We start from the raw sequence: 57671 nt of genomic DNA, 5'->3' as shown, positions 1-57671 counted from the left end.
ATCGCTTCGCCGAACTCGGCACGGATAGCGCCCAGCAGTTCGGTGGCTTCTGGCGCAGGAGCCCAGTTCCAGGTTGGCTTGGCGGCTTCGGCAGCCAGTTCCTTAACAGCGTTGATCACAACCTGGAATTCGTCGTGAGCGAACAGTACCGCGCCCAGCATCTGGTCTTCGGTCAGCTCTTTGGCTTCCGATTCAACCATCAGCACGGCGTCGGAAGTACCGGCAACGACCATGTCCAGGCTCGAAGCGGCCTGCTGCTCGTAAGTCGGGTTCAGCAGGTAGCCGGTGCTTTCGTGGAAAGCCACGCGAGCGGCGCCGATCGGGCCGTCGAATGGAATGCCGGAGATGGCCAGGGCAGCCGAGGTACCGATCATCGCAGCGATGTCCGGATCGGTCTTCTTGCTGGTGGAAACGACGGTGCAGACAACCTGCACTTCGTTCATGAAGCCTTCTGGGAACAGCGGACGGATCGGACGGTCGATCAGTCGGGAAGTCAGGGTTTCTTTCTCGGAAGGACGGCCTTCACGCTTGAAGAAACCGCCAGGGATCTTACCGGCGGCGTAAGTCTTTTCCTGGTAGTGCACGGACAGAGGGAAGAAACCCTTGCCCGGATCGGCTTGCTTTGCACCGACAACAGTCACCAACACGCTGACGTCGTCGTCAACGGTGACCAATACTGCGCCGGAGGCCTGACGGGCGATACGGCCTGTCTCGAGGGTAACGGTCGATTGACCGAACTGGAATTTTTTGATTACCGGGTTCACGGTGTCCTACCTTCTTTGTGGCTCTTGGGGGAAACGGTTTCTTGCGAATTCTTGGGCAATCTCGGGAATCGGCCCGATGGCAATTGTCCGGGTGCTACAGGTAAAGCCATGCTGCAGATAAAACTTGAGGCTGGGAGCCTGCAAGACGCCAGCGGAAAACCGCTGACGCCCGACAGACCACCAACCTCATAGCGCAATCGCTGATTAGCGACGCAGACCCAGGCGAGCGATCAGCGCGGCGTACCGGCTTACGTCCTTGCCTTTCAGGTAGTCCAGCAGCTTGCGACGCTGGTTAACCATGCGGATCAGACCACGACGGGAGTGGTGATCTTTACCGTTGGCCTTGAAGTGACCTTGCAGTTTGTTGATGTTGGCGGTCAGCAGTGCAACCTGCACTTCTGGCGAACCAGTGTCACCAACAGCTTGCTGGTAGTCAGCAACGATTTGAGCTTTTTCTTGAACGTCGAGAGCCATGAGGCAATCCTTCCTTATCAGGAAACTGTTTCAGGGAAACAGCTTCAACAGGCCAGGGACAAATCCCTGTATCTATAAATGAGTAGTGACCATGCCTGTTAACAGCCACACTCGCCGGCCCGCTTAACGCAGACCGGTTCCGGTCATTCTGACCGAATCAAGCGACGCGGCGCGATGCGCCCGTCTTCGCTCACTTCACCGATACCGATGAAGCGACCATTGTGATCCTGTACTCGTACCATGCCGAACTTCGGTGCATCCGGGGCACGTACCGGCTGGCCGTTGAGCCAGTAGAACGCACTCGCTTCCGAGAAATGCAGCAGCGGCCAATCCTGCAGGCCGCTGTCCGATGGCATCAGGAAGCGATCGACCGCTTCGTTGCCGCCTTCGGCATGTACCGCTTCCAGCTCTTCGAGGGTCACGGTCTGCGCCAGGGTGAAAGGCCCGGCCTGGGTCCGACGCAATTCTGCGACGTACGCACCACAACCGAGTTGCTCACCGATATCCTCCACCAGGGTCCGAATATAGGTGCCCTTGCTGCAGTCCACCGCAAGCCGCGCAGTATCGCCTTCGAAGGCCAGCAATTCCAAGCGCGCAATAGTAACAGAACGCGGTTCGCGCTCCACTACTTCGCCTGCACGTGCCAGTTTGTACAGCGGCTGGCCATCACGCTTGAGTGCCGAGTACATCGGCGGTATCTGACTGATTTGCCCACGAAATTTCGGCAGAACCGCCTCGACATCGGCGCGACCAACGGTCACCGGACGCTCCTGCAAAACCTCACCTTCGGCATCGGCCGTGGTGGTGGTCTTGCCCAGTTGCGCCAGGGTCTCATAGCCCTTGTCGGAATCGAGCAGGTATTGCGAGAACTTGGTCGCCTCGCCGAAGCACAGCGGCAACACGCCGGTGGCCAACGGGTCAAGGCTGCCGGTGTGTCCGGCCTTCTCGGCATTGAGCAGCCAGCGCACTTTCTGCAAGGCAGCGTTGGAGGTGAACCCCAACGGCTTGTCGAGCAGAATGATGCCGCTGACGTTACGACGGATACGTTTGACCTGAGCCACCGAATTACTCCTTGGAGTCTTCAGGTGCTGGAGCGGCAACGTGCTGATTGTCTTCAGCGACGGCGCGCTCGATCAGCGCCGACAGGTGCGCGCCACGCACGACGGATTCGTCGTAGTGGAAGTGCAGTTGCGGCACGCTGCGCAGCTTCATTTCGCGGGCCAATTGCATGCGCAGGAAGCCTGCGGCGGCATTGAGCACCTTGATGCTTTGCGCGATGTCTTCAGCGTTGTCCTGACCCATCACGGTAATGAAAATCTTCGCGTGACCGACGTCACGGGACACTTCCACAGCAGTGATGGTGACCAGACCGACGCGCGGGTCTTTGACTTCGCGACGGATCAGTTGCGCCAGCTCGCGCTGCATCTGATCGCCGATACGTTGGGTACGGCTGTATTCTTTTGCCATGATTTGTTACCTGTTACTGCCCAGCGGTGAAACCCGCAAGGTCTGAAAGCGGCAAACGCCCGGCCTGACAAAAGCCAGACCGGGCGTTGCGTTTAGAGTCCGGACGCTGTGCCGTGCATTTGCATGCGACGGCCCATCGTGGCCCTTGAAATGCGCGAGTCAGAGGCTGCGAGCAACCTGAACCTTCTCGAAGACTTCGATCTTGTCGCCGACTTTGACGTCGTTGTAGCTCTTCACGCCGATACCGCATTCCATGCCGGCACGTACTTCGGAAGCGTCATCCTTGAAGCGGCGCAGGGATTCCAGCTCGCCTTCGAAGATAACGATGTCTTCACGCAGTACACGGATCGGACGGTTACGGTGCACGACACCTTCGATCACCATGCAACCGGCGATCGCGCCAAACTTCGGCGAACGGAACACGTCACGCACTTCGGCGACACCCAGGATGTTCTCGCGAACATCGCTGCCGAGCATGCCGGTCAGGGCTTTCTTGACGTCTTCGATGATGTCGTAGATCACGTTGTAGTAACGCATATCCAGACCTTCCTGCTCGACGATCTTGCGAGCGCCGGCATCGGCACGCACGTTGAAGCCGAACAGTACAGCGTTGGAAGCCAGTGCCAGGTTGGCGTCGGATTCGGTGATACCACCGACACCGCCACCCACGACGCGCACTTGTACTTCGTCGTTGCCCAGGCCATTCAAGGCACCGTTCAACGCTTCCAGCGAACCACGGACGTCGGATTTGAGGACGATGTTGAGCGTCTTCTTCTCGGCCTGACCCATGTTTTCGAAGATGTTTTCCAGCTTGCCGGCGTGAGCGCGAGCCAGTTTGACTTCGCGGAACTTGCCTTGACGGAACAGAGCCACTTCACGGGCTTTCTTCTCGTCGGCAACCACGCTCATCTCGTCGCCAGCGTCCGGTGTACCGTCCAGGCCGAGGATCTCGACAGGGATGGATGGACCGGCTTCCTTGATCGGCTTGCCGTTCTCGTCGAGCATCGCACGTACACGGCCGTAGTTCGAACCGACCAGAACCATGTCGCCTTGACGCAGCGTACCGTCCTGAACGAGCACGGTTGCCACCGGGCCACGACCCTTGTCGAGACGCGATTCAACCACCACACCACGGCCAGGAGCCGACGGAGTAGCTTTCAGTTCGAGAACTTCGGCCTGCAGCAGAACGGCTTCAAGCAGCTCGTCCACGCCAGTACCCATCTTCGCCGAAACCGGAACGAATGGCGTGTCGCCACCCCAGTCTTCGGAAGTCACGCCGTGAACCGACAGTTCGCTGCGGATGCGATCGAGATCGGCGCCCGGCTTGTCGATCTTGTTCACTGCTACCACCAGCGGCACGCCAGCTGCCTGAGCATGCTGAACCGCTTCGATGGTTTGCGGCATCACGCCGTCGTCCGCTGCAACCACGAGGATCACGATGTCGGTCGCCTTGGCACCACGGGCACGCATTGCGGTAAACGCAGCGTGACCCGGGGTGTCGAGGAAAGTGACCATGCCGCGATCAGTCTCAACGTGGTATGCACCGATGTGCTGGGTGATACCGCCGGCTTCGCCAGCAGCTACCTTGGCACGACGGATGTAGTCGAGCAGGGAAGTCTTACCGTGGTCAACGTGGCCCATTACGGTCACGACTGGTGCACGGGAGAACGACTCACCTTCAAATTTCAGGGACTCGGCCAGGGAATCTTCCAGAGCGGTATCGCTGACCAGGGTCACTTTGTGGCCCAGTTCTTCGGCTACCAGTTGAGCAGTTTCCTGATCAAGCACCTGGTTGATGGTCGCTGGGGTACCCAGTTTGAACATGAACTTGATGATTTCAGCCGCTTTGACCGACATCTGATTGGCCAGATCGCCAACCGTGATGGTCTCGCCGATCTGCACATCACGCACGACAGGGCCGGTCGGGCTCTGGAAACCATGGGCGTTGCGTTTCTTCAGCTTGGCCTTGCCGCGACCACCACGACGGAAGCCATCGCTTTCTTCGTCGGTAGTGCGTGGCGCCACACGTGGTGCCGGGGCTTTTTCTTTGACCGATGCGCGATGCGGAGCGTTTTTGCGCTCGCCATCACCGCCGCCGCTGCGACGATTGTTATCGTCGGCACGTGGCTTGTCCGGACGGCGCTGTTCGTTCTGCTTGTTGCGAACGTCAGCCGATGGAGCAGGAGCAGCAGCCACCGGTGCGCTTTCGCGAACAGGTTCGGCAGCAGCCGGTGCCGCAACGGCGTCGCTGGCAGCGGTTTGCGCAGCAGCAGGCTGGCGACGCGCTTCTTCTTCGGCGCGTTGCTTGGCTTCTTCTTCAGCCTTCTGACGGGCAGCATTTTCTACTGCGCGACGCTCATCCAGTTCACGCTTGCGCTCGGCTTCGATTTCTTCCGGGCTGCGCTGTACGAAAACTTTCTTCTTGCGAACTTCAACGCTGATGCTCTTGCTACCAGCCACACGCAGGGTGCTGGTGGTTTTACGCTGCAGCGTGATCTTGCGTGGTTCTTCCACTTTCGCCTTGTGACTGCTCTTCAAGTGAGTCAGCAGGGATTGCTTCTCACTGTCAGTCACATTTTCGTCGGCGGCGGTGTGCGGCAGACCTGCCTCACGCATCTGCTGCAACAGGCGCTCTACCGGTGTTTTGACCTCATCGGCCAGTTGTTTCACCGTGACTTGCGTCATGCACTTCTCTCCTCAGGCCGCGCCTAATTACTCGAACCAGTGGGCTCGGGCGGCCATGATCAACTTGCCGGCACGATCATCGTCAATGCCGTCGATGTCGAGCAGGTCGTCAATAGACTGCTCGGCCAGGTCTTCGCGGGTAATTACGCCGCGCACCGCCAGTTCCATCGCCAAATCCTTGTCCATACCCTCAAGCGAGAGCAGGTCTTCGGCCGGATGGGCGTCTGCCAGCTTTTCCTCAGTAGCGATGGCTTTGGTCAACAAGCGATCCTTGGCGCGAGCACGAAGCTCGTTGACGATGTCCTCGTCAAAGCCGTCGATGTTGAGCATTTCCTCCACCGGTACGTAGGCAATCTCTTCCAGGCTGGTGAAGCCTTCATCTACCAGCACCTGAGCCAGTTCTTCGTCGACTTCCAGCTCGTCGATGAAGTTGCGCAGGATGTCGCCGGTTTCTGCTTGCTGCTTAGCCTGGATGTCCGATTCGGTCATCACGTTCAGGGTCCAGCCAGTCAACTGGCTCGCCAGACGCACGTTCTGACCACCGCGACCGATGGCCTGAGCCAGATTGTCTGCGCCAACGGCGATGTCCATGGCATGGGCATCTTCGTCAACGATAATTGCCGCAACCTCGGCCGGGGACATGGCGTTGATAACGAACTGGGCCGGGTTGTCGTCCCACAGCACGATATCAACACGCTCACCGCCCAACTCACCCGATACCGCCTGGACGCGCGAACCGCGCATACCGATGCAGGCACCTTGCGGGTCGATGCGCTTGTCCTTGGAGCGGACAGCGATCTTGGCACGCGAACCCGGATCACGGGAGGCGGCCATGACCTCGATGAGGCCTTCGGCGATTTCCGGCACTTCGATACGGAACAGCTCGATCAGCATTTCCGGCGCGGTACGCGACAGGATCAGCTGCGGGCCGCGGTTCTCGGTGCGGATTTCCTTGAGCAGCGCACGCAGACGCACGCCGACACGGAAGGTTTCGCGAGAAATGATGTCTTCACGGGCCAGCAATGCTTCAGCATTGTTGCCCAGATCGACGATCACGTTGTCGCGGGTAACTTTTTTCACGGTGCCGGAGATGATTTCTCCCAGGCGCTCGCGATAGGCGTCGACCACTTGAGCGCGCTCGGCTTCGCGAACTTTCTGCACGATGACCTGCTTGGCAGTCTGTGCAGCGATGCGGCCGAACTCGATGGATTCGATTTTCTCTTCGACGACGTCACCGACCTTGGCACCAGGATGCGTTTCGGCAACCTTGCTTGGCCAGGTCTCGATGGCCGGATCGTCGAGATCATTCTCTTCGACGACCGTCCAGCGACGGAAGGTTTCGTAAGAACCGGTGTGGCGGTTGATTTCCACACGCAGGTCCACTTCGTCTTCAAAACGCTTTTTGGTAGCAGTGGCCAGAGCCAGCTCCAGCGCTTCAAAAATTACGCTTGCCGGTACACCCTTTTCATTGGATACCGACTCAACAACCAGCAGTACTTCTTTGCTCATCGTACGCCTCGCCTTTCGCAAGCCATTGGATCCGCGGGATCCGCGTCTCAGTCAAAACTGGGAATAATGTTGGCCTTGTCGATCATATCGATCGGCAACAGGAACTCGTGGTCTTCTACCTGCACCACGACGTCCTGCTCTTCTACACCGCGCAGAAGGCCCTGAAAGTTGCGTCGACCTTCGAAAGGCGAGCGCAGCTTGATCTTCACTTGTTCACCGGCAAATTTGGCAAACTGCTCAAGAGTGAACAGCGGGCGCTCCATGCCAGGCGAGGAAACTTCAAGGGTGTATTCAACGGAGATCGGATCTTCAACATCCAGAACGCCGCTGATCTGACGGCTGACAATGGCGCAATCGTCCACCAGCACGCCACCCTCTTTATCGATATAAACGCGCAACATCGAGTGACGACCCTGAGCCGAAAACTCGATACCCCAGCATTCATAGCCCAGGGCCACGACCACCGGGGCCAGCAAGGCCTGCAACTCTTCTAGCTTGCTCGACACCTGAACCCCCTAGTGCATGATATGTGCATGCTTTGCAAAATAAAAAAATGGGCATAACGCCCATCCTTGAAACGCCGTCGAACAGCGGCGTTGAAAGTATCCAGCTAACAAAAAGCCCCTTAAAAGGGGCTCCTTAAACTGGTTGCGGGGGCCGGATTTGAACCGACGACCTTCGGGTTATGAGCCCGACGAGCTACCAGACTGCTCCACCCCGCGACAAAGCTGGGGCGGAAGTATACGACCGATCCCTTTTAGGGTCAATGTAACCTTCCACCTGCAAGAAAGCCCGCAACAGCGGGCTCTCCTGACTAATTGGTACCGAGAAGGGGACTCGAACCCCTACACCCTATGGGCACAACCACCTCAAGGTTGCGTGTCTACCAATTCCACCACCTCGGCAATACTACGTTTGAAACCCTTCTTACTTCTGCTCTTGAGCTGGAGGCACGTCAGTCGCTGGAGTAGCCGACTTTTGCTCTTGAAGCACCGGTACATCATCAGAAGCCGGTTGTTGCTTAGGTACTTCCAACACTGCTGGATCTGGAAGACCTGCTTGAGTCAGCTGATGAGCTTTCTCTTTAGCAAAGTAACCTAACCCCAAGCTGGTTATGAAGAAACCGGCGGCAAGTATAGCAGTAAACTTACTAAGAAAGGTAGAGGAACCTTGGCTTCCGAACACAGTATTTGAAGCACCTGCTCCGAAAGACGCGCCAGCGTCCGCACCCTTACCCTGCTGCAGCAAAACCAGAGCAACTACGCCCAATGCACCCAGCAGATGAAAAACGACTACGACTGTTTCCAGCATTTTTTCAGTTTCCCGCGGCGCGACAAATCGCACCGAACTCATCTGCATTCAGGGAAGCTCCACCAATGAGCCCCCCATCGATATCCGGCATGCCGAACAGTTCGACCGCATTGGCCGCCTTCACGCTGCCGCCGTATAGAAGCCGCACACCTCGTGCGACTTCAGAATTCTCTGCCGCCAACTGCTCGCGAATGGCCTTATGCACATCCTGAGCCTGTTGCGGCGTTGCAGTCAGCCCGGTACCAATGGCCCAGACCGGCTCGTAAGCAATAACTGCCTTGGCAAAGGCACCGACACCCAGCTCCTCGATGATGCTGCCCAGCTGACGCCCGACAACTTCAAGAGTTTTTCCGGCTTCGCGCTGCTCGAGGGTCTCCCCTACACACAACACCGGAGTCAAGCCACATGCCTGTGCCGCTGCGAACTTGCGATTCAGCATCCCGTCTCGCTCGCCCATAATCTGGCGGCGTTCGGAGTGCCCGACAAGCACCAGGGAACAACCTGCATCCACCAGTTGGCTGGGAGCAATCTCACCAGTCAACGCACCTTGCATGGCTTCCACCGCAGAATTCTGCGCGCCGACCGAAATCGACTTGCCTTTCAAGCCATCAATCACTTGATTGATATACAAGCAAGGCGGGAACACCGCGACATCAACACCGCTAGGCAAGGCCAGATGACGAAGGCCGTTGATCAGCTCAGCGACGCTGGCGCGGGTACCGTGCATCTTCCAGTTACCAGCTACCATAGGGCGACGCATGCTGTACCTCGTCGGTCAAAGTGGGCGCAGATGTTACCCAACACAATCATGGCTTGCAAGCCGTATCAGGCAGAAACTTCGGTTACCAGTTTTGCCAGCTCTTCGGCATAGCCGCGAACCTGGTTTTCGTCCTCGCCTTCGACCATTACGCGCACCAAGGGCTCTGTGCCGGACTTGCGCAGAAGCACGCGACCGCGCCCCGCCATCGCCTGAGTTACACGGGCACTGGCTTCCTTGACAGCCGGATGCTCCAGCGGGCTTTCACCGCCGCCAAAGCGAACGTTGATCAGCACCTGAGGGCACTTGCGCAACGCCTGCCGGGTTTGTGCCAAGCCTTCGTTGCGGGATTTCAGAGCCATCAACACTTGCAAGGCCGCGATGATCGCGTCGCCCGTGGTGGTGTGATTGAAGCAGACCACATGCCCGGAGTTTTCCCCACCAACGAGCCAGTTGCGCTCTTGCAGTTCGGCAATCACGTAGCGGTCACCGACATTGGCGCGAACGAACGGGATCGACAGATCCGCAAGGGCCAGTTCGAGACCAAGATTGCTCATCAACGTACCGACGACGCCACCCTGCAACTTGCCACGCTCATGCAGATCCCGGGCAATGATAAACAGCAGGTCGTCACCATCAACAATGGCGCCGGTGTGATCGACCATCAATACCCGATCGCCATCACCGTCGAAGGCGATACCCAGGTCCGCATGCTCAGCCAGAACGGCGGCCTGCAACGGCCCCATATGCGTGGAACCGCAGTTATCGTTGATGTTCAACCCATTCGGCTGGGCAGATAGCACGACAACTTCGGCACCCAGCTCACGGAAGACGCTAGGTGCAACCTTATAAGTCGCACCATGCGCGCAGTCGATGACGATCTTCAGGCCGGCGAAATTGGAGCCAGTAGGAACGCTGCTTTTGCAGAACTCGATGTAGCGACCCGATGCGTCATTGATTCGCGACACCTTGCCGATCTTGCTCGACTCGACGACGGTCATTGGCGTATCGAGCAACTCTTCGATCATCAACTCCAACTCATCCGGCAGCTTGGTGCCTTTACCAGAGAAGAACTTGATGCCGTTGTCATCATGTGGGTTGTGCGATGCACTGATCACGATACCGGCTTCAGCCTGGAACGTACGCGACAGATAGGCGATGGCCGGCGTCGGCATCGGACCGAGCAGCATCACATCGGCACCCGCCGAGGTCAGCCCGGCCTCGAGTGCCGATTCGAACATATAGCCGGAGATCCGCGTGTCCTTGCCGACCAGCACCTTGCAGGCCCCCATCTTGCGGAAAGCCATACCAGCCGCCCAGCCGAGCTTGAGCATGAAGTCAGGCGTGATCGGGTATTCACCAACACGACCGCGAATGCCGTCGGTACCAAAATATTTCTTGCTCATAAGTGCTCCATCATTCTTATTCGGCTGATTCAACGGCCGCGATCATTCGCACAACATCGACGGTTTCCGCCACATCGTGGACGCGCAATATACGTGCGCCTTTAACTGACGCCAGCGCCGCCAGCGCCAGTCCGCCGTGCAGGCGCTCGCCCACGGGACGGTTCAACGCGTGGCCAATCATACTCTTGCGCGAAACACCTACCAGCAATGGCCGCCCCAGCGCATGCAGGGCCTCCATGTGTTTGAACAAGCTTAGATTGTGCTGCAGGGTCTTGGCGAAGCCGAAGCCGGGATCAAGAATGATCCGCTCGGCAGGAATGCCCGCCTGGGCGCACTGATCCATGCGCTCGGCGAGAAACTCGCCGACCTCGCGGGTGACATCCTGATACTGCGGATTATCCTGCATATCGCCCGGTTCGCCGAGCATGTGCATGAGGCAGACCGGCAATCCGGTAGCCGCCGCCGCATCCAGCGCACCATCGCGACGCAACGAACGCACATCGTTGATCAGGCCGGCACCGAGCCGTGCGGTTTCGCGCATGACTGCCGGGGTGGAAGTATCGACCGAGATGATCACATCCAGCTCGCGATTGATCAGCTCGACAATCGGCGCGACGCGCTCAAGTTCCTCCAGAGGAGAGACCGCTCGCGCACCCGGCCGGGTCGATTCGCCGCCGACATCAATCAGCGTCGCGCCAGCCAGCACCATGGCTTCGGCATGGCGCAGCGCCGCATCGAGCTGGCTGTAGCGGCCGCCGTCGGAAAAGGAATCAGGAGTGACATTGAGAATGCCCATGACATGCGTCTGGGCCAAATCAAGAACCCGGTTGCCACAAGGCAACCGGGTCAGGGACTGTACAGAAGTCATTTCAAGCCTTAAACGTCAGCAGCCGGACCGCCAATCGGTTTTTCCGGACGCTCGTCCTGCACGACAGGCGGCGGAGGCGTACCGGTGCCACCCGACCAGTCGCGAGGTTCGCGAGGCGTGCGACCCGCCATGATGTCGTCGATCTGCTCGGCATCGATGGTTTCGTACTTCATCAGCGCATCAGCCATGGCATCCAATTTGTCACGGTTATCCGTGAGGATCTGCTTGGCGGTGCCGTAGCACTGATCGATGATGCTGCGCACTTCGGAGTCGATCAGCTTGGCTGTCTCACCGGAGAAGCTGGCAGCCTGACCACCACCGCCGCGACCGAGGAACACTTCACCTTCTTCTTCGGCGTACATCAGCGGACCGAGTTTTTCCGACAGACCCCATTTCGTCACCATGTTCCGGGCAATCTGACTTGCACGCATGATGTCGTTGGAGGCACCGGTAGTCACACCATCGAAGCCCAGAGTCATTTCTTCAGCAATACGACCGCCGTACAACGAGCAGATCTGGCTGATCAGCGCACGCTTGGACAGGCTGTAGCGATCTTCTTCTGGCAGGAACATGGTCACACCCAGCGCACGACCGCGCGGGATGATCGATACCTTGTAGACCGGATCATGCTCAGGAACAACGCGACCGACAATGGCATGGCCAGCTTCGTGGTAGGCCGTGTTCTGCTTTTCTTTCTCGGACATGACCATGGATTTGCGCTCGGCGCCCATCATGATCTTGTCTTTCGCCAGTTCGAACTCTTTCATCTCGACGATACGCTTGCCGCTACGGGCAGCGAACAGCGACGCTTCGTTGACCAGGTTGGCCAGGTCAGCACCGGAGAAACCAGGAGTACCACGCGCGATCACTGCCGGAGCAACGTCGTCGCCCATTGGCACTTTGCGCATGTGCACTTTCAGAATCTGCTCGCGACCACGAATGTCTGGCAAGCCAACCACCACCTGACGGTCGAAACGGCCCGGACGCAGCAGCGCAGGGTCGAGCACGTCCGGACGGTTGGTCGCAGCAATCACGATGATGCCGTCATTCATTTCGAAGCCGTCCATCTCTACCAGCAACTGGTTGAGAGTCTGCTCACGTTCGTCGTGACCGCCACCCATGCCGGCGCCACGATGGCGACCTACGGCATCAATTTCGTCGATGAAGATGATGCAAGGGGCGTGCTTCTTGGCCTGCTCGAACATGTCGCGGACGCGGCTGGCGCCGACACCGACGAACATTTCGACAAAGTCGGAACCGGAAATGGTGAAGAACGGCACTTTCGCTTCGCCGGCAATCGCCTTGGCCAGCAAGGTTTTACCGGTACCCGGCGGGCCGACCATCAGCACGCCGCGCGGGATACGACCGCCCAGACGCTGAAATTTGCCCGGATCACGCAGGAACTCGACCAGCTCGCCGACTTCTTCCTTGGCTTCGTCGCAACCGGCAACGTCAGCCAAAGTGGTTTTCACCTGATCTTCAGAGAGCAGGCGCGCCTTGCTCTTGCCGAAGCTCATCGGCCCGCCCTTGCCACCGGCACCACCCTGCATCTGGCGCATGAAGAACATGAACACCGCGATGATCACCAGGATCGGGAAGCTGGCTACCAGAAGCTGAGTCCAGATGCTTTGCTGTTCAGGCTGCTTGCCTTCAACCACAACGTGATTGTCGACCAGATCGCCGATCAGGCCATTGTCCTGAATTGCCGGACGAATGGTCTTGAAGCTGTCGCCATCGGTGCGCTTGCCGGTAATCACATAGCCGTCAACGGCTACGCGCTCGACCTTGCCATCCTTGACCTGCTGGATGAAGTCGGAATAGTTGAGGGTCTGCGGCTCGTTAGGGCTGGAGAAGTTGTTCATCACCGTCACCAGGACTGCCGCGATGATCAACCACAGGATCAGATTCTTTGCCATATCGTTCAATTAACTACCCTCTGAAGCAAGCTCCGCTACTGGCGCGCGCTTCGCATGATATTCACCGGCCTAACTTACTACATTACCTACAACTCTGGCAGGCGCCGTCTGTAACCCTTTGTGAAACACTTTCTACACAATATTCGCTTATGCCTGCAGAGCGAAATATGAAAAACCTATCGCCCCGCCGAAAAACCTCGTTTCAGGCATCACCACCGCGATAACCCCAGGCCAGCATGTACTGCTCTCGGGAGCTGCCACGGGAAGAGTCTGGCTTGATCATCTGGATCTTGTCGAATTTCTTCCGAGCATCCTTCAGATAAACGTCGAACCCTTCGCCCTGGAAAATCTTGATGACGAAATTGCCACCGGGCTTGAGGATCCGTTCCGCCAGGTCCAGCGCCAGCTCGCACAGGAACATGGCCTTGGGCATATCCACTTCGGGCGTACCACTCATATTGGGGGCCATATCGGAAATCACAAGGTCCACCTGCGAATTACCCACAGCCTCAAGGATTTGAGCCAGCACCGAGTCCTCAGTGAAGTCACCTTGAATGAAGGTCACGTCCGGAATGCCGTCCATTTCAAGAATGTCCGAAGCGATCAGACGCCCCTGGCCACCGATCAGCCGACTGGTCACCTGCGACCAGCCACCCGGCGCCGCGCCGAGGTCGACCACGCTCATGCCCGGGCGGATCAATTTGTATTTTTCCTGGATCTCCAGCAGCTTGTAACTTGCACGCGAGCGGTAGCCATCCTTCTGCGCCTGCTTCACATAAGGATCGTTGACATGTCTTTTCAGCCAACCAAGGCTTGTCTTGGAACGCGCCATTGGGCACCTCGATGATTAGGGTCGTGATTAGTTGGGCGGATCCACGAACCCTCGGGTAAAATGGCCGCCATTTTACAGAATCCAGACGAAAGGGTCAGATTATGCCGCTCACTCCAGAGCAGAAGAAACAGTACAAATCCATCGGCCACCACCTCAAACCAGTGTTGACGGTAGCGGACAACGGTTTGACTGAAGGTGTTTTAGCCGAACTTGAACGCGCCTTGGCCGATCACGAGCTGATCAAGATCAAGCTCAATATCCTTGATCGCGAGTCGCGCCTCGCGCACATCGCCGAGCTGTGCAAGGTCGGCAAAGCGGACCTGGTTCAGGTCATCGGCAAGATGGCTCTGGTCTACCGCAAGAACTTCAGCGTCAACAAGCAGCTGTCGAACGTTCATCGCTTCAAGTGATGCGCAGGGTCAAGGGTGTGCTTCGCGCACCCTGCCACCCCATCCCGGCACCGGCTGCATGACCAGCACCAGCCCGGAAAATCCCAGCACCAGATAACTGAATACCTGCCAGCGCTGCGCATCCGGCCAGCCGACACGCACAGCGACATACATCGCGCACGCGTACAACGCCATCAACAGCACCTGCCCGCGAAAATCCCGCCATAGACTGGCAAGGCCCTCGGCCTGTACCAGCACCAAAGCCTGAAAGATCACGCACAGAGCGGCGAATCCCACCACCAGCACTTCGAAAGCACTGGCCACTTCATCGATCAACAGCGGCGCCAGACCGATCCGGCCCAGCGCCGGCTGCAAACCGACATGAATCAACCATAGGCCACCGACCCAAAGCATCTGGGTCAGTTGCCAAAGCATGGCGCCCGCATGCAGCGGGCGCCTTCTTTCAGATGTGACGAACTTCGACAATCTCGTACTCGATCACGCCGCTTGGCGTTTTGACGGCGACAACGTCACCCTCTTCCTTGCCAATCAAGGCGCGGGCCAGCGGCGAACCGACGGAGATCTTGCCGAGTTTGAAGTCAGCCTCATCCTCACCCACGATGTGGTAAGTGACGCTTTCATCAGTCTCGACGTTGGCGATCTCGACGGTGGTACCGAAAATCACTTTACCGGTGTGAGGAATGGTCGTGACGTCGATGATGACCTGATTCTGAATCCGGCCCTCGATATCACGAATACGCGCTTCGACCATGCCTTGCTGTTCGCGGGCAGCATGGTATTCAGCGTTTTCCTTCAAGTCACCCAACTCGCGGGCCGTACCGATGTCCTGGCTGAGCTTCGGACGGACGACCTTGGTCAGGTGAGCATGCTCCTCTTCCAGGGCACGAGCGCCCTGAACAGTCATTGGGTACTTGGTTATGCTCATGCCTTCAATCCTGCGTGTAGATCCTGCAAGCGGCGCACGGTCTTTTCCGGACCGAACTTCAGCGCTTCGCAGATCGCTTCGCCCGCAGCAATAGTGGTGGTGCAGTAGATCTTGTGCTGCAGGGCGTTGCGACGAATGGAGTACGAATCGGCGATCGACTGACGACCCTCGGTGGTGTTGATGATCAGCGTGACTTCGTCATTCTTGATCATGTCGACCACGTGCGGACGACCCTCGGTCACCTTGTTCACGCGGCGCACTTTCAGGCCTGCGGCTTCGATCAGCTTGGCAGTGCCGGCAGTGGCGACCACTTCGAAGCCCAAGTTGATCAGATCACGGGCCACGCCTGCAACCAGTGGCTTGTCGTCATCGCGCACGCTGATGAACGCGGTACCGCCGGTCGGCAGAACTTCGCTGGCACCCATCTGCGCCTTGGCGAATGCTTCGCCGAAGGTATCGCCGACACCCATCACTTCACCGGTCGACTTCATCTCTGGGCCGAGGATCGGGTCAACGCCAGGGAACTTGGCGAACGGGAACACCGCTTCTTTAACGCTGTAGAAGTTCGGGATGATTTCTTTGGTGAAGCCGATTTCCTTCAGGGTCTTACCGGCCATCACGCGCGCAGCGATCATGGCCAGGGAAACACCGATGCACTTGGAAACGAACGGCACGGTACGCGAGGCGCGCGGGTTGACTTCGATGACGTAGATGTCTTCGCCCTGCAAAGCCAATTGCACGTTCATCAGGCCGACAACACCCAGCTCCAGGGCCATTTTCTTGACCTGTTCGCGCATCTCGTCCTGGATGTGCGCTGGCAGCGAGTACGGCGGCAGCGAGCACGCGGAGTCACCGGAGTGAACGCCCGCCTGTTCGATGTGCTGCATGATCGCGCCGATCACTACATCTTTGCCGTCGCAGACCGCATCCACGTCCATTTCGATGGCGCAGTTGAGGAAGTGGTCGAGCAGCACCGGGCTGTCGTTGGACACTTGCACCGCGTCACGCAGATAGCGCTTGAGTTCGTCTTCCTTGTATACGATTTCCATCGCACGGCCGCCCAACACGTAGGACGGGCGCACCACCAGCGGATAACCGATCTTCGCCGCAGCACGAACGGCTTCATCTTCGCTGCGCACAGTGGCGTTTGGCGGCTGACGCAGGTTCAGGCGCTCGACCATTTGCTGGAAGCGCTCGCGATCTTCGGCGCGGTCGATCGCGTCAGGGCTAGTGCCGATGATCGGCACGCCAGCAGCTTCCAGAGCACGAGCCAGTTTCAGCGGAGTCTGGCCGCCGTACTGGACGATCACGCCTTTCGGCTTCTCGACGCGGCAGATTTCCAGTACGTCTTCCAGGGTTACCGGCTCGAAGTACAGACGGTCGGAAGTGTCGTAGTCGGTGGAAACGGTTTCCGGGTTGCAGTTGACCATGATGGTTTCGTAGCCGTCTTCGCGCAGGGCGAGAGCAGCGTGAACGCAGCAGTAGTCGAACTCGATGCCTTGGCCGATACGGTTCGGACCGCCGCCCAGAATCATGATCTTGTCGCGACCCGACGGCGCGGCCTCGCACTCTTCCTCGTAGGTCGAGTACAGGTAAGCGGTGTCGGTAGCGAACTCGGCGGCGCAGGTGTCAACGCGCTTGTAGACCGGGAACACTTCCAGCTTCTGACGATGCGTACGCAGGTTTTTCTCGGTGACGCCCAGCAGTTTCGCCAGACGCTGATCGGAGAAGCCTTTGCGCTTGAGCTTGAACATCAGGTCGCGGTCGATCGAGGACAGACCGAGGGTCTTGACCTTCTCTTCGTCCTTGATCAGGTCTTCGATCTGCACCAGGAACCACGGGTCGATCATATTCATGCCGAAGATGTCTTCGACCGACAGACCGGCGCGGAAGGCGTCAGCCACGTACCAGATACGCTCGGCGCCCGGCACGGTCAGTTCGCGCTTGAGCACGCTCATGCTGTCCGGGTTGCTCAGATCGAGCTTCTCGTCCAGACCGCAAACGCCGACTTCCAGACCGCGCAGGGCTTTCTGCAGGGATTCCTGGAAGGTCCGGCCGATGGCCATGACTTCGCCAACCGACTTCATTTGCGTGGTCAGGCGCGCGTCAGCCTTGGCGAACTTCTCGAAGGCGAAGCGTGGCAGCTTGGTGACGACGTAGTCGATCGACGGTTCGAAGGACGCCGGGGTCTTGCCGCCGGTGATGTCGTTCGACAGCTCATCAAGGGTGTAACCCACAGCCAGTTTGGCCGCGACCTTGGCAATCGGGAAACCGGTGGCTTTCGAAGCCAGTGCCGAGGAGCGCGAAACACGCGGGTTCATTTCGATCACGACCATACGGCCAGTGTTCGGGCAGATACCGAACTGCACGTTGGAACCGCCGGTCTCGACGCCGATCTCGCGCAGTACCGCCAGCGAGGCGTTACGCAGGATCTGGTATTCCTTGTCGGTCAGGGTTTGTGCTGGAGCAACGGTGATCGAGTCACCGGTGTGCACGCCCATCGGGTCGAAGTTTTCGATCGAGCAGACGATGATGCAGTTGTCCTTTTTGTCGCGGACAACTTCCATCTCATATTCTTTCCAGCCGATCAGCGATTCGTCGATCAGCAGCTCTTTGGTCGGCGAAAGGTCCAGACCACGGGCGCAGATTTCTTCGAACTCTTCACGGTTGTAAGCGATACCGCCACCGGTGCCGCCCATGGTGAAGGACGGACGGATGATGCACGGGAAACCGAGGGTTTCGAGGACCGCGTTGGCTTCTTCCATGCTGTGGGCGATGCCGGAACGCGGGCACGCCAGGCCGATGGATTTCATCGCCTTGTCGAAACGCGAACGGTCTTCAGCCTTGTCGATGGTGTCGGCGTTGGCACCGATCATCTCTACGCCGAACTTCTCGAGAACGCCTTCGCGCTCCAGGTCCAGGGCGCAGTTCAGAGCGGTCTGGCCGCCCATGGTTGGCAGCACGGCGTCCGGACGCTCTTTTTCGATGATCTTGGCCACGGTCTGCCACTTGATCGGTTCGATGTAGGTGGCGTCGGCCATGTCCGGGTCGGTCATGATGGTGGCCGGGTTGGAGTTCACCAGGATGACGCGGTAACCCTCTTCGCGCAGGGCCTTGCAGGCCTGGGCGCCGGAGTAGTCGAATTCGCAGGCCTGGCCGATCACGATCGGGCCAGCGCCGAGAATCAGGATGCTTTTAATGTCTGTACGTTTTGGCATGGTTTGTCACTCAAATCCGCAGGTCAGTCGGCAAGCCGTCTTGATCGATTTCTGAAGTCCCGAAGGGGCCGCCGGAACCGGGGCCGCCCTCGAGGGCTTCTCTCTACAGTCTCAAGGCGAACGCTTAGCGTCGCTTGGCCATCTCGTTGATGAAGCGGTCGAACAGTGGCGCGACATCGTTCGGGCCAGGGCTCGCTTCAGGGTGACCCTGGAAGCTGAACGCGCTCTTGTCGGTGCGCTCGATGCCTTGCAGGGTGCCGTCGAACAGCGATTTGTGGATCGCGCGCACGTTGGCTGGCAGGGTGGCTTCGTCTACCGCAAAACCGTGGTTCTGGCTGGTGATCATCACCACGCCTGTATCCAGATCCTGCACCGGGTGGTTGGCACCGTGGTGGCCGTGGCCCATTTTCAGGGTCTTGGCGCCGGAGGCCAGAGCCAGCAACTGGTGACCGAGGCAGATGCCGAATACCGGCGTCTCGGTTTCCAGCACTTCCTTGATCGCCTGGATCGCGTAGTCGCATGGCTCCGGATCACCAGGGCCGTTGGACAGGAACACGCCGTCCGGCTTCAGCGCCAGCACATCGGCGGCTGGAGTCTGCGCCGGCACCACGGTGACGCGGCAGCCGCGCTCGACCAGCATGCGCAGGATGTTGACCTTGACGCCGTAGTCGTAGGCGACCACGTGGTATGGCAGTTCGGAGGCTTCGATGGTCGCGTGGCTGTCGGTTTTCAGATCCCAGACAGTCGAGCGCCATTCGTACTGGGTCTTGGTGCTGACGACTTTCGCCAGGTCCATGCCCTTCAGGCCCGGGAAGCCTTGCGCAGCGGCGATGGCTGCTTCTTCGGAGATGTTGTCGCCGGCCATGATGCAGCCGTTCTGAGCGCCTTTTTCACGCAGGATGCGGGTCAGGCGACGGGTGTCGATACCGGCGATTGCCACTACATTGTTGGCTTTCAGGTAATCAGACAGGGACATCGTGTTGCGCCAGTTGCTCGCTACCAGCGGCAGGTCACGGATGACCAGGCCAGCGGACCAGACGCGGTCGGACTCGGCGTCTTCCGGCGTGGTGCCGGTGTTGCCGATGTGCGGGTAAGTCAGGGTAACGATCTGCTGGGCGTAGGAAGGATCGGTAAGGATTTCCTGATAGCCGGTCATTGCGGTGTTGAACACCACCTCACCAACGGTCTGACCGTCGGCTCCAATGGCTTCGCCGCGAAAAATGCTGCCATCAGCAAGGGCGAGTATGGCTGGCTTAGTCAAGAAGACCTCCCGTAAATAACGCATGAAAGGGCAATCGCAGGTTGTAAAAAAGCGGAGTGACGTATGGACACGTCACCCCGCTTCTTCACTGAAATTATTCTGCGCGCTTTTAGTGGACACACTAAAGCTGTAGCTTACAGAAAAGGGCGTTTTTGGTCCACCGCTAAAGAGCCTTAAAGGCCGGAGAATGCGACAGGTCGTCGCCAAGCGGTAAAAACCGGCGCAAAACGGGACGTTTGCGCCGGGTTCAGCAACGACTCAACGCAGGTCGAGCACGTCTTGCATGTCGTACAGGCCCGGCTCGCGACCATCCAGCCACAGCGCCGCACGCACCGCGCCCTTGGCGAAGGTCATGCGGCTCGATGCCTTGTGGGTAATCTCGACGCGCTCGCCATCGGCAGCGAACAGCACGGTGTGATCACCGACGATATCGCCAGCGCGCACGGTGGCGAAACCAATGGTTTCACGCTCCCGCGCACCAGTCTGGCCCTCGCGACCGTAGACCGCGACCTTCTTCAGATCACGCCCCAAGGCATCGGCAATCACTTCACCCATGCGCACCGCGGTACCGGAGGGAGCATCGACCTTGTGGCGGTGATGGGCCTCCATGATCTCGATATCGACATCGTCGCCCAGCACGCGCGCAGCGGTGTCGAGCAACTTCAGGCACAGGTTGACGCCGACGCTGAAGTTGGCGGCGAAGACGATCGGAATGTCCTTGCCCGCATCGGCCAGCAATTGCTTCTCTTCAACACTGAAACCGGTGGTGCCGATGATCATCGCTTTGCCGTGCTTGCGGCAGAACGCGAGATTCTTCAGGGTCACGGTCGGGTGAGTGAAGTCGATCAACACATCGAACTCTTCAACCACACGATCCAGATCACCGGACAGCGGCACGCCTATACGGCCCAGCGCTGCCAGCTCACCGGCATCCGCGCCGACCAGCGTGCTGTCGGGACGATCGACCGCCGCCGTCAGACCGGCGCCCGGCGTCTGCTGCACCGCTTCAATCAGGGTCTTGCCCATGCGCCCGGCGGCGCCCATCACTGCAATACGTCGCATGCCGACTCCTTACAAATCGCCGAAGAAACGCTTCACACCGTCGAACCAACCGGTGGTTTTCGGCGAGTGGCTGTTGTCGTCGGCCAGGGAGCTGCGGAATTCTTCCAGCAGTTCACGCTGACGACGGTTGAGGTTGACCGGCGTTTCCACAGCGACACGGCACATCAGGTCGCCGGCACCGCCGCCACGCACTGGCGCAACGCCCTTGCCGCGTACGCGGAATTGCTTGCCGGTCTGCGTGCCTTCAGGGATTTTCAGTTTGACGCGACCGTCGAGGGTCGGAATCTCCAACTCGCCGCCCAGTGCAGCGTCGACGAAGCTGATCGGCACTTCGCAGAACAGATGCTTGCCGTCACGCTGGAAGATGTCGTGTTCGCGCACATTGATCACAACGTACAGGTCGCCAGTCGGCCCGCCCTGGGTACCCGCCTCGCCTTCGCCGGACAGACGAATGCGGTCGCCAGTATCAACACCGGCAGGCACTTTGACCGACAGGGTTTTGTACTCTTCGACACGACCGTCGCCGTGGCAGGAGTCGCACGGATCGGAAATGATCTTGCCCTGGCCATGGCAGCGCGGGCAGGTCTGCTGCACCGAGAAGAAGCCCTGCTGCATGCGCACCTGGCCGATTCCGCCGCAGGTCGGGCACGTCGTCGGCGACGAGCCTTTCTTGGCCCCCGAACCATCGCACGGCTTGCAGTTGACCAGTGTCGGAACGCGGATATTCACCGACGTGCCGCGCACCGCTTCTTCCAGATTCAGTTCCAGGGTGTAGCGCAGATCGCTGCCACGCTGAGCGCCGCCACGGGCACCGCCGCGACCGCCACCGAAGAAATCACTGAAGACATCGCCGAAGATGTCCGAGAAGTTCTGGCCACCGAAACCGGCACCGCCGCCACCCATGCTCGGATCGACGCCGGCATGACCATACTGGTCGTATGCCGCGCGCTTGCTGGCGTCGGACAACACTTCATAGGCCTCGTTGGCCTCTTTGAATGCTTCTTCCGAAGCTTTGTCGCCGGGATTACGGTCGGGGTGGTGCTTCATGGCCAGGCGGCGATAGGCCTTCTTCAGGTCCGCTTCGCTCGTGCCCCGCTCGACACCCAATACTTCGTAATAGTCACGCTTTGCCATAAGTTCTTTGCACTCTTAAGGACGTTCGGCAAACCCCTCCTGAGCCTCGCCAAACTCGTTGAGCCCCCATTAAGGCCCGGACCCAACTCACGTCAATTCAACGATCCTGGTCTTGATTGATGCGGTATCTGCGGCGCGAAAAGCAGGAGCATTTTCAGCCATACCACCAACACGCGAGCGTTGTCGCATGCTGTAAAAATTCACGTATTCCAGATACGCCAACGCGGGAGGCAAGCTCCCGCGCGGCGACATCCTACCAGTCACCGCCGCAAGGCAGTCAACCGGGCGACCAACAACTTACTTGTGGTCTTTGACTTCTTCGAACTCGGCGTCGACAACGTCGTCAGCCTTCTCAGCCGATTCGCCTTGCGGGGCTGCGCCATCAGCTGGCTGAGCCTGTTCGGCGTACATCTTCTGAGCAACCGGAGCGGAGACTTTCGACAGCTCTTCAACCTTGGCTTCGATGGCAGCCTTGTCGTCGCCTTTGACGGCGGCTTCCAGCGCAACCACTGCAGCTTCGATTGCAGTCTTCTCTTCAGCGGTGACCTTGTCGCCTGCGTCAGCGACCATCTTGCGAGTCGAGTGCACCAGTGCGTCACCCTGGTTACGGGCAGCAGCCAGTTCTTCGAACTTGCGGTCTTCCTCGGCATTCGCCTCGGCGTCACGCACCATGCGCTCGATTTCTTCGTCGGACAGACCGGAGTTGGCCTTGATCACGATCGACTGGGTCTTGCCGGTAGCCTTGTCTTTCGCGCCGACGTGCAGGATGCCGTTGGCGTCGATGTCGAAGGTCACTTCGATCTGCGGCACGCCACGTGGAGCTGGTGGAATGTCGGCCAGGTCGAACTTGCCCAGCGATTTGTTCTGTGCAGCTTGCTTGCGCTCGCCCTGCAGAACGTGAATGGTCACAGCACCCTGGTTGTCGTCGGCAGTCGAGAACACTTGCGATTTCTTGGTAGGAATCGTGGTGTTTTTCTCGATCAGCGCGGTCATCACGCCACCCATGGTTTCGATACCCAGGGTCAGCGGGCTGACGTCGAGCAGCAGCACGTCTTTAACGTCACCGGCCAGAACAGCGCCCTGAATCGCAGCACCCATGGCAACGGCTTCGTCCGGGTTGACGTCTTTACGCGCTTCTTTACCGAAGAAATCGGTAACCAGCTTCTGCACCAGCGGCATACGAGTCTGACCACCGACCAGAATCACGTCGTTGATCGCGCTGACGTCGATACCGGCGTCTTTCATGGCAATGCGGCAAGGTTCGATGGTGCGCTGAACCAGGTCTTCAACCAGTGCTTCGAGCTTGGCACGGGAGATTTTCACGTTCAGGTGCTTAGGACCGGTCGCGTCTGCAGTGATGTACGGCAGGTTGACGTCGGTCGACTGAGCGGACGACAGCTCGATCTTGGCTTTCTCAGCGGCTTCTTTCAGGCGCTGCATGGCCAGCGGGTCACCTTTGAGGTTCATGCCGCTTTCTTTCTTGAATTCGTCAACGAGGTAGTCGATCAGACGAATGTCGAAGTCTTCACCGCCGAGGAAAGTGTCACCGTTGGTGGCCAACACTTCGAACTGGTGCTCACCGTCAACTTCAGCGATTTCGATAACAGAAACGTCGAAAGTACCGCCACCCAGGTCATAAACGATCACGGTGTGATCGCCCTTGGCCTTGTCCATACCGTAAGCCAGAGCGGCTGCGGTTGGTTCGTTGATGATGCGTTTTACGTCCAGACCAGCGATGCGACCGGCGTCTTTGGTGGCTTGACGCTGGCTGTCGTTGAAGTAGGCCGGAACGGTGATCACCGCTTCGGTCACTGCCTCGCCGAGGTAGTCTTCGGCGGTCTTCTTCATCTTCTTCAGAATTTCAGCCGAGATCTGTGGCGGTGCCATTTTCTGGCCGTTCACTTCTACCCAGGCGTCGTTGTTGTCAGCCTTGACGATCTTGTAAGGGACCATCTGGATGTCTTTCTGCACAACTTCTTCGTCGAAACGACGACCGATCAGACGCTTTACTGCGTACAGGGTGTTGTGCGGGTTGGTTACAGCCTGACGCTTGGCCGACTGACCTACCAGGATTTCGCCATCGTTGGCGTAAGCGATGATCGACGGCGTAGTACGCGCGCCTTCAGCGTTTTCAATAACTTTGGCTTTGCCGTTTTCCAGCACGGAGACGCAGGAGTTGGTAGTCCCCAGGTCGATACCGATAATTTTGCCCATGTTCACTCTCCCGAAACTTTGGATTTTGTTGCCGCAGCAGTGGTGGCTGACTGCGGTAGCACTTAAACGCTTGACTTCTAAATGGGGGCCTTGCGGCTAATTTCAAGCCTGCTCGTCAATCGAAGGCGAAACCGGTGCCGGCGCCTTGCTGACCACGACCATCGCCGGGCGCAGCAGGCGACCATTGAGCTGGTAGCCCTTCTGGAAAACCTTCAACACGCTATTCGGCTCGACGTCGGCACTTTCCTGCATGGCCATCGCCTGATGGTGAACGGCGTTGAACGGTTCGCCATGCGGATCGATCGCTTCAAGCTGGTAGCGCTTGAGGGTGTCGTGGAACATTTTCAGGGTCAGCTCGATGCCTTCGCGCATCGGGCGGATGCTTTCGTCGTCCGGGCTCGACAGCTCGAGGCCGCGCTCCAGGCTGTCGACGATCGGCAGCAGGTCGCTGGCAAATTTTTCCAAGGCAAACTTGTGCGCCTTCTCGACGTCCTGCTCGGCACGGCGGCGAACGTTCTGCAGATCGGCAGCAACACGCAGAGACTGATCCTGCGCGGCGGCCAATTGCTCTTCGAGCACTTGCACACGGGTCGCCAGGTCGTCACCCGAACCTTCGGGCGCCTGATTGGCATCTGGGTTTTGCGTATCTACTGTCTGTTCGTCAGCCATAGAATTCTCCTTTCAATTTCGTCCGCGAGCCTGACTCGCGCTTCTGCCCCGATATATGGGGCCGCAAAATCAGGCTTCAAGGGCTGAAAACAATTGTCCCTACAAAAAAGTGCTGAATACTCATTCTTGAACGCGCTAAGAAAACTCTCTGATCAAGCAAATCGAGCTAAGGGCGGGCATTGTCAGGCCTGAACAAAACACTGTATAAATAACCAGACCTCAAGCCTGGGAGCTGCCTTTATGCTGGTGCACCTGTCCGTACACAACTACGCCATCGTTGAACATCTCGATCTCGAACTTGATCGCGGGATGAGCGTGATCACAGGGGAAACCGGCGCCGGCAAGTCGATCATGCTCGATGCCCTGGGCCTCACCCTGGGTGATCGCGCCGACAGCGGCGTGGTTCGCCCGGGCGCTGATAAAGCCGACATTCTCGCCACCTTCGATCTCGCTGATATCCCTGAAGCCAGCGCCTGGCTGGCCGAGCGCGATCTGGAAAACGACGGGCCGTGCATCCTGCGCCGGGTCATCACCTCGGAAGGTCGTTCGCGCGGTTATATCAACGGCACGCCCTGCCCGCTTGGCGACCTCAAAGCCCTCGGCGAGCTGCTGATCGATATCCACAGCCAGCATGAACATCAATCGCTGCTGAAAACTGATACTCATCGCCGCCTGCTCGACGAGTACGCCGGCGCCACCGACCTGGCGCGTCAGGTGCAGCTTGCCGCGCAACGCTGGCGTCAGACCCGCCAGGAACTGGAGCGGCTGTCCAACTCCGGCGACGAACAACGCGCACGTCATCAGTTGCTCAGCTATCAGCTTGAGGAATTGGAGAACCTCGGCCTCGGCGAAAATGAACTGGAGCAACTGGAGCAGGAACACAAGAACCTGACCAACGCCGAAACCTTGCTGGGCATTTGCCGGCAAGTGGTCGAGCAGTGCAGTGAAAGTGATTCAGGGAATGTCCTGAATGCACTGACCGCCAGCCTCAATCGTCTGTCCAGTGTGAACAGCTCGGTGGGGGCGCTGGGTGAAGCCAGCAGCCTGCTGACCAGCGCACAGATTCAGGTAGAAGAAGCGGTCGGCGAGCTCAACCGCTTCCTCGACAACTTTGATGCCGACCCGGCTCGCCTGCAATACCTGGAAGAGCGCCTCGACGCGATCTACACCCTGGCGCGCAAACACCGGATTCAACCGACCGAAGTCGGCGAGATGCAGCAAAAGCTGCTCGATGAAATCGAAACCCTCAACGCCAACGATGAATCCATCGAACGCCTGGGTGAAGAACTGGCGTCCTACGCCCGCCACTACCAAGAGAAAGCCCGCGAGCTGAGCGACCTTCGTCATCAAGCTGCCGGTAGCCTCGCCAGTGCAGTGGAGCAGGAAATCCAGCGCCTGGGCATGCCCGGCGGCCGCTTTACCATCGAACTGAAAGCCAACAGCAGCGATGAGTTGCTGCCGAACGGGCTGGAACAGGTCGAACTGCTGGTCAGCGCCAACCCCGGCCAACCGCTCAAGGCACTGGCAAAAGTCGCCTCCGGTGGTGAGCTGTCGCGGATCAGTCTGGCGATTCAGGTCATTACCGCCCAGACCTCCCGCGTGCCGACGCTGGTGTTCGACGAAGTGGACGTAGGTATTGGCGGTCCGACTGCCGAGATTGTCGGCCAGTTACTGCGCCGTCTGGGTGATCGCGGCCAGGTCCTGACCGTGACGCACTTGCCGCAAGTGGCGGCGCAAGGGCATCAGCATCTGTTCGTGCACAAGGTCCGCGACGAGAAGGCGACTCACACCGCTGTCGCGAAGCTGACAAAGAACGAGCGTATCGAAGAAGTCGCGCGCATGCTCGGCGGTATCGATCTGACCAAGGAATCCCTGGCTCACGCGAAAAAAATGGTGGTGACCGCCAAGGCATAACAAATAGTAGAAAGCACGAAGGCGACCCTTGGGTCGCCTTCGTTCGTTTCGCGAATGTGAAATTCGCGCGACATGCTTACTTTTTCTTGCGTACGTACAGCACCAGGTTGTGATCAACCATCTCGAAGCCATGCTTCTCGACGATCGATTTCTGAAGTTTTTCGATTTCTTCGTCGAAGAATTCGATCACTTCACCCGATTCCACGTTGACCATATGGTCGTGGTGGCCACCGTCAGCCAGTTCGAAGACCGCGTGGCCGCCGTCGAAGTTGTGGCGGACCACGAGGCCGGCCGCTTCGAACTGGGTCAGAACACGGTAAACCGTGGCCAGACCAACGTCCTCACCAGCTTCCATCAACGCCTTGTAGACGTCCTCGGCACTCATGTGGCGCTGCTCGGTAGAGTCGAGCATTTGCAGGATCTTGACCCGTGGCAGGGTCACTTTGAGGCCGGCTTTGCGTAGTTCGCTATTTTCAACCATGGTCAGCTTTCTCGCGATGCTGCTTCGCAGCTTCTCTTAATGCGGGTATGATCGGCGTTTACGTTGTCCCAGCCAAGATAGTGGAAGTCGCCCACCGATGCAAAACACCAAGCTCTTGCTAACCAGTTTCACCTTTGTGGGACTGCTCGCACTCGCCGGTTGTTCATTCCCCGGGGTTTACAAAATCGACATCCAGCAGGGCAATGTCGTCACGCAGGACATGATAGACCAGTTACGCCCGGGAATGACCCGGCCGCAAGTACGGTTTATCATGGGCAACCCTCTGCTTGCCGACACGTTCCATGCCGATCGCTGGGATTATCTGTACAGCCTGCAACCGGGTGGCGGTGAACGCCAGCAGGAACGAATCAGCGTTATCTTCAACTCCAACGACCAGCTTGTCAGCCTGTCCGGTGACTTCATGCCCGGCGTGAGCCGTGATGAAGCCATTCTCGGCAAGGACAGCGGTACTACCGTGACCGCGCCTGCTGAAAACGCCGACAAGCCAGAAGCTGAAAAGCCAGCCAAACCAGGCTCCTTGCTGGATCAGATCCAGAAGGACGTCGATGGTGTAGAAACCGTACCGGTTCCGACACCAGAGCCGCTGGACACCTCGCCGCAGTAATAGGCGAGGCAATAAAAAACCCGGACATTCCGGGTTTTTTATTGCCTGCCGTTTGGCCTGATCAAGAATTGCGTGCTTTGGCCTCGGCAGCCTTGGCCGCACGCAAACGTCGAACTTCTTTGGGATCAGCCAGCAGCGGTCGATATATTTCGATCCGGTCGCCCGCCTGAACAGGGCGAGAATCCGCGTCAGTCACGACCTTGCCAAAAATCCCCAGCGGGCACTGGGCCAGATTCAGCTCAGGAAACTCTGCCGCGATGCCCGATTCGTGCACCGCAGCCCGAACGCTAACGCCTTCAGCCACGCTGATCGCACGCATAACCTGGCGATCAACCGCTGCGTACACGACTTCTATCTCGATCACCGGCTCAACCATGCATCTGCTTGGCGCGCTGGCAGAAAGCATCCACCAACTGATTGGCCGCCTGATTGAACAATGGCCCCAGAGTTGCGCGCACCAGCGGCCCGGCATAATCGAACGACAGATCCAGACTGATCTTGCAGGCCTTCTCGTTCAGCGCCTTGAATACCCAGATGCCGTGCAACTGAGTGAACGGGCCTTCCTCAAGATTCATCTCGATCGACTGCCCCGGCACCAGCGTATTGCGCGTGACGAAATGCTGACTGAGGCCACCCTTCGCTACGCCGACACTGGCGCGCATGTGTTCTGGGGAGCTTTCCAGCACTTCAGCCTCCGAGCACCACGGCAGAAACTCCGGGTACCGCGCGACATCGTTGACCAGGTCGTAGAGAAATTGCGCCGGGTACGGCAGAAGCGCGGATCGTTGGATATGTGTCGTCATGTAAGCGTTACTTCCAGAGCTGAGCGGCAAAGACTACAAGAATGCCGATAGGCGCCACGTAGCGCATCAAGAACAGGGACAGAGCAAACAGAACCGGGTTACGGATGGACAATTCATCCCGCACCGCTTCACGCCCCATCACCCATCCCGCGAACAGCACGAAACACAAGCCACCGAGGGGCAACATGATCCGCGAGGTGAAGAAATCGATCACGCCGAAGAAGTCGAGACCGCTCTGCGCACCCCATTGATAGAGGCTGAACGCCCCGCCTTCGTTCACGAAAAACTTGGCTTCCTTCCAGATATTGAAAGAAAACACCGTGCCCAGACCAACGAACCAGCAGGTGAACGCCAGCCAGAACGTCACCCAGATGCGGCTGATTTTAGTGCGTTCAACCAGGTAAGCCACCATTGGCTCAAGCAGCGAAATCGCCGAACTCCACGCCGCCACCGCGACCAGCACAAAGAACACCACGCCCATCAACTGGCCGAAAAATACATTACCAAAAGCAAATGGCAGGCTGACGAACATCAGTCCCGGACCTTCGCTTGGGTTCAGGCCAGCAGCGAACACAATCGGAAACAGTGCCAGACCAGCGACCAGCGATACGAAAGTATCCAGCAGCGCGACACCGACCACCGTGCCCGACAACGAGGTGTTCTTTGGCATGTAGGCGCCGTAGATCATGATCGAACCGACGCCGACGCTCAGCGAGAAGAACGCGTGCCCCATCGCCGGCAGCAGACCGTCGAGGACTTTTTCCGGGTGGAAGTCGAACATGAAATGCACGCCTTCCATGAAATGCCCGGTGGTCATGCTGTAACCCAGCAGCACCAGAATCATCACGAACAGCAGCGGCATCATGATCCGCAGGCTGCGTTCAAGCCCGGCGACCACGCCTTTGGCGATCACGAAGGCCGACAGCAGCATGAAAATCGTGTGCCAAAGTGTCAGGCGCCATGGATTGGAGATGACATTGCCGAAATAGGCGCCGACCTGATCGGCCGTCGCGCCCTGGAAATCGCCACGCCCCATGTCGACGATGTAATCCAGCGACCAGCCGCCGACCACACTGTAGAAAGAAAGAATCAGCAGGGCCGTGATCATCCCGGCAAACGCGCCCCACGACCATTTCGCCGAGTGTCCGGCTTCCAGTGCCAGCACTTTCAAGGCGTTCGCCGGACTTTGCCGGGCGCGCCGGCCGATCAGGGTTTCCGCGAGCATGACCGGGACACCGATAAGCGCGATGCACGCCAGGAACATCAGCACAAAGGCACCGCCGCCGTAGACCCCGACCATGTAGGGGAACTTCCAGATACTACCCAGTCCCACGGCCGAACCGGTCGCGGCGAGTATGAATACCCAGCGGCTAGCCCAACTGCCGTGGACAGAAACCTTGTCTGTCGACATCGTTTATCACGCCCAAGCGTTAGAAAAAGAGGCCGCATTGTCCGGGATTCACTCAACCTGCTCAAGCGCGCAGCAACACCGTAGCCGACAGCCGAACAACTCCATATAATGCCGCCCCTATGGCTAAACAGAAGAAACACCCAACAGGGACCATCGCGCAGAACAAAAAGGCGCGACACGATTACTTCATCGAGCACAAGTTCGAGGCTGGTCTGGTCCTGGCCGGCTGGGAAGTAAAAAGTCTGCGGGCGAGCAAGTTGCAGCTGGTCGACAGCTATGTGCTGCTCAAGGACGGCGAAGCATGGTTGCTTGGCAGCCACATCACGCCGTTGATGACCGCGAGCACTCACGTCATCGCCGACCCGGTGCGCACGCGCAAACTGCTGCTCAACCGCCGCGAGTTGGACAAGCTCGCCGCCGCCGTGCAGCAGAAGGGTTATGCCTGCGTCTGCCTGTCCTGGTACTGGAGCAAGCACATGGTCAAGTGCGAGATCGCTCTGGGCAAGGGCAAGAAGGAATACGACAAGCGTGACACCGAGCGCGAGCGCGATGCCGGTCGTGAATTGCAGCGTGCGGTGCGCAACAAGGGCAAGGAAGACTGATCTTCCTCCTTTAGCGCCAATTCGCGAGCAGGCTCGCTCCCACCTTGGAATGCATTTCAAAGGTGGGAGCGAGCCTGCTCGCGAAAGCTATTTCAGCATCAACACCAACACACCTGATCACATCCCCTTGCGCCGCTCCGCCCGAGCCATGCGCTGCACCTCCTGACGCACCTCTTCCAGCACTTCCTGCACATACAGAATATGTCGGCTGGACACTTCCCTCGCCTGCTCGGCACGCCCTTCGATAATCGCCAGATACAATTCCCGGTGCTGCGAGATCAGCATGTCGCGAGTTTCCGTGCGCTGTTTGTACATGCCGCCAATGTTGGTCACGACGTTGCGCTTGAGCAGATCGAACAAACCACGAATGGTATGCAGCAACACCGCGTTGTGGCTGGCCTCGGCAATCGCCAGATGAAATTTCGCATCCGCCGCGCCCTCTTCCGCCCGGCTGACTTCTTCGTGACGCGAGTAGCAATCCTGCAGCTCTTCGAACGCAGCGGTCAGGCGCTCACGATCGACATCGGTGGCGCGCAATGCGGCGTAGTAGGCGCACGATGCCTCCAGGGTGTGCCGGAATTCGAGCAAATCACGTTGCGCTTCGGGATTGCTTTCAAGCAATTGCAACAGCGGATCGCTGAACGTCGAACCCAGGCCTTCCACCACATAATTGCCGCCGCCCTGGCGACTGACCAGCAAGCCTTTGGCCGCCAGCTTCTGAATTGCCTCGCGCAACGACGGGCGTGATACGCCAAATTGTTCGGCCAGCGTGCGCTCGGCCGGCAGACGTTCGCCCGACTTCAGCGTGCCCTCGAGGATCATCCCCTCGAGGCGCTCGACAATATCGTCAGACAAACGGCGCTGACGTATCTGATCAAAGCCCATAACTCATTTCTCCACGATCCCGACCGCTCGCCGGGGTGTCTATTCTGGCCTATCCGCGCGCCGCCGACACCTGCCAGACGCCACTTCGCCAAAGCGGATCAGTTGCTGTCTGCACCGCATCTTCGACGAAAGTTTCAGAGCGGCAAATTGACACACCGCTACCAAGGCTTTTACCCTAGCCAACAGCGCTTGTAAATTGGTCTTACCAATTATCCAAGATTGCTCACAGTGCCTGACCAACAACAATTAGGGGCCACCCCACCATGCAAACCTGGCAACAGCTCTACAGTCCGCTCGGCAGTCTTGGCGTCTCCGCTCTCGCGGCCGTCATTCCCATCGTGTTCTTCTTTCTCGCCCTGGCGGTATTCCGCCTCAAAGGCCATGTGGCCGGCAGCATCACCCTCGCGCTTTCGATTGCCGTGGCGATTTTCGCCTTCCAGATGCCAGTGGACATGGCCTTCGCCGCCGCTGGTTATGGTTTCGCTTATGGTCTGTGGCCGATTGCCTGGATCATTGTCGCGGCAGTGTTCCTCTACAAGCTGACGGTGAAGAGCGGTCAGTTCGAGGTCATCCGCAGCTCGGTCCTGTCGATCACCGATGACCAGCGCTTGCAGGTGTTGCTGATCGGTTTCTGCTTCGGCGCATTTCTGGAAGGTGCCGCCGGATTCGGCGCGCCGGTCGCGATTACTGCCGCACTCCTTGTAGGACTGGGCTTCAACCCGCTGTACGCCGCCGGCCTGTGCCTGATCGCCAACACCGCTCCGGTGGCGTTCGGCGCTCTGGGGATTCCGATCATCGTGGCAGGCCAGGTCACTGGCATCGACGCCTTCAAGATCGGCGCCATGACCGGTCGCCAGTTGCCACTGCTGTCGCTGTTCGTGCCGTTCTGGCTGGTGTTCATGATGGACGGCCTGCGCGGTGTGCGCGAAACCTGGCCGGCCGCGCTGGTGGCAGGTCTGAGTTTCGCCATCACCCAATACTTCACCTCCAACTTCATCGGCCCGGAACTGCCGGACATCACCTCGGCACTGGCCAGCCTGATTTCCCTGACCCTGTTCCTCAAGGTCTGGCAACCACGTCGCGCCGCCGGCCAGCACATCGTTGGTGCCGTATCCGCTTCGGTGGTCAGCGCCAGCGTCGGCGGTTTCGGCCAGAAGCGCACTACCGTCGCGTCGCCCTACAGCCTCGGGGAAATTTTCAAGGCGTGGTCGCCGTTCCTGATCCTCACCGTGCTGGTGACGATCTGGACGCTGAAGCCATTCAAAGCCATGTTCGCCGCCGGCGGTTCGATGTACAGCTGGGTGTTCAACTTCGCGATTCCGCACCTTGATCAACTGGTGATCAAGACTGCGCCAATCGTGGCCAACCCGACCGCGATTCCAGCGGTGTTCAAACTTGACCCGATTTCCGCCACCGGCACGGCGATTTTCTTCTCCGCGCTGATTTCGATGCTGGTGCTGAAGATCAATTTCAAAACTGGTCTGACCACTTTGAAAGAGACCTTCTATGAGCTGCGCTGGCCGATCCTGTCGATCGGCATGGTGCTGGCGTTCGCCTTTGTCACCAACTACTCCGGCATGTCCTCGACCATGGCCCTGGTGCTGGCGGGTACTGGCGCCGCGTTCCCGTTCTTCTCGCCGTTCCTCGGCTGGCTAGGCGTATTCCTCACCGGTTCGGATACGTCGTCGAACGCGCTGTTCAGTTCGTTGCAAGCGACCACCGCCCACCAGATCGGCGTCAACGACACCTTGCTGGTGGCGGCCAATACCAGCGGCGGCGTGACCGGCAAGATGATCTCGCCGCAATCGATCGCCGTGGCCTGCGCCGCGACCGGTCTGGTCGGCAAGGAATCGGATCTGTTCCGCTTCACCCTCAAGCACAGCCTATTCTTTGCAACGATTGTCGGTTTGATCACCTTGGCTCAGGCCTACTGGTTCACCGGCATGCTGGTGCACTAAACCTACAAGACGCCTACAAGAAAGACGGAAATAACCGACGCCGGCCCGTGATCCGGCGTCAGCAATTCACCACCGGGTCTGTAAGGCTGCTGAAAGCAATGCGCTTTATATTCGGCAGCCGCAGCAGACGGATAACCGGGCCTACCCGGAGACACGCCTGATGAGCGAGCTTTTTTACAACGCTGTGCCGAACGCAACCCGCGTGGCACCGCCACTGCCCGAACCTCGGCAATACCCCAGCGAGAAACCGTCGCGGGTCTACCTGTTCGGCACGTGTGTGGTCGACCTGTTCTACCCCGAAGCCGGGATGGACGCGATCCATCTGCTGGAGCGTGAAGGGATCCGGGTCGAGTATCCGCAAGGCCAGAGTTGCTGCGGCCAACCGGCCTACACCTCGGGTTACACCGAGCAGGCGCGGACGGTAGCGCGCTCGCAACTGGCGCTGTTTGCCGGGGATTATCCGGTGGTAGTGCCCTCGGGTTCCTGCGCCGGCATGCTTCGCGAGCATTACGCCGACTTGTTCAAGGACGAGCCGGAAACGTTGAAACAGGTGCAGGCCCTTGCGGCTCGCACTTATGAACTGGCCGAGTTTCTGCTGTTCGTCTGCAAGGTGCAGCTCAAGGACAGCGGCGAACCGGTGAAAGTCGCGCTGCACACCTCGTGTTCGGCACGCCGCGAAATGAACACCCACCTGCACGGCCGCGAGTTGTTGGCGCAGTTGAGCAATGTGGAGCGGGTCAATCACGACCACGAAAGCGAATGCTGTGGCTTCGGTGGGACATTCAGCGTCCGTATGCCAGACATTTCCGGCGCGATGGTGGCTGACAAGACCCGTGCGTTGAAAGAATCCGGCGCACACAAGGTACTGAGTGCCGACTGCGGCTGTTTGATGAACATCAACGGCGCGCTGGAGAAACAGCAGGAGGCGTTGCGCGGGCAACATCTGGCGAGCTTCCTCTGGCAGCGAACCGGAGGTGCGCAATGAGCACCTCGACGATTATTCCTACGGTCGCCGTAGAAGAAGATTTCCGCACCCGGGCACACAACGCCCTGGGTGATCAGCAGCTGCGGAACAACTTCCGCACTGCCATGGATTCACTGATGACCAAACGGGCAGCGGCTTTCAGCGATGCCCACGAAAGAGAACACTTGCGCGCACTGGGCAATTCGATCAAGGCCCGCGCGCTGTCCAAGTTGCCCGACCTGCTCGAGCAACTGGAACAGAACCTGACCCGCAACGGTGTGACAGTGCACTGGGCGGAAACGGTGGACGAGGCCAATGGCATCGTCTTATCGATCATCCGCGCTCACGAGGCGCGGCAAGTGATCAAGGGCAAATCGATGGTCAGCGAAGAGATGGAGATGAACCATTTCCTCGAGGCTCGGGACATTGAATGTCTGGAGTCCGACATGGGGGAGTACATCGTCCAGCTCGACCACGAGAAGCCTTCACACATCATTATGCCGGCGATCCACAAGAATGCCGGTCAGGTCGCGTCCTTGTTCCACGACAAACTTGGCGTGGAATACACCAAGGACGTTGACCAACTCATTCAGATCGGTCGCAGGGTCCTGCGGCAGAAATTCTTCGAAGCCGACATCGGCGTCTCCGGCGTCAACTTCGCCGTCGCCGAAACCGGCACCCTGCTGCTGGTGGAAAACGAAGGCAACGGGCGCATGACCACAACCGTGCCGCCGGTGCATATCGCCGTTACCGGTATCGAAAAAGTCGTGGAAAACCTGCGCGACGTGGTGCCGCTGCTGTCACTGCTGACGCGCTCGGCGCTGGGCATTCCGATCACCACTTACGTCAACATGATCTCCGGCCCGCGCAAGGAACACGAACTCGATGGCCCGCAGGAAGTGCATCTGGTCCTGCTCGACAACGGTCGCAGCCAGGCCTTCGCCGACAGTGAATTGCGCCAGACCCTGAACTGCATCCGCTGCGGCGCCTGCATGAATCATTGCCCGGTTTACACCCGCGTCGGCGGCCACACTTATGGCGAGGTGTACCCGGGGCCGATTGGCAAAATCATCACCCCGCACATGGTCGGCCTGGCCAAGGTCCCGGACCACCCGAGCGCGTCCTCACTGTGCGGCGCCTGCGGTGAAGTCTGCCCGGTGAAAATTCCGATCCCGGCGATCCTGCGCCGTCTGCGCGAGGAAAACGTCAAAGCCCCGGACGCACCGAATCAGGTGATGCGCGGCCAGGGCAGCAAATATTCGCGCAAGGAGCGTTTTATCTGGAACGCCTGGGCCAGACTCAACAGCTCGCCGACGCTGTACCGCATGTTCGCTTTTTTCGCCACGCGCCTGCGCGCCCTCACACCGAGCAACGTCGGCCCATGGACGCAAAACCACAGCGCACCAAAACCGGCCGCGCGTTCGCTGCATGACATGGCCCGCGAGCATCTGGCCAAACAGGGAGAGCGTCGATGAGCGCCAAGCAAAATATCCTCGGCAAGCTGCGGAAAAGTCTGACCGGCACCACGCCGATCGCCGACACCTTTGATGTCGATCTGGTCACCCAGCCCTACACCTACAGCGCCGAGCAACGCATCCCGCAACTGCGCAAACTGATGGAAGCGGTGCACACCGAAATCCACCTGACCTCGGGCGCCGAGTGGCCGGCATTACTGGCGCAACTGCTGCGCGACCGCCAATTGCCGAGCCTGCTGATCGCACCGACCACACCGCACGGGCAACGCATCGCACAGCACTGGGCGAACAATCCCGAGCTGCCAGAACTGAAGTCCTACGACCGGCCAATGGAAGAGTGGAAAGCCGAGCTGTTCAACGACACCCCGGCCAGCCTCACCGGCACCCTCGGTGCCATCGCCGCGACCGGCAGCCTGATCATCTGGCCCACCCGTGAGGAACCGCGCTTGATGAGCCTGGTGCCGCCGGTGCATTTCGCCCTGCTCAAGGCCAGCGAAATCCGCGACAACTTCTATCAAGTGCAACAAGAATTCGAATGGGCGCAAGGCATGCCGACCAACGCGCTGCTGGTCTCCGGCCCGTCGAAAACCGCCGATATTGAACAGGTCCTGGCGTATGGCGCGCATGGCCCGAAAGATCTGGTCGTGTTGATTCTGGAGGATCAATGAGTCTTCCTGCTGCTTTCCTGCGTGATGCCGAGCAACTGATTCCAGCAGACCGGCGTTTCGACGACCCGCTGTCGACTCTGGCCTTCGGCACCGACGCCAGTTTCTATCGACTGATCCCGAAACTGGTGATTCGCGTCGAGTCTGAGGACGAAGTCGTGGCGCTGCTGCAACTGGCCCAGCGCGACAAGGTGCCGGTGACCTTCCGCGCTGCCGGCACCAGCCTGTCCGGGCAGGCGATCAGCGACTCGGTGCTGATCGTGCTTGGGGATAACTGGAACGCCCGCGAAATTCGTGGCCAAGGCACGCAGATCCGCCTGCAACCAGGAGTGATCGGCGCGCAGGCCAACGCCTGGCTGGCGCCGTTCGGACGCAAGATCGGCCCGGACCCGGCGTCGATCAATGCCTGCAAGATCGGCGGCATCGTCGCCAACAACGCCAGCGGCATGTGCTGCGGCACTGCGCAGAATACCTATCACACATTGGCCGGAATTCGGCTGGTGCTGGCCGACGGCACGCGCCTCGATACCGAAGATCCAGCCAGCGTCGCGGCATTTCGCTCCAGCCACGGCGACCTGCTCGAACGCTTGGCGACATTAGGTCGCGAGACCCGCGCCAATGCCGAACTGGCCGCGAGAATTCGCCACAAATACCGTCTGAAAAATACCACCGGCCTGTCGCTCAACGCCCTGGTGGATTTCGACGAGCCTGTGGATATCCTGAGCCACCTGCTGGTCGGCTCCGAAGGCACGCTCGGTTTCATCAGCGCGGTGACTTACGACACCGTCATCGATCACCCGAACAAGGCCTCGGCGCTGATCGTGTTCCCTGATGTCGAAACCTGCTGCAACGCGGTGACCGTGCTGAAAAGCCAACCGGTATCCGCCGTGGAACTGCTCGACCGACGCAGTCTGCGCTCGGTGCAGGACAAAAAAGGCATGCCCGCTTTCGTACAGCTGCTGTCGGAAAATGCCTGCGCGCTGCTCATCGAATCCCGCGCCGCTTCGTCGACATTGCTGCAAGAACAACTGGCGCAAATCATGGCGTCCCTGCGCGATTTCCCCGTCGAGAAGCAGGTCGACTTCACTGAAGACCCGGTGGAAAACGCCCGCCTCTGGGCCATCCGCAAAGACACCTTCCCCGCCGTCGGCGCCGTGCGCAAAACCGGCACCACAGTAATCATCGAAGACGTGACCTTCCCGGTCGAACAACTGGCCATCGGCGTCAATCGCCTGATCGAGCTGTTCGACAAACATGCCTACGACGAAGCGATCCTTTTCGGACACGCACTGGAAGGCAATCTGCACTTCGTCTTCACCCAAGGTTTCAACAGCCCGGAAGAAATCGCACGCTACCAAGCGTTCATGGACGACGTCGCGCAACTGGTCGCCGTGGAATTCGGCGGTTCGCTGAAGGCCGAACACGGCACCGGCCGCAACATGGCGCCGTTCGTGGAACTGGAATGGGGCAGCGACGCCTATCAACTGATGTGGCAGCTCAAACGCCTGCTCGACCCCAACGGCATTCTCAATCCGGACGTGGTGCTCAGCGAAGATCCGCAGATCCACCTCAAGCACCTGAAACCGCTGCCAGCGGCGGACGAGATTGTGGACAAGTGCATCGAGTGCGGTTTCTGCGAACCGGTCTGCCCATCGAAAGGCCTGACCCTGAGCCCGCGCCAGCGCATCGTCATCTGGCGCGATATCCAGGCGAAAAAGCGCGCCGGCGTCGACACCACCGAACTGGAAAAAGCCTACGACTACCAAGGCATCGACACCTGCGCCGCGACCGGCCTGTGCGCGCAACGCTGCCCTGTAGGCATCAACACCGGCGAACTGGTGAAAAAGCTCCGTGGCCGACACGCCACGCACCAGAAAACCGCTGACTGGATCGAAGGAAATTTCGCCAAGACCCTGCAAGGCGCGCGCTTCACCCTGCACGTCGCCAACGGTGCGCGGATGATGCTCGGCGCACCGCGTCTGGCGAAGTTGTCGGCGACGCTGACGCGCTTGTCCAAAGGCCAGGTGCCGTTGTGGACCAACGCCATGCCACAGCCGGAAAAAGCCATTCGCTTCAGCCCGAGCGTGGCCGACGAGCGCCCGCGCGTGGTTTATCTGGCGGCGTGCGTCTCGCGGGTCATGGGCCCGGCGGCGGGTGACAGAGAGCAGATGTCGCTGTACGACAAAACCCGTGGCCTGCTGGAAAAGGCCGGTTACCAGGTAGTCTTTCCCGACAATCAGGACAACCTCTGCTGCGGCCAGCCATTCGCCTCCAAAGGCTACGCCGAACAGGCCGAGCACAAACGTCAGGAGCTGATCAGCGCACTGCTCCACGCCAGTCGCGGCGGCCTCGATCCAATCTATTGCGACACCAGCCCGTGTACGTTGCGACTGGTTCAGGACATCGGCGAAACACGACTGGATCTGTACGATCCGGTGCGCTTCATCCGTACGCATCTGCTGGATCGTCTGGACTTCACACCCCAGGAAGCGCCGATTGCCGTGCACGTGACCTGCAGCACTCAACACTTGGGCGAAAGCCAGGCGCTGATCGATCTGGCGCGCAAATGCAGCAACACCGTGGTGATTCCTGAAGGCATACATTGCTGCGGATTTGCCGGCGACAAAGGCTTCACCACACCGGAGCTGAACAGCCATTCGCTGCGTTCGCTCAAGGACGCCGTACAGTACTGCAGCGAGGGCATTTCCACCAGCCGCACGTGTGAAATCGGCCTGACCCAGCACGGTGGCATCGACTACCACGGGCTGGTTTATCTGGTGGATCGGGTGACACGGGCGAAAGCCTGCTGAGGAAAAAATCAGAACCCTTGAGCGAGGCGGTAGTCCACTGCACATGCCCCGGATCATTCGGGGCCTGTTCAACGGTCAGCGAAGTCTGAACCCTCAGTTCAAGGAGATACACATGAACCGCTCTGTAATGTTAGGTCTGTTTGTCACTGCCTCGATGATGGCGTCCACTTCGTTCGCCGCTGAAAAACCTGCCGATTTGTGCGATGCCAATCTGCAGAGAATCGATAGCGCAAAATCCCAATACCAGACGTCGACAGACCTGAATGCGCGCGTATCGGCCAGTGTCAACAAAGCCCGCAAACTCAAGGACCAAGGCAGGATTGATGACTGTGTCGCTGAGACCCAGCAAACCCTGCTGGACATTCAAAACGCTACCGGTGACACCAAAAAATGATTTATGCGCCGACCTTTTACAGGTCGGCTGCATCGGCACCTGGCCAGACCGATCTGGCCTTTTGACATTCGTTGCAAATAAAACCGAATTCCTGCGCAGCGAAGCGGTCAACCAGACAGGTCCTATACTGACCTCGCTTGTCTTGACCTCGGCATCGCGGCCAAACCGTCCGGCAGCACCGAGCCCCCATCGTTCAAGGAGATACCCATGAAGCATTCTGCAATTGCTGGATTGTTTATCACTGGTGCACTTCTGGCCTCGCCGGTGTTCGCGGCGGACAAAGACCTCTGCGCCGGGAATCTTCAAAGCATCAAAGATTTCGTCACCAGCCAGCCGTCCCTTCCTGAAAGCTCCATGAATAACATCAAGGAAGCACAGGAAAAAGCCACTGCGGCCCAGGCGTCCGGCAACGACAAGGAATGCATCGAGGTTACCAACGGCATCATCAGCAAGATGCAGATCCGTAACCCGACGCGTAACTGATGTCCCGCAGGCCAACCTTCGGGTTGGCCTGCCAAGCGTTTTGACGTACACTGTGCACGCTTGTTGCCCGAACAGATTCACCGGGCAATGAGTTCGGGGCCGTTTAGGATTCGACGCCGGTTGCGAAACTCTAGGTGCATGCCGACTTGGTAACAGAAGTCGTAAATCCACTGTTGCAACTACTTATAGTTGCCAATGACGACCAATACGGTGTTGCTCTCGCTGCTTAATTGCAGCTGACAATGCTCCTGGTACCTTCGGGTCCAGCAATCATCAGGGGATGTCTGTAAACCCGAAATGATTGTCATATAGAACAGAATCGCCGTGCAGTACGTTGTGGACGAAGCGGCTAAAACTTACACAACTCGCCCAAAGCACCCTGCCCGTCGGGTCGCTGAGGGTTAACTTAATAGACACGGCTACGCATGTAGTACCGACAGCGGAGTACTGGCGGACGGGGGTTCAAATCCCCCCGGCTCCACCAACTCGATGAAGAAGACGCCTTAGGGCGTCTTTTTTTTGGCTGGGATTTGGTGAAACCATGGGCTTCAGCAGCCTAAGACCTGGTAATGCCCGGGCTACAATTGCTTCGCTGCGCGTAGTGAGGAAGTGAACGAAAGCGCGTTTTTCTCTGCATCTAGGCTGCTAAGAGCAGCGTGGCAACCAGTATTGACATTCCACTTGACAAGTGCTCTTATCCTTCAAGATTCTGAAAATACTGATCGTACAGAGCCGTCTAGGCGCAGCGGGCCGGAGTAGCTGGCCCGCTGCGCCTAGACGGCACGCAACACTTCGTCGGTAACGCGTTGCGGGCAAAGTCGTTCGCCTGTAAATGCGGTGATCGAATGTGCTAACCTCAAACCAAGCTCATTTTCACCCTTACGGGTTCTCGCCATGATCAACGGCCACAAGCATTCAAACGACCTCAGCTTTGCGGAAATGATGAGCCTTAAGAGTAGCTCACGTGATCGCCAAGTTGATGCTGTCTATGCATCTGACCCTCAGATGCTTGAAATGGCTGCTGCCCGTGCTAAAGCGGTTCTTCGCGGCAATTCTCCCATTGCACGCCCGCAGCGCTTCTCTGCGCTAAGCAACTGATGCCTGATGCGATAGACGCTCCGTTCGAATTACTAGAACGCTCTGAGCTCTTCGCTTTCCTGCTCGACCTCATCCAGCGTGTCTACCGGCCTTCAGTCAAATCAGCTGTTAATGATTACGGCCTCGTGATTGTTGGCGGGCAATCGCTGACGCTTTGGGCCCGACAATATCTCATTGATGAAATGACGGGCGAGGACGTCGGGTTCGTCACCAGCGATGACTTGGATTTTATTGGCAAACCCAATTCCATCGAGTATTGCTCCCGAATGATGGGCATACCTTTTCGCAAAGCGAAGATGGAAGACAACACGATAAACATAGCCGCAGCTTACATCGACTGGGTTGATGGCAAGGAAGTCATCGTCGATATCCTGGAAATGGACAGTGTCGGAGGCGCCCCCAAGAAAGAGATCTTCAAGTATTTATCCGTACTGGATGTTGAGGGCGTGCAAGTCGCCGTCATTGACCCCATCACATGCTTGAAGTCTCGCTTGTTCAACCTTTTCGCTTACTGGCAGGATCTACCGCATCGGGAGTCCGTGCGGGTGAAAATTGCGATACGCGCTTCGAATCATTACCTTCACGATGTGCTTGTCCATGTCGGATATCGGTTCATCGCTGAGCATATCCGCCGAATTAAAGCTTTAGCACTGACACCTCTCGGCAAGCGTGTATATGTTGAATACGGAATCGACGTGCTGGACTCTATCCCCTACGATCCAGCGCTGTTCCCATCCGAGTACCAGAATCAAGAACGACCGAGCATGCTTCGCCAAATAGCTGATGCACGCCGGCGAAAGTTGATTCAGTACCAGCGATTCGCCTGTGGCCCTATTCATCCGAGTCATTTTGGCTCCGCCTTAGCGAACGATCCTAGGTAGACAATCAGGCGCCGCACGTCGCCGCTGCCCAACTCATCTCCCTACCGCCCCAATCATCACGCCTGATCTCCCCGTGCCATCATCAAAAGAGGTACATTTACGCCCATTGAGCACGATCAGCAGTGCCGGAATGGAGCGGCCAGACCGGCTTGAAAGGGAATATCGAGGTTATGGATAAAAAGTCGCTTTCCGAGCGGGACATCTGCAGCAAGTACATCGCCCCAGCCGTTCAACAAGCCGGGTGGGACATGCACAAGCAGGTGCGCGAGGAAGTCAGCTTTACCAAAGGCCGCATTATTGTCCGGGGTAAACTTCACAGCCGTGGAGAAGCACGCCGCGCAGACTTCATACTCTACCACCAGGCCAACCTGCCTATCGCTGTAATCGAGGCGAAGGACAACAAGCACTCCGTTGGCTCCGGCATGCAGCAAGCCCTGGGCTATGCAGAGGCGCTGGACGTACCGTTTGTGTTCTCCAGCAATGGCGATGGTTTTCTGTTTCATGACCGCAGTGGCACAGGCAGCCAGGTAGAAACCGAACTCAACCTTGATCAATTCCCTAGCCCTGCCGAACTCTGGCACCGCTACTGCCAGTGGAAGGGGCTGGATACGACAGCCCAGCACAAGATCGAAGCGCCCTACTACGACGACGGCTCCGGGCGCATGCCTCGCTATTATCAGATGAATGCCATCAACCGCACCGTCGAGGCTGTGGCGCGCGGTCAAAACCGTATCCTGCTGGTGATGGCTACGGGCACCGGCAAGACCTACACAGCCTTCCAAATCATCTGGCGGCTGTGGAAATCGAAACAGAAGAAACGCATCCTGTTTTTGGCCGACCGTAACATCCTGGTCGACCAGACCAAGAACAACGACTTCAAGCCCTTCGGCCAGGCGATGACCAAAATCGCCAAACGCCAGATCGATACCTCCTACGAGATCTACCTGTCGCTCTATCAGGCCGTCACCGGCACTGATGAAGAGATGAACATTTACAAGCAGTTCTCCCGCGACTTCTTCGACCTGATCGTGATCGACGAATGCCACCGTGGCAGCGCCTCCGAGGATTCCGCCTGGCGGGAAATCCTTGATTACTTCTCCAGCGCTACCCATGTCGGCCTCACTGCCACACCGAAGGAGACCAAAGAAGTATCGAGCATCACTTACTTTGGTGAGCCAATTTACAGCTACACACTGAAGCAAGGCATCGAAGACGGCTTCCTCGCTCCCTATAAAGTGGTGCGCATCGACTTCGACAAGGATCTGCAAGGGTGGCGTCCGCCCAAGGGCATGCTCGACAAAAACGGCGAACTGATCGAAGACCGTATCTACAACCTCAAGGACATGGATCGCACCCTAGTCATTGAGGCGCGCACCCAACTGGTGGCGCAGAAAGTAACCGAGCTCCTCAACGCCACCGATCCGTTTCAGAAAACCATCGTCTTCTGCGACGACATCAACCATGCGGAGCGCATGCGCCAAGCTCTGGTCAACCTCAACCCTGAACGTGTAGCCGAGAATCGCAAGTACGTCATGCGTATCACCGGCGATGACCAGGAAGGTAAGGCCGAGCTGGACAATTTCATCAACCCAGAAGAACGCTACCCGGTGATTGCCACCACCAGCAAACTAATGACCACCGGCGTCGATGCTCAGACCTGCAAGCTGATCGTGCTCGACCAACACATCAAATCGATGGCCGAGTTCAAGCAAATCATCGGTCGCGGCACTCGCATCAACGAGGACTACGGCAAGTACTGGTTCACCATCATGGACTTCAAAAAAGCTACCGAGCTATTTGCTGACCCGGCCTTCGATGGTGATCCAGTGGTGATCTTCGCCCCCGACGCTAATGACTCGCCCGTGCCACCAGACGATCCTCAGGGAGATGAAGACGGCATTACCGCGGGTGGCGATAACGGTGATGGGCTGGAGTTTACTGGCGAGGAAGATGGCAAAAAACGCATTAAGTACGTGATCGATACCGTCCCGATTTACGTCGTTGCCGAGCGCGTGCAGTACTACGGTCCGGATGGACGACTCATTACCGAATCGCTCCACGACTACACCCGCACTTGTGTAAAAAAGCAGTTCACCTCGCTGGATGACTTCCTCCGTCGCTGGAGTGATGCCGAGCAAAAGAAAGTCATCATCGAGGAAATGGCCATCCAGGGTGTGATGTGGGAAGCCTTGGCCGAAGAGGTGGAAAAGAAACAGGGCAAACCGCTCGATCCGTTCGACCTGATTTGCCACGTCGCCTTCGATCAGCCCGCCCTGTCGCGCCGCGAGCGAGCCGAGCAGGTGAAAAAACGCAACTATTTCGCCAAGTATTCTGGCGCAGCCCGCCAGGTACTTGAGGCCTTGCTGGATAAATACGCCGATACCGGCATCGAGCATATTGAGGACATCAAAATCCTGCAGCTTGACCCTTTCAGCCAGTTCGGTGCGCCCATCGAGCTGGTCAAAGCCTTTGGCGGCAAGGCTGGCTACAACAAGGCTATCCACGAACTGGAAGACGAACTTTACGCAAGCTAAGGGCTAAACACCGACGACATGCCAAAGCAGTCGCCCCCACTATCCGGTAGAATTTCGCCCCCCTTGCGGTACGCGTTGAGAGAACTTCATGTCCATTAGCTCCACCATCAAGTCCATCCAGGACATCATGCGCAAAGACGTTGGCGTAGACGGCGACGCCCAGCGCATTGGCCAGCTGGTTTGGCTGCTGTTCCTGAAAATCTTCGATGACCGTGAGCTGGAATGGGAGCTGATGGACGACAACTACAGCTCGCCCATTCCCGACAGCTGCCGCTGGCGTACCTGGGCTGCTGATCCGGAAGGTATGACCGGCGATGCGCTGAAGGACTTTATCGACAACAACCTGTTCCCCCAGTTGCAGAACCTGCACGAGTACAGCAACACTCCCTCGGCCTTTGTAGTGCGAAGTGTGTTTGAAGACGCCTACAACTACATGAAGTCCGGGCAGTTGTTGCGCCAGGTGATAAACAAGATTCAGGAAGGCGTGGACTTCAACAAAGCCCAAGAACGCCACGAATTCGGCAACCTCTACGAGCAACTGCTGCGAGACCTGCAGAACGCGGGTAACGCCGGCGAGTTCTACACCCCGCGTCCGGTCACCGAGTTTATGGTGCGCATGGTCGATCCCAAGCTAGACGAGAAGGTCATGGACCCAGCCTGCGGTACGGGCGGCTTTCTCACCTGCGCCATTGAACACAAGCGCAGCCGCTATGTAAAAACCGCCGAGGACGAACGTACCCTGCAGGCCAGCATCTTCGGCGTGGAGAAAAAACCGCTGCCGCACCTGTTGGCCACCACGAACATGATCCTACATGGCATTGAGGTGCCGAACCAGATCCGCCATGACAACACCCTGAGCAAACCGATGATCAGTTGGGGGCCGAGCGAACGCGTGCACTGCATCGTCGCTAACCCACCGTTCGGTGGCATGGAGGAAGACGGCATCGAAAACAACTTCCCCGCCACCTTCCGCACCCGCGAAACCGCCGACCTGTTTCTGGTGCTGATCATGCAGCTACTCAAGGACGGTGGCCGCGCCGCCGTGGTGCTACCCGATGGCTTTCTGTTTGGCGAAGGCATCAAGAGCCGCATCAAGGAAAAACTGCTGACCGAGTGCAACCTGCACACCATCGTTCGCCTGCCCAACGGCGTGTTCAACCCCTATACCAGCATCAAGACCAACCTGCTGTTCTTCACCAAGGGCACACCGACCAAACAGGTGTGGTTCTACGAGCACCAGTATCCGGCCGGTGTGAAGAATTACTCCAAGACCCGCCCCATGCGTATCGAAGAGTTCGCCGTAGAAGAGGCCTGGTGGGGCAAAGAGACCGACGGTTTTGCTGCACGGGTAGAGTGCGAATTCGCCTGGAAGGTCAGTGTCGAAGACCTGCAAGCGCGCAACTGGAACCTGGACTGCAAAAACCCGCATATCGGCGAGCAGATCAGCCATGACCCGAACGAACTGCTGCGCAACTACGCTAACCTGCAAATCGAAATCAATGATCTGCGCGACCAACTCAAAGCAGTGCTGGCTGAAGCCTTGGAGCGTCAGGTATGACGGCGTTACTCACCGATAAACTGCCGCTGTTGGCCGGCGCGCCCAATGGCATTAAGAAATTGCGTGAACTAATTCTGGAGCTCGCAGTGCGCGGCAAGTTAGTGGCGCAAGACCCAAGCGATGAGCCGGCCAGCGATTTACTGAAGCGGATTGCGGAGGAAAAAGCACGATTGATGTCTGAAGGGGCGATCAAGAAAGGAAAGACAGTAGATGACTCAGTAGCCGAAATTTCTTACCCAATACCGTCTACCTGGGCCGTCGCCTCCCTTGGTCAGGTCGTCGAGATCGTTCGTGGAATTACTTTCCCTGCCAGCGAGAAGTCGAGAGTTCCAGAGTGCGGACGTGTTGCTTGCCTACGAACTGCAAACGTACAGAACGAAATTGAATGGGACGATCTGCTTTACATTCGCGACAGTTTTATCTCTCGACCAGATCAGTACGTCCAGCCGCATGACATTGTTATGTCGATGGCAAACAGCCGGGAACTAGTAGGAAAAGTTGCTCTGATTGGTTCATCGCTTGATCAGCCAACAACATTCGGTGGATTTCTCGGCGTTCTACGCCCAGTGCTGATCGAACCTCGATTTGTAATGGCACTACTGCGTACGCCTCATGCTCGGAGCGTCTTAATTGAGAGCGCGAGCCAAACCACGAACATTGCCAATGTGTCTCTGGCAAAGCTTCGCCCCTTGCCGTTTGCCATCCCTCCACTCGCTGAACAACACCGTATCGTCGCTAAAGTCGATGAACTGATGGCTCTGTGCGCCCGCCTAGAAGCCCAGCAGGCCGACGCCGGAAGCGCCCACGCCCAACTGGTGCAAGCGCTGCTCGACAGCCTAACACAAGCCAGCGACGCCACCGATTTCGCCACCAACTGGCAGCGCCTGGCTGAACACTTCCACACCTTGTTCGCCACAACCTCCAGCATCAACGCCCTCAAACAGACCCTGCTGCAATTGGCCGTCATGGGCAAGTTAGTACCGCAAGATCAAAACGATGAGCCCGCCAGCAAGCTGCTTGAACGCATTTCAAATACTCGCTTAAACCATCGGGATAAAAAGCAGAAATCTATCGCGGATATTTCCGAGGTAGAAAAGCCCTTTGAACTACCGAGCAATTGGGCATGGGTAACTTTACCGGCAGTGGGCGAACTCGCCCGAGGTAAGTCGAGGCATCGACCTCGAAATGACCCATCTCTGTATACGGAGGGAAATGTTCCTTTGATCCAAACAGGCGATGTTGCTCGGGCCAACGGAGTAGTTAAAACATACAGCGCTCTATACAACGCTAAAGGTGTTGAGCAAAGTCGCTTGTGGCCTACTGGTACCATGTGCATCACCATTGCGGCGAATATTGGTGACAGTGCCGTTCTCGGTTTTGACGCCTGTTTCCCCGACAGCGTTGTGGGTTTCACTCCTGATTTTCCCGAGCTAAACGTTCGTTATTTTGAGTTTTTCCTACGCACTGCAAAGTCACATCTTGAGGACTTCGCACCATCTACCGCTCAGAAAAATATCAACTTGGAAATTCTTGGATTACTGTGTGTGCCATTACCGCCTGCAAATGAAATGCACCGTATCGTCGCAAAAGTCGACCAACTTACGGTCCTCTGTGACCACCTAAACTCCTATCTGAATCAGGCCCGCCAACTGAACGAACAGCTGGCTAGCGCTCTGGTGGAGCGCGCCCTTACCGATGACAGCCAGCGAGTACTAATTGTTCCGGATCGGCTAATTGGGCGCACTTTGCTCGCCGCCGAAATCACTCACCAGCTGCACGGCCAACGGACATTTGGTCAGCGCAAGCTGCAAAAGGTGATTTACCTGGTTGAACACGTGGCCAAGCTCGCAGCGATACAAGGCGAGTATCTCCGCGATGCTGCCGGCCCACATGACCGCCAGTTGATGAATAAGGTCGAAGGCGAGATGCTAAACCATCAGTGGTATGAACGCATCGAGCGCGAGACTGTTGGCCATGCTTACCGCCCGCTTTCCCAAGCAGGGCAGCATAGGCAGGCGTATAGCAGCGTCTGGTCGGCCGCTGAGCGCGCCACCATTGAGCAGGTCATCGAACTAATGCGGGACTGGGATACAGATCGTTGCGAAATGACCGTGACGCTCTATGCCGCCTGGAACGACTTTATTCTCGAAGGCCGCCCGGTTTCCGATGACGCCATCGTGGACGAAGTCATGCATAGCTGGAACGACACCAAGCTGCGCTTTGGAAAAACCGAATGGTTAGCGGTACTCGCAAAGATGAAGAAGCACAAAATTCTAATACCCACCGGCTTTGGCAAACGCACCACAGGCGGCATGCTCAGCTTGCCCGGTTTCGAGTAAACAGAAGCCTTTTTAGCCGTGCTCTGCAAGATACGGATACGAAGCATGCGGCTTACTCCTACTTCTCGCGGTATTCCAGCTGGTATTCCAAAGAAAAATACAAATTCATATTAATCAATTAAATCAAATACCTAACAACTCAGTTCAAATTACCCCGGCCCACCAACTCTCAACGACAAAGCCCGCCCAGTGCGGGCTTTTCGCATCTGGGGTCCGTCGAATGGCCGCCCCTTCCTTCACATTCTCAAGCCCTCCGGTGGCTGTGATGTTCGACGCGTACTAAAAGACGCTGGGGGCTGCGGCACCGATTCGGCTCACTCTCCAATTAAACGAAACCAATTTGGCTGTAAGACGAGTGCGCTTGTGTGATAGCCAAACCACACCCATCCCCTTACCATTCCGCGGCTGGCTGGACGCCTCGCAGAGAAACCCGGTTCGCACGCGGAAACACTCAACCTGCGCAAGGAAGGCAATAAAACATGAGCTTCATCGATACCATCCAATCCAAGGAAGTCGATATCTACATATCGGCGTTCTTCACTATCCTCGGCCTGATTCTGGGAGCCATTCTGGATCGGGTCCTGAAAGGCGATTCTCCACAATCCGCCAATCAGCCGGGCCATTCGGTAAACCTGACCTTCAACACGGTGGTCAATCCACCGCCGGGCGTGAACGCCGCCAGCACAAGTCAGGATATGACTCCAGTCATCTTCATGATGATGGTGATTGCCGGGCTGATTTATGTGTTTTTCCGGGCCGAGATACTGAATCTGCTTTCCTGGATCACGCTGTTCACCATTTCACTGTGGGCTGGCGGAACCTTGCATAGCCTTTATCGGGGCTTCTTCGCGGGCAGCAAGTGGGTGGTTTCGCTGATTTTTTCCATGGCCTTCTGCGTGGCAGCCACCTACCTCACTGATGAAGCTTTTACGCCCACCCTGGCGCCGCAAAACTTTCAGTACAGCCAGCAGATCATCAATGAGCAGGGCCTGACGGGAATAAAAAAATATTTCGTCTTGCTGGACATGCACTGGTTCTTGCTACACCTGATAGGCGTACTGCTGTTTATCTATACCAGCCTTCGGATGATGCTTTTTTCAACCTACTTCATCGTTGCGGGTGCACATGCCAATAACAACGGTACTCACGAACCTTGGCTTTCCAGAAAAACCCGCAAGTACGCCAATCTGCGCAAAAACATCGTCTTCATGCCTATCCTGCTGGTTCTCGCGTACCTGCTTACCTCGGGTCTTGCTTTCGACTGGTTCATCCACACCATGCCAAATCAGGTCAATGCGTTGATGAATACGGTGCTGTATGGGCGCTGATATTTTCATCGTGCGCTGAAGATCGACTGGCGGGACATCGACCCGGTCGGCGGAAGCGAGATGAACTTTTCTTCACTACGTCCACCCGACCGATCCCATAAAATCCCCCTGCTCATTCAAGAAACTACGGTTCGCCCGCGCTCCTAGCGGGCTTTTTTTCGCCTCGGTTTCTCCATATCTTGCCGCTCCCCACCATATGCGCGACTCTGCCAGCAGATCCCTCGCCAAGGAGCGCTCGATGCCGCTGTTATCCCTGCCCTGCCCGCGCATGACGCTGGCGATCCTCTCCCCCGATCAGGCCGAACTCGAAAGCGCTTTCTACCAGCGCAACCAGCGGCACCTGGCTCGCTGGTCGCCCATCCGCACCACCGACTACTTCTCCACCGCCAACATCCGCCGTCGCCTCGAGATCCAGGCCAGTGCTTTCGAAGCCGGGTTAGCCATGCATTTCGCGCTGCTGTCGCCGGACGGTCAGCAGATGATCGGGGCGTGCAATTTCAGCGGGATTATTCGGGGTGCGTTTCAGGCGTGTTATTTGGGTTATCACATCGATGAGGCGCATCAGGGGCAGGGTTTGATGCAGGAGGGGCTGGAGGCGGGGATTGGTTATATGTTCGATGTGCAGAATCTGCATCGGATCATGGCAAATTACATTCCGGGCAATGAGCGCAGTGCGCGTTTGCTTGAGCGCTTGGGTTTTGAGCGCGAGGGGTATGCGAAGGCGTATCTGAATATCGCCGGGCGTTGGCAGGATCATGTGCTGACGGCGCTGGTCAATCCGGGGTTCGAGGCGCCGGATCAGCGTTGGTCGCGGCGCCTGGGTTGAGTTGCGCGAAACCTGTCAGACAAAAATCCTTTCAGCTCTCGGGTTTGCGGCCGATACAGACCTGCTAACACCCCTGCTGGCTCAAAAGAACAACAATCTTCCAGCTTAACTGACGATCAAGAAACCCAACGTTTCTGGAGGATTTGCATGAATAGCTGGTTCGGTAACATCAGCGTGAACATGAAACTCGGCCTGGGCTTCGGCCTGGTGCTGGCCCTGACCTGCGTTCTGGCGCTGACCGGCTGGACCAGCCTCGGCGGCCTGATCGACCGCAGCAACTGGATGAGCGACATTACCCAGCTCAACGCTGGCCTGACCAAACTGCGCGTGGTGCGCCTGCAATACATGCTGACCAACGGCGACGAAACCGCCGCGCAGAATGTGCAGACCACCCTGGAAAGTTTCGCCGCTCAGCAGCAGGCGCTGATCAGCAAATTCAAGAGTCCGGAGAACGTCAAACTGCTCAAGCAGCAGGCCGCGACCATCGCTGAATACCAGACCTCGCTGAACAAAATGCGCAACGCCTATCGCACCGGCAACAGCGCCCGCGACACCATGAGCGTCAATGCCCAGACTGCGTACAACCTGATCGAATCGATCAGCCAGCGCGTGCAGCAGATGGAGTTGAGCGATCAGCGTTTCGAGCAGTTCCAGGCGGTTACTGCAGCGAAGGAAGCCTTCATCCTCGCGCGCTATGAAGTGCGTGGTTACACCGCGACCAGCAACGCCGAGACCGAGCAGAAAGCCGTCGGCCAGATCGACGCGGCCATCGCCAGCCTCAAACCGCTGAACGCGCAATTTGCCGCGACACAGCAGGATGCCCTGCGCCAACTGGAAACCGCACTGACCAGCTATCGCAGTGCGTTGATGGCGTACAAGAACGCCAACACCGATGCGGTGCAGGCGCGTAAGGAAATGACCGATCAGGGCACCACTATCGTCGCCCTGAGCGAGCAGCTGTACCAGATCCAGCTCGATCGTCGTGACGCTGAAAGCGCCCAGGCGCGCACCTTCCAGTTGATCAGCACGTTGCTGGCGCTGCTGGTTGGCGTCATTGCTGCCGTAATCATCACCCGTCAGATCACCCGTCCGTTGCAGGACACCCTCGCCGTGGTCGAGCGCATCGCCAGCGGCGACCTGACCCAGAATGTCACCGTTACCCGCCGCGACGAACTCGGCGTGTTGCAGCAAGGCATCGCGCGCATGGGCGTGACCCTGCGTGACTTGATCAGCGGCATCCGCGACGGCGTCACCCAGATTGCCAGCGCCGCTGAAGAGTTGTCGGCTGTAACCGAACAGACCAGCGCCGGTGTGAACAGCCAAAAAGTCGAGACCGATCAGGTCGCCACTGCCATGCACGAAATGACTGCCACTGTGCAGGAAGTTGCGCGTAATGCTGAGGAAGCGTCGCAAGCTGCCGCTGCTGCGGACGGCGAGGCCCGTGAAGGCGACAAGGTTGTGAATGAGGCCATCGCGCAGATCGAGCGTCTGGCCAGCGAAGTGGTGCGTTCGACCGAAGCGATGAGCGTGCTGCAACAGGAAAGCGACAAGATCGGCAGCGTCATGGACGTGATCAAGGCTGTTGCCGAACAGACCAACCTGCTCGCCCTCAACGCCGCGATCGAAGCCGCGCGTGCCGGTGAAGCCGGGCGTGGGTTTGCCGTGGTCGCCGATGAGGTACGCGGTCTGGCTCAACGCACGCAGAAATCCACCGAGGAAATCGAAGGTCTGGTCGCCGGCCTGCAGAACGGCACCCAGCAGGTTTCGGCAGTGATGAACAACAGCCGCGCGCTGACCGACAGCAGCGTCGCCCTGACGCGCAAGGCCGGCGCCTCGCTGGAAAACATCACCCGCACGGTGTCGAACATCCAGTCGATGAACCAGCAGATCGCCGCCGCTGCCGAACAGCAAAGCGCCGTGGCCGAAGAGATCAGCCGCAGCATCATCAACGTGCGCGACGTGTCCGAGCAGACCGCAGCGGCGAGTGATGAGACGGCAGCGTCGAGTGTTGAACTGGCGCGGTTGGGTGGTCAGTTGCAGCAGATGGTCAGCCACTTCCGCGTATGACGTTGGTTTTGCGCTGAGGCTGAAACCGAATCGCGGGCAAGCCCGCTCCCACAGGTTTTCGTGATCGAGCACTGTTGATGTGTTCATCTCGATAACTGTGGGAGCGGGCTTGCCCGCGATGGCGGTGGGTCAATCAAATCAACATTGCCTGACACTGCGCCTTCGCGAGCAGGCTCGCTCCCACATTTGGATTTATGTGGGTCACAGGATTTGAGCACACCGCAGATCCCTTGTGGGAGCGGGCTTGCCCGCGAAGGCGGTGGGTCAGTCAAATCAACATTGCCTGACACTCCGCATTCGCGAGCAGGCTCGCTCCCACATTGGATTTGTGGGGCTCGCTGGATTTTGATCACACCGCAAAACCTTGTGGGAGCGAGCCTGCTCGCGAAAGCGGTTTAAATGACAGAGCAGATTTTCAGACCTGCCACGGATTGATCACTTTAACCCCGGAAAACTCGAAGTACCGGACGTTACGTGTAGCAATCGCGGCTCCACGATTTCGGCAGATCGCTGCGATTTGCGCATCGGCCATTGCAATCCCCCGCCCTTTCGCCTCTGCATCGGCTACCAGCGTCGCGTACTCGACGGCTGCGTGGGCATCGAATGGCAAAATCCGCCCGGCAAAATCCTCTTCAAACATTGCCAAAGCGTGGGCCTGGAGTTTTTGTTTGCGCTTGCCGGAAAGTAATCGAGCGATGCCGTGCAGTATCTCCGCCACGGTGATTGCGCTGATGACCAGGTCCATGGCCGGTTGCGCATCCACCCAAGCCAACACTTGAGCCTCGGGTTCGATACGCATGAATTCGGATAGAACGTTGGTATCGAGCACTATCATTCAGAAAAATCCACCCCGAGCGGTTTTTCTGCACGCGCAGGCAGATCGAGCTCGGCTCCGCCCTCGGCGCTGAAACGCTGGTGGATCCGACTGCCCAGCCCTCCGGCACGATCAACCGTGGTGAGCGCTCGGCCCAGAATCAGCCGAGCCTCTTCTTCCATGGAATGTCCGTTGTGTGCAGCGGTAATGCGCAACTGCTCCTTGAGCTTCTCGTCAAGGTTTCGAATGGTGATGCTGGCCACGTCGCCCTCCTGCAATCAATGAAATCATCGATTGCAGGCTAGCATATTCAGGTTCGATTGGAGTCAGGCCCGCCGAGCGGCATCGTCGGTAACTGCACACCGCAATACCCCTGTGGGAGCGAGCCTGCTCGCGAAAGCGGTGGATCATTCAGATCATCATTGACTGACACTCCGCCTTCGCGAGCAGGCTCGCTCCCACAGGGGTCTATGGTGTCAGGACTATTCGGGATAACCGGTGATTTTGCGGATGCTTTGGTACAGCGGTTTGAGCTGCCGGTACATGCGCAGGTAAACGTCTTTGTACAGTTGCTGGTAAATCTCCTGCGCGTCGGGTTGTGGGTTAAAGACCGCTCCAACCCGAGTCATCGCCGCAATGGCCGATGGGAAATCCCGATGCAATCCCAACCCCACCGCACAGCATATCGCCGCCCCCAACCCGGACGCTTCATACACATGCGGGCGTTCTGCCGGCAGGCCGAAGATGTTGGCGGTCAGCTGCATGGCGGCGTCGCTTTGTGAGCCGCCGCCGGCGACGCGCAGGCGTTTGATCGAGACTTTTGAACGTCGCTCGATGTTCTCCATGCCCTGGCGCAACGCGTAGGCCAGGCCTTCGAGAATCGCGCGGTAGATGTGCGCGCGGGTGTGTACGTCGCCGAAGCCGATCATCGCGCCTTTGGCTTCCACGCCCGGTTCGCGGATGCCCGGTGACCAGTAGGGTTGCAGCATCAGACCCATCGAACCCGGCGGCACCGCGTTGACCAGCGCGTCGAACAGTTGCTCCGGTTCGATGCCTTGCGCTTTCGCCTGCTGCATCTCGCGCAGGCCGAATTCGTTCTTGAACCAGCTGACCATCCAGTAGCCGCGATAGATCATCACTTCGCAGTTGTACTGATCGGGCACGGCCGAGGGGTACGGCGGGATCAGCGGGACGATTTCCAGGTAGCGTGAGCGGGTGCTGGTGATGGTCGCGGTGGTGCCGTAGGACAGGCACACAGTGCGCGCATCGACCACGCCAGAGCCGATCACTTCGCAGGCCTTGTCCGCGCCCGCCGCGATCAGCGGCAGGCCTTCGGGAATGCCGGTGTGCCGGGCGGCTTCGGCGCTGATATAGCCGAGGGTTTCGCCGGGTTTGTGCAGGGTCGGCAACTGCTCCGGGCGCACCGCCAGTGCCTGCCATTTCCAGTCGCGCGGCGCCGCCCATTTCAGCCGTTTGAAGTCGAAGGGCAGATAGCCGACGCAACAGCCGATGGAGTCGACGAAGCGCCCGCACAAGCGATGGGTGAGGAAGCCTGAAAGCAGTAAATACTTGTCGGTCGCCGCCCACACCTCGGGTTGATGCCGGGCGATCCAGTTGGCCTCGGCCTGGGCGCGAAAATAATCCACCGTCGCTTGGGCGCCGACCAGTTTGAACAGCCAGCCCCACGGCCCTTTGATGCCGCCCTCGACCTCAGCCTGACGTTGATCGAGCCAGACAATTGCCGGGCGCAGCGGTTTGCCCTTGGCGTCCACGTTGATCACTGTGCCGCGCTGGGTGGTCAGGGACACGCCGGCAATCTGCGCACGATCGATGCCGGTCTGCTGCCAGAGTTGCTGGCAGGCCTCGCCGAGTTTCGCCCAGTAATATTCCGGATCCTGCTCGGCCCAACCGGGTTGCGTCGAGTAGTACGCCTGCAGATCGACTTTGCCTTTGCCGAGCAGGTTGCCCTGCAGATCGAAGAGCAACGCGCGCACGCTCTGGGTGCCGTTGTCGATCGCTAACAGGTATTTCATGGCGTGATCTCCGGCAACCCGTGATCGCGCAGCCACAACAATCGATAACGCTGAATTTCCGCTAGCCAGCGCTCATCATCCCAGGCCAATCGTGGCTGGCACAGCGTGCGGATCGCCGGGAAAAAATCCTCGCCACCGCGCGGCAGCAACAGGCCCAAACGGGTGCGACGCAGCAGCAAATCATCCAGGTGCACAACCATTTCCGCCTCGCAGGCAAACGCCAGCTCTGCCCACAATGTATCGGTGGCGCCAACCGTTTCCAGACCGAGTTCGCCGAGCAATTGCGCCAGCCTCGGCAGGTCTCGACCGTGACGCCCGGCCAGGCGTCGCCATTGATTGCCGCTCAGTCCCGCAATCGTCAGCGGCGGCACAGCGGCGAACACCGGCGCGCCGTCATCGACAAAAGAACGCCCAAGCATCGCCGCACAAGCCTTGAGCACTTCGATCGCTTGCGGGCGAAATGTGGTCAGTTTTCCACCGGCCAACGTCACGCAACCGGGCTCCTGCCACAGCACATGTTCGCGGGTTTCGTTCGATGGTTTGTCTTGATGCGCACCCGCCGCGCTTCCGACCACTGGACGCACGCCTGACCAGGTCGACAGCACATCGTCGACGCCTATTTCGGCGCCGGGAAATTGCTGCTGGCAAGCGGCGAGCAGATAGTCGAGTTCGTCGCTGGAAATGCGCGCGCTCTGGTCGAGATCGTCGCGGTGATCGAGGTCCGTGGTGCCGACCACCGTCGAGCCTTCCCAGGGAAAGACAAACACCGGGCGCCGATCGCGCTCATGCAGAAAAGTGAACGCTTGCGCCACCGGCAAGCGCCAGCCCGGCAGCAACAGATGACTGCCGCGCAACGGGCGCAATTGCTTCGCTGCTTCGGCGGGACGCAAGCGCTCAGCCCAAGCGCCCGTAGCCACGGCCAGCACGCCAGAGCGCAATTGCAGCGTGGCGCCGCCCTCGCCATCTTCGATCTGAACCCCGCACACGCGCCCGCCTTCACGCAGCAGTTGCGTGACCCGCACACCATTGAGCACCACCGCGCCATCGGCCCGAGCCTCGCGCAGTACGCGCATCACCAGCCGCGCGTCATCAGTCAGCGCATCGACAAAACAGCTGCCGCCGAGCAGGCCGTTTTCCTTAACCCCCGGGGCGAGAAAACGCAGTTGCTGGGCGTCATGAAAAGCATGGTTGCGCCGCCCCGCCAGCGCGTCGTAAACCGAGAGCAGGCCGCCCATGACGCGCGGCCCGGGAAAGCCGCCGCGATAGTGCGGCATCATGAAACTCATCGGCTCGACCAGCCCCGGCGCTTCGTCGAGCAGGCGCTGGCGCTCGCGCACCGAATCGCGGGTCAGGCGCCACTGGCCCTTGGCGATGTAACGCAAACCGCCGTGGACCATTTTCGATGATCGGCTTGACGTACCCCAGGCAAAATCACGCTGTTCCAGCAGCAAACAGCGCCAGCCCCGGCGCGCCGCTTCGCGGACGATCCCGGCGCCGCTGATGCCGCCGCCGATGACGATCAGGTCCCACGTTTCATCCGCCAGCGTCGGCAGAATCTGCTCGCGCCATTGCGCGTTCCAGTTCGCCGTCATGGCCGCGACTCTGGCAACAGCGTGCCCGGGTTGAGGCGCCCCTCCGGGTCGAAATGTTCGCTCAGCGCCTGCAACGTCTGCATCGCCAGCGGGCCTTTTTCGCGCAGCAGATACGGCGCGTGATCCTTGCCGACGCCGTGCTGATGACTGATCGTGCCGTGGTTGTCGACGATGGTCTGGCTGGCCGCGTGTTTGAGCATGCGCCAGCGCGCCAGCGTCGCGGCATATTCCGCCGCCGGGCGAAATACG

General features: G+C 58.5%; 50 protein-coding genes, 2 tRNA genes, 1 other RNA gene and 1 pseudogene (2 of these 54 only partly in view). 21 read left to right on the top strand and 33 right to left on the bottom strand.

From position 1 onward, the window contains the following. The 15 genes from pnp to rlmE form a co-directional block, all read right to left on the bottom strand. Window positions 1–764 carry the start of a polyribonucleotide nucleotidyltransferase gene (pnp, locus tag NF676_RS04520; RefSeq protein ID WP_024011572.1) on the bottom strand. 1342 nt of this gene lie to the left of the window's left edge, so 764 of the gene's 2106 nt are visible here — the first part of the coding sequence; its start codon is at window positions 762–764; its stop codon lies off the left edge, out of view. A 204-nt stretch (window positions 765–968) separates the two neighbouring features. Next, complete coding sequence (rpsO, locus tag NF676_RS04515; RefSeq protein ID WP_016771751.1) at window positions 969–1238, bottom strand: 30S ribosomal protein S15; 270 nt, start codon at window positions 1236–1238, stop codon at window positions 969–971. 143 nt (window positions 1239–1381) lie between these two features. Then, entirely contained in the window at window positions 1382–2299 is a 918-nt protein-coding gene (gene truB, locus NF676_RS04510; protein WP_024011571.1) for a tRNA pseudouridine(55) synthase TruB, read from the bottom strand. A 4-nt stretch (window positions 2300–2303) separates the two neighbouring features. Beyond that, window positions 2304–2705, bottom strand: a complete 402-nt coding sequence (gene rbfA / locus NF676_RS04505; protein ID WP_252887304.1) for a 30S ribosome-binding factor RbfA — start codon at window positions 2703–2705, stop codon at window positions 2304–2306. A 159-nt stretch (window positions 2706–2864) separates the two neighbouring features. Further along, on the bottom strand, window positions 2865–5390 hold the full coding sequence (gene infB, locus NF676_RS04500; protein ID WP_041477933.1) for a translation initiation factor IF-2: 2526 nt from the start codon (window positions 5388–5390) through the stop codon (window positions 2865–2867). 27 nt (window positions 5391–5417) lie between these two features. Beyond that, window positions 5418–6899, bottom strand: coding sequence for a transcription termination factor NusA (nusA, locus tag NF676_RS04495; RefSeq protein WP_024011569.1), 1482 nt, complete (start codon window positions 6897–6899; stop codon window positions 5418–5420). Between the two features lie 47 nt (window positions 6900–6946). After that, window positions 6947–7405 (bottom strand): ribosome maturation factor RimP, encoded by a 459-nt coding sequence (gene rimP, locus NF676_RS04490; protein WP_007973115.1) that lies wholly within the window; start codon window positions 7403–7405, stop codon window positions 6947–6949. 139 nt (window positions 7406–7544) lie between these two features. After that, window positions 7545–7621: transfer RNA gene (locus NF676_RS04485), tRNA-Met, on the bottom strand. A 97-nt stretch (window positions 7622–7718) separates the two neighbouring features. Beyond that, window positions 7719–7804: transfer RNA gene (locus NF676_RS04480), tRNA-Leu, on the bottom strand. A gap of 22 nt (window positions 7805–7826) precedes the next feature. Further along, complete coding sequence (secG, locus tag NF676_RS04475; RefSeq protein ID WP_016771756.1) at window positions 7827–8210, bottom strand: preprotein translocase subunit SecG; 384 nt, start codon at window positions 8208–8210, stop codon at window positions 7827–7829. A 4-nt stretch (window positions 8211–8214) separates the two neighbouring features. Then, a complete protein-coding gene (tpiA, locus tag NF676_RS04470; RefSeq protein WP_056782873.1) occupies window positions 8215–8970 on the bottom strand; it encodes a triose-phosphate isomerase in 756 nt (251 codons plus the stop codon). Window positions 8971–9035: 65 nt separating this feature from the next. Then, complete coding sequence (gene glmM / locus NF676_RS04465; protein WP_041477931.1) at window positions 9036–10373, bottom strand: phosphoglucosamine mutase; 1338 nt, start codon at window positions 10371–10373, stop codon at window positions 9036–9038. Window positions 10374–10389: 16 nt separating this feature from the next. Next, a complete protein-coding gene (folP, locus tag NF676_RS04460; RefSeq protein ID WP_056782869.1) occupies window positions 10390–11241 on the bottom strand; it encodes a dihydropteroate synthase in 852 nt (283 codons plus the stop codon). Between the two features lie 8 nt (window positions 11242–11249). Further along, window positions 11250–13157, bottom strand: coding sequence for an ATP-dependent zinc metalloprotease FtsH (gene ftsH / locus NF676_RS04455; RefSeq protein WP_016771759.1), 1908 nt, complete (start codon window positions 13155–13157; stop codon window positions 11250–11252). A gap of 202 nt (window positions 13158–13359) precedes the next feature. Next, a complete protein-coding gene (rlmE, locus tag NF676_RS04450; RefSeq protein ID WP_056782866.1) occupies window positions 13360–13989 on the bottom strand; it encodes a 23S rRNA (uridine(2552)-2'-O)-methyltransferase RlmE in 630 nt (209 codons plus the stop codon). A gap of 101 nt (window positions 13990–14090) precedes the next feature. On the opposite strand from rlmE, the gene NF676_RS04445 reads away from it, so the two are divergent. After that, window positions 14091–14399, top strand: coding sequence for a YhbY family RNA-binding protein (locus NF676_RS04445; RefSeq protein WP_003221534.1), 309 nt, complete (start codon window positions 14091–14093; stop codon window positions 14397–14399). Between the two features lie 9 nt (window positions 14400–14408). On the opposite strand, the gene NF676_RS04440 is transcribed toward NF676_RS04445, so the two are convergent. From NF676_RS04440 to grpE, 8 genes are all read right to left on the bottom strand, one after another. Continuing rightward, window positions 14409–14813 (bottom strand): MFS transporter, encoded by a 405-nt coding sequence (locus NF676_RS04440; protein ID WP_150636055.1) that lies wholly within the window; start codon window positions 14811–14813, stop codon window positions 14409–14411. 28 nt (window positions 14814–14841) lie between these two features. Further along, window positions 14842–15318 carry a transcription elongation factor GreA gene (greA, locus tag NF676_RS04435; protein WP_038861135.1) on the bottom strand — a complete coding sequence of 159 codons (477 nt, stop codon included), beginning with the start codon at window positions 15316–15318 and terminating at the stop codon, window positions 14842–14844. A 2-nt stretch (window positions 15319–15320) separates the two neighbouring features. Beyond that, a complete protein-coding gene (gene carB, locus NF676_RS04430; protein WP_016771764.1) occupies window positions 15321–18542 on the bottom strand; it encodes a carbamoyl-phosphate synthase large subunit in 3222 nt (1073 codons plus the stop codon). 124 nt (window positions 18543–18666) lie between these two features. Then, on the bottom strand, window positions 18667–19803 hold the full coding sequence (gene carA / locus NF676_RS04425; RefSeq protein WP_016771765.1) for a glutamine-hydrolyzing carbamoyl-phosphate synthase small subunit: 1137 nt from the start codon (window positions 19801–19803) through the stop codon (window positions 18667–18669). Between the two features lie 258 nt (window positions 19804–20061). Next, window positions 20062–20865 (bottom strand): 4-hydroxy-tetrahydrodipicolinate reductase, encoded by an 804-nt coding sequence (gene dapB, locus NF676_RS04420; protein ID WP_041477928.1) that lies wholly within the window; start codon window positions 20863–20865, stop codon window positions 20062–20064. Window positions 20866–20874: 9 nt separating this feature from the next. Continuing rightward, on the bottom strand, window positions 20875–21999 hold the full coding sequence (gene dnaJ / locus NF676_RS04415; protein ID WP_016771767.1) for a molecular chaperone DnaJ: 1125 nt from the start codon (window positions 21997–21999) through the stop codon (window positions 20875–20877). A 297-nt stretch (window positions 22000–22296) separates the two neighbouring features. Further along, a complete protein-coding gene (dnaK, locus tag NF676_RS04410) occupies window positions 22297–24213 on the bottom strand; it encodes a molecular chaperone DnaK (protein WP_024011565.1) in 1917 nt (638 codons plus the stop codon). A 102-nt stretch (window positions 24214–24315) separates the two neighbouring features. Further along, entirely contained in the window at window positions 24316–24882 is a 567-nt protein-coding gene (grpE, locus tag NF676_RS04405) for a nucleotide exchange factor GrpE (protein WP_039759570.1), read from the bottom strand. Window positions 24883–25122: 240 nt separating this feature from the next. Between grpE and recN the strand changes: the two genes are divergently transcribed. Beyond that, window positions 25123–26796: a DNA repair protein RecN gene (gene recN, locus NF676_RS04400; RefSeq protein ID WP_016771769.1), complete on the top strand. Its 1674-nt coding sequence runs from the start codon at window positions 25123–25125 to the stop codon at window positions 26794–26796. A 76-nt stretch (window positions 26797–26872) separates the two neighbouring features. Here recN and fur read toward each other — a convergent pair whose 3' ends face one another. After that, window positions 26873–27277, bottom strand: coding sequence for a ferric iron uptake transcriptional regulator (gene fur, locus NF676_RS04395; protein ID WP_016771770.1), 405 nt, complete (start codon window positions 27275–27277; stop codon window positions 26873–26875). A gap of 97 nt (window positions 27278–27374) precedes the next feature. Between fur and NF676_RS04390 the strand changes: the two genes are divergently transcribed. After that, the gene (locus NF676_RS04390) at window positions 27375–27902 is read left to right on the top strand and encodes an outer membrane protein assembly factor BamE (protein WP_016771771.1); all 528 of its coding nucleotides are present in this window, start codon (window positions 27375–27377) and stop codon (window positions 27900–27902) included. A gap of 61 nt (window positions 27903–27963) precedes the next feature. On the opposite strand, the gene NF676_RS04385 is transcribed toward NF676_RS04390, so the two are convergent. The 3 genes from NF676_RS04385 to NF676_RS04375 are packed head-to-tail and all read right to left on the bottom strand — an operon-like array spanning window position 27964 to window position 30116. Continuing rightward, entirely contained in the window at window positions 27964–28278 is a 315-nt protein-coding gene (locus NF676_RS04385) for an RnfH family protein (RefSeq protein WP_041477926.1), read from the bottom strand. Further along, on the bottom strand, window positions 28271–28705 hold the full coding sequence (locus NF676_RS04380) for a type II toxin-antitoxin system RatA family toxin (RefSeq protein WP_016771773.1): 435 nt from the start codon (window positions 28703–28705) through the stop codon (window positions 28271–28273). The genes NF676_RS04385 and NF676_RS04380 overlap by 8 nt, the downstream gene beginning before the upstream one ends. 7 nt (window positions 28706–28712) lie before the next feature. Then, window positions 28713–30116: a sodium-dependent transporter gene (locus NF676_RS04375; RefSeq protein ID WP_016771774.1), complete on the bottom strand. Its 1404-nt coding sequence runs from the start codon at window positions 30114–30116 to the stop codon at window positions 28713–28715. A gap of 119 nt (window positions 30117–30235) precedes the next feature. Between NF676_RS04375 and smpB the strand changes: the two genes are divergently transcribed. Next, window positions 30236–30718, top strand: coding sequence for an SsrA-binding protein SmpB (gene smpB, locus NF676_RS04370; protein ID WP_007953781.1), 483 nt, complete (start codon window positions 30236–30238; stop codon window positions 30716–30718). A 117-nt stretch (window positions 30719–30835) separates the two neighbouring features. On the opposite strand, the gene NF676_RS04365 is transcribed toward smpB, so the two are convergent. After that, the gene (locus NF676_RS04365; protein WP_016771775.1) at window positions 30836–31603 is read right to left on the bottom strand and encodes an FCD domain-containing protein; all 768 of its coding nucleotides are present in this window, start codon (window positions 31601–31603) and stop codon (window positions 30836–30838) included. Between the two features lie 263 nt (window positions 31604–31866). Between NF676_RS04365 and NF676_RS04360 the strand changes: the two genes are divergently transcribed. The 17 genes and pseudogenes from NF676_RS04360 to NF676_RS27710 all read left to right on the top strand — a co-directional run bounded on the left by NF676_RS04360 (window position 31867) and on the right by NF676_RS27710 (window position 52983). Then, on the top strand, window positions 31867–33561 hold the full coding sequence (locus tag NF676_RS04360; protein WP_016771776.1) for a lactate permease LctP family transporter: 1695 nt from the start codon (window positions 31867–31869) through the stop codon (window positions 33559–33561). A 160-nt stretch (window positions 33562–33721) separates the two neighbouring features. Next, a complete protein-coding gene (locus NF676_RS04355; RefSeq protein ID WP_041477925.1) occupies window positions 33722–34546 on the top strand; it encodes a (Fe-S)-binding protein in 825 nt (274 codons plus the stop codon). Then, a complete protein-coding gene (locus tag NF676_RS04350) occupies window positions 34543–36000 on the top strand; it encodes a LutB/LldF family L-lactate oxidation iron-sulfur protein (protein WP_110646640.1) in 1458 nt (485 codons plus the stop codon). The genes NF676_RS04355 and NF676_RS04350 overlap by 4 nt, the downstream gene beginning before the upstream one ends. After that, window positions 35997–36668, top strand: coding sequence for a LutC/YkgG family protein (locus NF676_RS04345; RefSeq protein ID WP_252887303.1), 672 nt, complete (start codon window positions 35997–35999; stop codon window positions 36666–36668). Before NF676_RS04350 ends, NF676_RS04345 begins: the two co-directional genes overlap by 4 nt. Next, window positions 36665–39475 (top strand): FAD-binding and (Fe-S)-binding domain-containing protein, encoded by a 2811-nt coding sequence (locus tag NF676_RS04340; RefSeq protein WP_252887302.1) that lies wholly within the window; start codon window positions 36665–36667, stop codon window positions 39473–39475. Before NF676_RS04345 ends, NF676_RS04340 begins: the two co-directional genes overlap by 4 nt. Before the next feature lie 112 nt (window positions 39476–39587). Continuing rightward, window positions 39588–39869: a PA2433 domain-containing protein gene (locus tag NF676_RS04335; protein ID WP_056782851.1), complete on the top strand. Its 282-nt coding sequence runs from the start codon at window positions 39588–39590 to the stop codon at window positions 39867–39869. A gap of 207 nt (window positions 39870–40076) precedes the next feature. Further along, complete coding sequence (locus NF676_RS04330) at window positions 40077–40352, top strand: PA2433 domain-containing protein (protein ID WP_016771781.1); 276 nt, start codon at window positions 40077–40079, stop codon at window positions 40350–40352. 95 nt (window positions 40353–40447) lie between these two features. Then, window positions 40448–40836, top strand: a transfer-messenger RNA (tmRNA) gene (ssrA, locus tag NF676_RS04325). 410 nt (window positions 40837–41246) lie between these two features. Beyond that, window positions 41247–41450: a hypothetical protein gene (locus tag NF676_RS04320; RefSeq protein ID WP_160767815.1), complete on the top strand. Its 204-nt coding sequence runs from the start codon at window positions 41247–41249 to the stop codon at window positions 41448–41450. Further along, window positions 41450–42331: a hypothetical protein gene (locus NF676_RS04315; RefSeq protein WP_160767814.1), complete on the top strand. Its 882-nt coding sequence runs from the start codon at window positions 41450–41452 to the stop codon at window positions 42329–42331. Before NF676_RS04320 ends, NF676_RS04315 begins: the two co-directional genes overlap by 1 nt. Before the next feature lie 170 nt (window positions 42332–42501). Next, complete coding sequence (gene hsdR, locus NF676_RS04310; RefSeq protein ID WP_252887946.1) at window positions 42502–44865, top strand: EcoAI/FtnUII family type I restriction enzme subunit R; 2364 nt, start codon at window positions 42502–42504, stop codon at window positions 44863–44865. An 88-nt stretch (window positions 44866–44953) separates the two neighbouring features. After that, the gene (locus NF676_RS04305) at window positions 44954–46423 is read left to right on the top strand and encodes a type I restriction-modification system subunit M (protein ID WP_252887301.1); all 1470 of its coding nucleotides are present in this window, start codon (window positions 44954–44956) and stop codon (window positions 46421–46423) included. Next, complete coding sequence (locus NF676_RS04300; RefSeq protein ID WP_252887300.1) at window positions 46420–48762, top strand: restriction endonuclease subunit S; 2343 nt, start codon at window positions 46420–46422, stop codon at window positions 48760–48762. The genes NF676_RS04305 and NF676_RS04300 overlap by 4 nt, the downstream gene beginning before the upstream one ends. Window positions 48763–49241: 479 nt before the next feature. Then, window positions 49242–50090 (top strand): hypothetical protein, encoded by an 849-nt coding sequence (locus NF676_RS04295; RefSeq protein WP_252887299.1) that lies wholly within the window; start codon window positions 49242–49244, stop codon window positions 50088–50090. Window positions 50091–50328: 238 nt separating this feature from the next. Continuing rightward, window positions 50329–50916 (top strand): GNAT family N-acetyltransferase, encoded by a 588-nt coding sequence (locus NF676_RS04290; protein ID WP_252887298.1) that lies wholly within the window; start codon window positions 50329–50331, stop codon window positions 50914–50916. A gap of 282 nt (window positions 50917–51198) precedes the next feature. Continuing rightward, window positions 51199–52077: pseudogene (locus NF676_RS27715) on the top strand (methyl-accepting chemotaxis protein); the annotation flags it as partial. A gap of 42 nt (window positions 52078–52119) precedes the next feature. Further along, on the top strand, window positions 52120–52983 hold the full coding sequence (locus NF676_RS27710) for a methyl-accepting chemotaxis protein (RefSeq protein ID WP_370593494.1): 864 nt from the start codon (window positions 52120–52122) through the stop codon (window positions 52981–52983). Between the two features lie 415 nt (window positions 52984–53398). Here the strand turns inward: NF676_RS27710 and NF676_RS04280 are convergent, their stop codons facing one another. From NF676_RS04280 to NF676_RS04260, 5 genes are all read right to left on the bottom strand, one after another. After that, on the bottom strand, window positions 53399–53818 hold the full coding sequence (locus NF676_RS04280) for a type II toxin-antitoxin system VapC family toxin (RefSeq protein ID WP_095180338.1): 420 nt from the start codon (window positions 53816–53818) through the stop codon (window positions 53399–53401). Then, the gene (locus tag NF676_RS04275; RefSeq protein WP_076565651.1) at window positions 53815–54060 is read right to left on the bottom strand and encodes a FitA-like ribbon-helix-helix domain-containing protein; all 246 of its coding nucleotides are present in this window, start codon (window positions 54058–54060) and stop codon (window positions 53815–53817) included. The genes NF676_RS04280 and NF676_RS04275 overlap by 4 nt, the downstream gene beginning before the upstream one ends. 219 nt (window positions 54061–54279) lie before the next feature. After that, a complete protein-coding gene (locus tag NF676_RS04270; RefSeq protein ID WP_252887296.1) occupies window positions 54280–55830 on the bottom strand; it encodes an FGGY-family carbohydrate kinase in 1551 nt (516 codons plus the stop codon). Then, window positions 55827–57422 carry a glycerol-3-phosphate dehydrogenase/oxidase gene (locus tag NF676_RS04265; RefSeq protein WP_252887295.1) on the bottom strand — a complete coding sequence of 532 codons (1596 nt, stop codon included), beginning with the start codon at window positions 57420–57422 and terminating at the stop codon, window positions 55827–55829. Before NF676_RS04265 ends, NF676_RS04270 begins: the two co-directional genes overlap by 4 nt. After that, on the bottom strand, window positions 57419–57671 hold the 3' portion of the coding sequence (locus NF676_RS04260) for an FAD-binding oxidoreductase (protein WP_252887294.1). It continues 1352 nt past the right edge of the window; the window shows 253 of its 1605 coding nt (coding positions 1353–1605); its start codon lies beyond the right edge, outside the window — the gene reads right to left on this strand; it ends in the stop codon at window positions 57419–57421. Before NF676_RS04260 ends, NF676_RS04265 begins: the two co-directional genes overlap by 4 nt.

Origin of the sequence: Pseudomonas siliginis, from assembly GCF_024072275.1 — a bacterium.
GTDB classification, from domain to species: domain Bacteria; phylum Pseudomonadota; class Gammaproteobacteria; order Pseudomonadales; family Pseudomonadaceae; genus Aquipseudomonas; species Aquipseudomonas siliginis.
This window is presented reverse-complemented; position numbering and strand designations above follow the sequence as displayed.

Excerpts from the sequence above, each read along its gene's own strand:
- smpB (WP_007953781.1), top strand. The coding sequence starts at position 30,236 with ATGGCTAAACAGAAGAAACACCCAACAGGGACCATCGCGCAGAACAAA.
- NF676_RS04355 (WP_041477925.1), top strand. The coding sequence starts at position 33,722 with ATGAGCGAGCTTTTTTACAACGCTGTGCCGAACGCAACCCGCGTGGCA.
- NF676_RS04265 (WP_252887295.1), bottom strand. The coding sequence starts at position 57,422 with ATGACGGCGAACTGGAACGCGCAATGGCGCGAGCAGATTCTGCCGACG.
- NF676_RS04350 (WP_110646640.1), top strand. The coding sequence starts at position 34,543 with ATGAGCACCTCGACGATTATTCCTACGGTCGCCGTAGAAGAAGATTTC.
- NF676_RS04335 (WP_056782851.1), top strand. The coding sequence starts at position 39,588 with ATGAACCGCTCTGTAATGTTAGGTCTGTTTGTCACTGCCTCGATGATG.
- fur (WP_016771770.1), bottom strand. The coding sequence starts at position 27,277 with ATGGTTGAAAATAGCGAACTACGCAAAGCCGGCCTCAAAGTGACCCTG.
- NF676_RS04300 (WP_252887300.1), top strand. The coding sequence starts at position 46,420 with ATGACGGCGTTACTCACCGATAAACTGCCGCTGTTGGCCGGCGCGCCC.
- NF676_RS04330 (WP_016771781.1), top strand. The coding sequence starts at position 40,077 with ATGAAGCATTCTGCAATTGCTGGATTGTTTATCACTGGTGCACTTCTG.
- carB (WP_016771764.1), bottom strand. The coding sequence starts at position 18,542 with ATGCCAAAACGTACAGACATTAAAAGCATCCTGATTCTCGGCGCTGGC.
- dnaK (WP_024011565.1), bottom strand. The coding sequence starts at position 24,213 with ATGGGCAAAATTATCGGTATCGACCTGGGGACTACCAACTCCTGCGTC.
- NF676_RS04305 (WP_252887301.1), top strand. The coding sequence starts at position 44,954 with ATGTCCATTAGCTCCACCATCAAGTCCATCCAGGACATCATGCGCAAA.
- rlmE (WP_056782866.1), bottom strand. The coding sequence starts at position 13,989 with ATGGCGCGTTCCAAGACAAGCCTTGGTTGGCTGAAAAGACATGTCAAC.
- NF676_RS04315 (WP_160767814.1), top strand. The coding sequence starts at position 41,450 with ATGCCTGATGCGATAGACGCTCCGTTCGAATTACTAGAACGCTCTGAG.
- NF676_RS04270 (WP_252887296.1), bottom strand. The coding sequence starts at position 55,830 with ATGAAATACCTGTTAGCGATCGACAACGGCACCCAGAGCGTGCGCGCG.
- NF676_RS04295 (WP_252887299.1), top strand. The coding sequence starts at position 49,242 with ATGAGCTTCATCGATACCATCCAATCCAAGGAAGTCGATATCTACATA.
- NF676_RS04440 (WP_150636055.1), bottom strand. The coding sequence starts at position 14,813 with ATGCTTTGGCAACTGACCCAGATGCTTTGGGTCGGTGGCCTATGGTTG.
- NF676_RS04280 (WP_095180338.1), bottom strand. The coding sequence starts at position 53,818 with ATGATAGTGCTCGATACCAACGTTCTATCCGAATTCATGCGTATCGAA.
- dapB (WP_041477928.1), bottom strand. The coding sequence starts at position 20,865 with ATGCGACGTATTGCAGTGATGGGCGCCGCCGGGCGCATGGGCAAGACC.
- ftsH (WP_016771759.1), bottom strand. The coding sequence starts at position 13,157 with ATGGCAAAGAATCTGATCCTGTGGTTGATCATCGCGGCAGTCCTGGTG.
- secG (WP_016771756.1), bottom strand. The coding sequence starts at position 8,210 with ATGCTGGAAACAGTCGTAGTCGTTTTTCATCTGCTGGGTGCATTGGGC.
- NF676_RS04320 (WP_160767815.1), top strand. The coding sequence starts at position 41,247 with ATGATCAACGGCCACAAGCATTCAAACGACCTCAGCTTTGCGGAAATG.
- NF676_RS04375 (WP_016771774.1), bottom strand. The coding sequence starts at position 30,116 with ATGTCGACAGACAAGGTTTCTGTCCACGGCAGTTGGGCTAGCCGCTGG.
- NF676_RS04340 (WP_252887302.1), top strand. The coding sequence starts at position 36,665 with ATGAGTCTTCCTGCTGCTTTCCTGCGTGATGCCGAGCAACTGATTCCA.
- NF676_RS04345 (WP_252887303.1), top strand. The coding sequence starts at position 35,997 with ATGAGCGCCAAGCAAAATATCCTCGGCAAGCTGCGGAAAAGTCTGACC.
- NF676_RS04380 (WP_016771773.1), bottom strand. The coding sequence starts at position 28,705 with ATGACGACACATATCCAACGATCCGCGCTTCTGCCGTACCCGGCGCAA.
- tpiA (WP_056782873.1), bottom strand. The coding sequence starts at position 8,970 with ATGCGTCGCCCTATGGTAGCTGGTAACTGGAAGATGCACGGTACCCGC.
- dnaJ (WP_016771767.1), bottom strand. The coding sequence starts at position 21,999 with ATGGCAAAGCGTGACTATTACGAAGTATTGGGTGTCGAGCGGGGCACG.
- rpsO (WP_016771751.1), bottom strand. The coding sequence starts at position 1,238 with ATGGCTCTCGACGTTCAAGAAAAAGCTCAAATCGTTGCTGACTACCAG.
- recN (WP_016771769.1), top strand. The coding sequence starts at position 25,123 with ATGCTGGTGCACCTGTCCGTACACAACTACGCCATCGTTGAACATCTC.
- NF676_RS04445 (WP_003221534.1), top strand. The coding sequence starts at position 14,091 with ATGCCGCTCACTCCAGAGCAGAAGAAACAGTACAAATCCATCGGCCAC.
- grpE (WP_039759570.1), bottom strand. The coding sequence starts at position 24,882 with ATGGCTGACGAACAGACAGTAGATACGCAAAACCCAGATGCCAATCAG.
- NF676_RS27710 (WP_370593494.1), top strand. The coding sequence starts at position 52,120 with ATGGGCGTGACCCTGCGTGACTTGATCAGCGGCATCCGCGACGGCGTC.
- NF676_RS04390 (WP_016771771.1), top strand. The coding sequence starts at position 27,375 with ATGCAAAACACCAAGCTCTTGCTAACCAGTTTCACCTTTGTGGGACTG.
- NF676_RS04360 (WP_016771776.1), top strand. The coding sequence starts at position 31,867 with ATGCAAACCTGGCAACAGCTCTACAGTCCGCTCGGCAGTCTTGGCGTC.
- folP (WP_056782869.1), bottom strand. The coding sequence starts at position 11,241 with ATGACTTCTGTACAGTCCCTGACCCGGTTGCCTTGTGGCAACCGGGTT.
- glmM (WP_041477931.1), bottom strand. The coding sequence starts at position 10,373 with ATGAGCAAGAAATATTTTGGTACCGACGGCATTCGCGGTCGTGTTGGT.
- NF676_RS04365 (WP_016771775.1), bottom strand. The coding sequence starts at position 31,603 with ATGGGCTTTGATCAGATACGTCAGCGCCGTTTGTCTGACGATATTGTC.
- infB (WP_041477933.1), bottom strand. The coding sequence starts at position 5,390 with ATGACGCAAGTCACGGTGAAACAACTGGCCGATGAGGTCAAAACACCG.
- nusA (WP_024011569.1), bottom strand. The coding sequence starts at position 6,899 with ATGAGCAAAGAAGTACTGCTGGTTGTTGAGTCGGTATCCAATGAAAAG.
- NF676_RS04385 (WP_041477926.1), bottom strand. The coding sequence starts at position 28,278 with ATGGTTGAGCCGGTGATCGAGATAGAAGTCGTGTACGCAGCGGTTGAT.
- hsdR (WP_252887946.1), top strand. The coding sequence starts at position 42,502 with ATGGATAAAAAGTCGCTTTCCGAGCGGGACATCTGCAGCAAGTACATC.
- rbfA (WP_252887304.1), bottom strand. The coding sequence starts at position 2,705 with ATGGCAAAAGAATACAGCCGTACCCAACGTATCGGCGATCAGATGCAG.
- NF676_RS04290 (WP_252887298.1), top strand. The coding sequence starts at position 50,329 with ATGCCGCTGTTATCCCTGCCCTGCCCGCGCATGACGCTGGCGATCCTC.